Source organism: Arthrobacter sp. K410C, from assembly GCF_059090105.1.
This window is the reverse complement of sequence record NZ_JBNHFJ010000011.1, coordinates 55380-113050: the sequence shown is the minus strand read 5'-3', so window position 1 is coordinate 113050 and position 57671 is coordinate 55380. Positions and strand designations below refer to the sequence as shown.

The window sequence follows — 57671 nt, the reverse complement described above, 5'->3', positions numbered from 1 at the left end:
GAGAGCACGAACGAGAAAGGTCGCTTCCCAGCGACCAGAAGTTGGTTGAAAACATGAGGGTCGTCGAGGACCTTATAGAAGTTCGTACAGCTCTTTTCTTCGCAAATCTCCACGCACTTGACGACCTGCTCGATGAAATTAATGATCAGGACGGGGAGAGCAAGTAATGACCGGTTACAAAGCACCTACGTCTGCGCAAATCGCTGAGGCAATCCGGCGAATACCCACGCCAGCGTTGCGCCGCGCGTTCTTTGAACGCCTCAAGAACCCGCTGTGGGTGGAACCCTTGGCGAGGGCCGGCATGTTTAGCAATCCTCCTGAACCGGAAATGACGGACGAGGGCCTCGTGCTGGATCACTACTGGCCCGAGATCGACTACTTGATCCGAGTTTCGCCAGCGGCACCTCAGGCCGTTGTGGACGTTCTACTGAAGCTTGTGCACAGTAATAACCCGTGGGTGCGGCGGGCCGCATTCACGATTGGTGCTGGGATACCGGCCAACGAAGCAGCCCGCCTGAAGCCCTTGCTAAAGGATTGGGAAACGAGCAGCTTCGGTTGGCGAACTGACCCGCGCGATATGGTCACCATGGCGGTGAACCTGCTTGACGGCGGGCAGCGCAAGATGGGTAAGTGGATGGCCGATCTACTGTTCCGTCCAACCGCTTCGGACACCAAGCACAAGCCGGATCTGGCAATCGACGAACACTGGTACCAGGAAGGTTTGCCACGAGTCGTCGACGCGCTGGGCGAGGATGCTTTCAGGGCAGTCATGCCTTGGCTTGAGGCATATGAGCGATGCTCAGGGCGCCTGACGGACAAGCTTGATTTCACAGAGATGTCACGAGATTCCATCCGCCACCGGAGCGACCACTATCCGTCAGTCGAGCAGACCCTTATTGACACCGCGAGGGATCTTGCTGCTGATGCAATGAGCAAGGCACCAAGGCACACTCGGATGGTGCTGGCCAAGAGCCCGATGCGCTTGGCCGTAAAGATCACCCTCTACGCGTTAACTGAGGCGTTCAGAGAAGACAAAGGCCAGAACTCCAGTGGTGATGAACTGCTTACTGTGGGTGAAGAGCTTCTGGCCGACAGCGACCTCTTTCATGACTCGTACCGCATTGAAGTTTGCGAACTGGCGAGGGAGATGGCGCAGAGACGGCCGGCTGCCCTAGGTCCGCTCCTTGACTTCGTCATCTCCGGACCGCGCACGGAGTTAGATGGGTTACGCGAGCGCCTCCGACGAGACGACGAGGACAGCGAAGAGGAGCTCGATCGACGCGTGGAGACAGTGCTTGCGGGCTGGAAGCATCGTTGGCTGTCATCCATCGGTAGCAAGGCGCTCCCGCCCGAGCTGAAATCGGTTCTAGCTGAAATGGACACCAAATTTGGCCCCATCGACTCGCCACTTTTGCCTGAGAATAGGGTGACCGGCTGGACTGGTCCGAATAGTCCTCTCTCACGAGACGACATGTCCGTCATGAGCCCAGAAGAACTCGTCTCTCATCTAGGAAGCTGGCATGACACCGGCGACGGGTGGGGTCCAGAGCCCTCGCATGAGGGGCAAGGCCGAGAATTGGCCGCATTACTCACGACAAATCCTCGGACACTCCAAGGTACAGACAATCTGGTTGATCGATTGCGACCCACCTACCTTCGCGCCATATTGCAAGGCTGGGAGGCTGCTCTAAAGGCAGGTCTTGAATTTGATTGGAGCGAGGCCAGCAGCCTTGTCTCAGATGTATTGGCGCACAGCGACACATCCTCGTTCCCCGTGGAAGGCGGTAATTGGGATGATGATGTTGACTTCCGGTGGGCCAAAAATGCCGCGGTGAGCCTGCTTGAGGAGATTGTAAAAAAGCGAGAAAGCCCCTATATTCCAGAAGAGTTTGTTTCCATCTTTGCCGATCTTTTGATTCATGCCGCTGACGATGAGACCGCCTGGCTGGAGTACGAATCGGACGAGAGCGAGATGGATCCTCTCGCTCTCTCCATCAACCGGCAGTGGCCAATCCGCCTTCACGGACTGGTCAACCTCATGGCTCATGGAAGGGCCGCTCCCTGGTACGGCGTGTCTCACGCCGCCTTCGAGCGGGAGATTGGTCGGCGGGACGAGCATGGTGCCTCTTCCGCCATCATCGGGGAGAGTCTCGGCAGGCTGCTTTCTGTCGATCCGGAGTGGCTTAGGGCTAAGAGCGCAGAACTGTTCGGAACAGTGGAAGGTCTTTCTCGCAATCAACAAATTGCGCTAACGACGGCAGTGGCCGTTCATCATTACCAACATGAGCTCTATGAGCTGCTTTCGCCCGGCATGATTGCAGCAGTCCGCTTGGCCGGAACTCTCGTTGCAGGCTGGCAGGGTCAGTCCCCTCCCCTGCAACGGATCGGCGAGTGGGTGGTGGATGCCATCATTTATGGTGATAAGACCCCCGATGATCCACTAGCCGAAGCGTTTTTCACTGGTGTTGAGCCGAAAATCCGAGGGGCGGCAATCGGTCGCATTGCATGGTCTTTCATGCATGCCCAATCAGTCGATACCACAATCCGCGACAGGCTGGCCGGCCTCTGGGACTCTCGAGTCGCCTATGTTCGCTTGCACCATGAGGCTAGACAAGAACTGGATGAGTTCTACTGGTTCGTGAGAAGCGGAAAATTTGATTCCTCGTGGTGGCTGCCCCGGCTGAAGGAGGCGGTGGAACTGGATCCAGGACTTGCTGCTCAGCGCTACGTGATTGGCAAGCAGATCGCAAGCGCAGCGGATTCCGATCCGCGTGGGGCATTTGAGGCGATCAAAGTATTGCTCATGAATCGTAAAGAAGGCGGCATGCGCACTTGGGATCTCGCTCGCAATGCAGTGCCCATGGTCATCGCGAGGGCGGTCGCGTCAGATGACGATTACCTAAAGGACGATGCCATCCGCTTCATGAACAAATTGGGAGAGGAAGGCAGCGCCGGTCTGGAAAAAGAAGTTGATGATGCGTTGAACGGTAAAATCACACAGAACGACGTCGGCGAATAAGGACCGATCGATCGATGAAGCGTTCAAAGAAGACGGGTCTCTGCCCCGTGTGGTGGTGATCTCTTGGTATTAGTGCTGCGACCGTTGCCTCATCGATCGCCCATCTACTTGTCCTCGGGCTCACAGATGCCCTTCTGGACGAGGTGGGATTTTCCCTCAGAAGTAACCCGTAAGAGCTCTCGGTCATTTCTTGCTCAGCGGCAGTCGCGATAGAGCGCTAAGCACACCACGGCCCATCTTGGCTCGCTGAGCGTCTTCGGACAGGGAAGCATCGAGAGCCCAGCGCATTTGCTCCCAATCAAGTCGCTTGGCTGTCTTGCCGCGTCGGTTTGCACGGACCAAGAGGACGATCCATACAAATTCGGCCAAGAAGATGATTATGTAGGGGCCCAATGCTGCCAGGACCTGCCACCATGGTGCAGGCTCTGTCCGCACAGCCACGTCGATCATAGGCGCTGGGCTGGGATACATGTCAGCTGGTGATTCCTATCTCATGAGGTATTGATTTGTTTATGCCGAGAAAGTCCCCGCTCACGAACACCGAATACTCCCTGCCCTACTTTGCCTTACTGGCTTCGCTTTGCTTCTTGGGCAGGCTATGCAGTTTTCCACTCATCATTGCTGCTTCGAGTTCGGCTCGACGCTTTTCGGCAGCGCGTGAGATTTGGACGGTATCGAGGAGCTCGCTGCTGATTCGTTCCACTCCGCTCTTTATCGCCTTGTACGTCCCTATTCGGGCCAGTTCCATCATGGAACCTATATAGCCGGAGGCCCGGGCGAAAAAGTAGTCGCTGAGGTCGTCAGCAATCATCCCGGGGTGGGCATCGAGGAGAATTATTCCCCTCTCTATTTCTTTCAGGGTTATTCGCCATTCTTTCCGCTGTTGTTCGGTGTAGATGTGAAATGCGGGCATCTCGAGCCTGGTCCATCGGCGCCCGAGCTGAGCGATGGCTGAGTCACGGGGATCGAGGCCCTCCTCGAACAATCCTGCTGCTTCTACACCGACTCCAACGAAGATGAATGTTGCCGGAAAGTCGTTGGCTAGGGATTTCAGGGTATTGCTCACTTCCCTACCGTCCCTGCGTTTTAGGTTGAGGAAGTGTATGTCATCGATGATGATCAGTTGGGTTTCACATCGAAGTGCGCAGTCAAGTGCGCTGGAAGTCACCTCCAGTGTCGTCCCTGATCTTTTCGGATGTGCGTAAAATTCAAGCATTTGAAGGATTAGCGATTTAGGAGTGGTGTTTCCAGTCAGGCCTATACGGACGACGGGGATTCGTTCGGCTTCCGGTCCAACCATGGGCCCTTCCCGTGCCATGACTTCCCGGTGAAGTTTTCGCCCGAACATGTTCGCTGCCGTGGACTTTCCGACCCCTGGTTCGGCATCAATGACTGGAGCGGTGCGTACCCGGTCGAAGTCTTGCATGTCAGAGTTGAACATGTTGTCCATAGCCTCATGCACGCGGACAAGCTGCGGCGTTGAAATGGTGAGAGCTGACAGGTATTTGAGCCGTCTGGTGGCGTATTCGGCGGCCGCGGCCTCGCCGAGTCTTTTCAGTGCGCTTCTGGTGATCACTTCAGGTGGCTCGAGCTTAGGCCTGTTCGCGAAGGCGGCCCATCCTTCCTTTCTAGACAGGCTGACAGATAAGTGCGCGTCGGTAGGTGTTTTCATAGCGAACCGGCTGCGTCACTGTAGTATTCGGCGCCCTCTCGATCCGCTGGGTTGTAGTCTGAGGACTCGTCTTCGAAGTTTTCGAAAGATCTCTCATAGGCGTAGTCCGTGACGGCATCATTGGCTTCGGCTTCCTCCTCAATCACCTTAGTGGCCCTCTGGAATTTGACGGCTTGTTGGTTCGCCTTTATTGCGGCCTTTCGCTCCTCAGGGGTAAGCTCCAGGCCTGCGCCAAATTTTGCAAGAAGGTGCAAAAGTGCTTCCTTCAAGGGGACTTTTTTCTGCCTGGCCAGCCTTTTGGCTATGTCCAGAGCATCCGAGCCGAATGGCCGGCCCACGGAGCTGGCCAGTTGCGAGTCCAAGTTATGCCACGTCTTATCCTCCGGGTCTTGGAAGTAGATTCTTCGCACATCGGAGGGATTAAATTTGAAGGGCCATTTCTTGTCGGGCAGGTCGCGGTAGGGGCTTTGCCGGTCACGCCACTTCGAAAGAATCGGGCCTTTGTAGATCAGTCCTTGGAAGTAGACGCCGTCCTTTTTCATGACGTGGGAAGTGACGGGGAGGAAATGAACAGCCAGACGAGGGTCGCGGGGCAATACGATTGCGCCAGCAGCTGCAATTCCGTGCGCGTAACGATCCATTGGGCTAAGCCTCAGCCCCGGCATCTGGTCATCGCTTAGGCTATCTACTGGACGCCGGTGATAAATGGTTCCAACCCACTCGCGGATAATTTCTTCTAGTTGGCTGACGAGATAAATAGCTTCTTTCTCCGCCCCGATTCCCCGCGCCTCGATGTTTTCACCTTTATATCCGGGCAGAACATCTAAGAGCTTCGTCCTGAGGGTTTTAAAGAATCGCTCCATTGGCGCCTTGTCCGTTGCCGTGTACTTCCGGGCTGGCTGAAGTGAGATGCCGAGTTCCGCACAGGCATTGAAGATGTGGGCCGAAATGAAAACCTTCCCATGGTCGACAGTCACAGTGTCGGGAAGGATACCGGGTCCCTGGAGCCTGACTTCATTGTCCTCATCGAGGACGAGCACAGTCTCAGGAATCCCGTGATAGGGCCAAGAGGCCGACTCAGGCCAATCCGGAGGCGCCTCGTGTGGCTGTATGACTTCGAAGAGGACGGGCGCGACGTCGATGCTTTTCGTTGAAACCGGAGACAAGCGCAGTCCGAGTATGCAGCGGCTGTAGAGATCCATGGCAACAGTAAGTTCCGTTCGAACCCACTCCGAGGTGATCTCATTGAGGGCCCATACATCCAGCCTGGTGGTGTCCAGGAGAACCAGTTGACCCGGCCCCGAAGCTTTGAAGTGCCCAAACCCCTCGCTGGGTATTTCGGCCACCGCGCGCCGCTTGCGGGCCGACTCGAACTTCTTGTTGAAAATTAGTGCGTTTAGAGCGCGGCGGGCAGCCCAATCTCCGGGAATGGGGATCGGTTCCGGCTCCGGTTCGCCCTCCTTCCTTGCGGCCAACTTCTCCCGTTCGGCTCGGTGTACTCGCTCCTCGATAACCAAAAGTAAGTTTCCCTTTGTGATATTTGATTTTGTCGTTCGCTCCTTGACAACCGTCCTGGCCACCTCGACCCATTCCTCGCTGCAGCCTTGATAAGGGTCGACCGGCTTTTGTGACCTGCGGTCCACAAGTCCCAGAACGCCATCCTCCTGGTATCGGCGCACCCAGTCACGCACTGCAGGAACGCTGACCTGGAGTTCAGCAGCCTTTGCCTGATACTTGGACATGCGGGGCTTTTTGGCCCTGTACTCATCCTTCGGTTCCCCTTCTAGTGCAGCGTATCTCGTCCCGGATTTGTAGCCGGAAAGAAGCTCTCGGACGTGAGAAGCCCGGTCTAGCACTTTCTCAAGTTGATCTTCGGGGATCAGGTGAAGCGCTATATCGCTGGGTACCTGAGCTTTTTCAGGCCGTTCTCCAAAGAACGCCCTGTCCGAGATGCGGAAGGGCCCGGAGGGATCTAGCAGGGAAACGGTTCGGACCCGGGCCAAGCCGGGCGAACCTCGTCGTTCGAGGCAAACTTCCGTTCCCATGATGGCGCAGACTGTCCATTCTTCGTGTTCGTGAATAACGCGAGTTCCTAGGCCAAGAACTATTGTGCTGCTCACTTCTGTTTCCTTTCTTGTGGATCGAGCCGGCCCTTGGGAAGAACAATCGAGCCGGCGTCAATGGGCCTGTTGAGATCACAGGTGAGCTCACCCGTCCACAAAAGATGCAGCAGGTGTGAGCGCATGATCAGTGGTGGCATACCAGTTAGTTCAGCCATTCGTGCTTCAAGGGCCGCGAAGAACTCTGGTTGGTATGTGTTCGCCCTAACAGTTGCCAGGACGTCACTGTTGAGGAGCCAGGATCTCCGGTAGCCGGCAAGGAATTGAAGGTTGTAGCCAAGTTGGAGGCCGGGCTCGTTGACAACCACGTATCCCCACCCACGGGGTTCGATAGTTTTCCGAGCCCAGCTCAGGGTGGCCACGGTTCTTGGATCCTTCATCTTTTTGAGGGGTTTTACCTCGACCACTCTCACCGACCGGTTACCGCCCACTGTGAGGAAGTCCGGGACGTAACTCTTGCCTCGGGGCTCGTTAATGAAAAGCCGGAATGGCTGACCAAGAATGTGTAGGACGTCAGGGTCTCTGTCCAGACTCAGAAGCGTGAAGAGCTCTGTAAGCGATTCGTACGGCACGTGCGCTTTCTCGGTGACAGCCCAGTACAGCCCCGGTCGGTTCTTTTGATCGTGGTGATACTGCGGGAGGCGCCAAGGAACCGCCCCGTTGAAGGCGCTGAGGGTTATGTCACGGAAGGGAAAGGTCTGAAAGGAGGAGCGGCTCCGGCTCCGCCTGATGCTGAGCATGATCTCACCAGCGGGATGATTCGGCTCCGGGAGAAAGCTCACCAGCTTCACCTCAGTTCGAAACTCTTGACGCAGAACCGTCCTGACCTTGGGATTCTTCCACGCAAAGGGGTGTAAGTGGCCGGATACATTTGGCGTCATTGTCGTTAGCTGCTACACTAAATGCAGAGTCCATGGAGGCTCTTGTTGTTGTGCGCGGATTTACCAAGCGCGTTCTCATGCGTCTAATTTAGCAGCCCGGCCATCTTGTGCCAGCAGTTTCTGCGCCTACTTATGCCTCTTTGTTAGCGGGCCCAGGCGTGATTATGCACTTCTCCCGAGCAACCTCGAGCAGGTCCCTCCCCAGGCTTGTCAAATGCATCGGGCGTCCCCGCTCTGCCCGCATCAAAAGCTGACCACCAACATCGCGTTCAAGGGCCCGAATCTGGCTGCTCAGCGAGGGTTGATTGAGACCGAGGCTGCGGACTGCCTCATTCAACGTCGGGTAGCTGCTGATTGCAGCGAAGCGTTGCAGCCGCTCTTTGCCGTGGTGGCCCTGCAACGCGTCCTTCAATAGGGGTGGAAACTCAGCAAACTCGTGCGGGTCGATGCCTCTCCGGCCGGTGAAACTGCCGGTACTTCTGAGCGGAGCGCCGGAAAGAAGGACAAGCCGCCGGATGGCATCTCTCGACCAGCCCGTTCGGTCAGCGATTTCCTGAAGAGTCAACCGCTGGTCGACGTACATATCGCGTACCTCGTCAAGAGTGAGCTGTATCTTGCCAGACGGCTGGGTAAGAATTGAGAGCCGGGCCAAGTGATGCCGGATCATCCGCTCGCTCTTTTGCAGGTTCATAGCCATATCCTTGACCGAGTCGCCGCGGTCAAGAGATTGCCGTAGACGTGCCCGGAAAGTGTCGGGACCGGGACGGAGTGCCTCGACCGTCCTGGAGGCCCGTTGCAGCATTTGACGGATGAGCCGCGGTTCGACAAGTCCTCGGCCTACCGCGTCCTCAATCATGGAATCCACATAACAGGCGGGCTCCGAGGGCATCGATATGCCATCAAGAAGGCTGAGCGGAGGTTCCCAGCTGAGTGGCTCGATGACGGAGTTTTCGTGAAGAAGTGCCTTTGCGTATTCGTCGAGCAGCTCCAGAATGTCTGTTGGGGTTGCGGTGATGAAGTTCTGGATCAGGAAATAACCCCGGCCTCTTTGCTCATCCCGCTCGAGGATGGAGCCGGTAAGGCGATAGGCAACGTACAGTCGGGCGACTTCCGGGGAGGTTCCGCTGAAGCCGTGATCCGCGACGATGTCCTGCCAGATGGCGACAGGAAGCAATTGATTCAACCCAAGCTGGCGCCTCCGTTGATAATCGATCGGCGCCGGATGTTGGTCGAGATAGGCCGCGAGCACCAACAGCGCCTGCATCATGGTTCGTCGGACCGGTTTGGACAGGCTTTGGAAGACGTACGTGAATGAGTGCCTATTTAGGGGTAATCCCAGGGCTTCGTGCTGGAGTTTCAGGTCGGAACGGTTGCTGCCGGGCAACAGGGTCCCGATGCTCAGGGCCGTCTGCAGCGTCTTCGGCTTCACTGCGGTGTCCATGTGCAAACGCAGGGTCCAGCCGGGCCAAAATCGCTGTGGGACTGAGCGTTGCCTGGCGAGGACTTGAGATTGGTCGCGAGGTGGTGACGAGGGGGAAGGGCCTGCTGTGCGGTAGCGAAGTGCACTGTGCGGACCGATGTCCTCATCGATGGCTTTCAGCACTTTTTGCTCCAGCCCGGGTGAAGGAGTCCCCCAGTGCCGAACGATTTGTGACGGGAATTCCTTCACAACTTTCCCGTCCGCTGCCGACAAGAGTCGCCGGATGATGGGGACGTAAATACCCTGGTCCTCCGTATGTAGCACCATGGCCGCCAGGGTGATTGCATGTGCAACAGCTGCGCCTGAAGGGGGTGGGAACAGGCCGGTCCGCCTCCGGGACAAGTCAACTTCGAACTCCACGTCGGGCACGTCGCTGCCCGTCCACGATCGTAAGTCATCAGCCGTCATAACTCGCAGTGCCCGTCCGGCCAGGAGTTTTAGGTCGTCCAGCAGCCGGGCCACTTCATGGGGACTGATGTCATTGGAATCGATAACTGAATTTAGCCACTTTTGAGTAGCGAGAAGTGGGCTGCTCGACGGGATACCGAGCACAGGCACATGAGCGAGGTCGCGCCGGCACGTCCACACGCTTCCGTATGGGCCGGTGAGTGCACTGTCGCAGGAAGTTGGCAGCGGCGGATCGCTGATTCCTCGCCCGACGCGTGGGACCCGCCCGCAGCGGTCGCAGTAATCCAGCAGCATGCATTCATGTCGGGTGCAAACAAATGACCATGTCAATCGCCAGGCGAGTTGCCAGGCACCTGCGTCCTCTGCCAAACACGCCGGACAGTATCGCGTCCCGGTTCCCCGCGCCCAGAGGAAGTGTATATCCACACCCTGCTGGGACCGTCTGTAAATGACACCCTTACCTTCGTATTTAGCCAGGGTGAGCCTGTGGATGTCCTGGGCCGTAACGCCGGTCGCAGAAGCCAGTAGAGCTGCCTCAAGATCTGAAATGCGAAGACTATAATCGGCGGATTCCTGCCCGGCAACAGCCGGCAGACGCAATCCAACACTCGCGTACAGCTCCTTTCGCGTGGTCGACAAAGCTAAGCAGTAGCGGTCGAGCCAACTCGCCAAAGACTCCCCCGAGACGGGACGAATCCTGATCGGTAACGTTCGCTGCTCCACGACCTTCACCTAACGATCGACCACAGCCAGGGCAGGGCCGGTACGCGCCGTCCGGCGCTCGCGTAAGTATTTTGGAATGGGATGGTGCCCTGACGGAACACCGCTACAAGAACCGAGGCCTAAGCCTGGCAGGTAGCGCCTGTCGTCCCCCGGGGAACGCAACAGCGCGGCCGGAACGCGCGTCGCCCAGACAACTGAGCCACATGGATTATGCGCTGATAGTAACTCTACGAGCCACCGCTGCGTAGGGGGTGCTGGCAGGTTTCGTCGCCTTCAGCGGTCCGTTCAACGCTGGCCGTGACGAGTCTCTGGACTGATCGTGTTTTGACGCCCGATACCTGCAGTAGCCGCCGGATCGTGTTTTTGTCCCAGCCGGTTTCATTGGCGATTGCCTGCGCAGTGAGACCCTGGACGACGTACCTCTCACGGAGTCCTTCTTCGTCGAGGGGTATTTTGTGTCCGGGCGGCGGTGGAAGCCCGAGTCTCGACATGTGGTGCATGATCATCCTCTGACTCCTGTTGAGGGCGAAGGCTATGCTTTCGACAGATTCCCCTCTGTCGAGGGACCGACGCAGTTGAGCTTCCAAGGAATCAGAGCCTGGAATTAGTGCTCCGATAGGCTTGACGGCGCGTTCGGTTACCTGGCGAACAAGCGGGCGTTCGATCAGGCCACGCCCGATCAACGACTTGAGGACCGGATCATCCCCGACTTTTTGCCGCTGTGCATAAGGTGCGTCCCGAAGTAGGTCTATGGGTGGTTCCCAGCTAAGGGGCTCCGTGACGCCGGCTTCTGCGAGGAATGTGCTTGCTCTTTTGTCGAGCTCGTCGAGGACCCACATCGGAGTTGAGGCGATGAAGTTCTGCAGCAGGTAGTAGCCTTCCCCGCCGCGTTCGGTGTGTTCCGGGATCGAGCCGGTGACCCTGTTGGTGAGATAGAGCCGGGCAGTGGCCGGATCGTCCCCAAATCGGTGGTCGCTAAGGTCCTGCCAAATGGCTGAGGTTAAGAGGCCCTCTAGGGACAGTCTTCGCCTGCGGCTGTAGTCGATGGGAGCGGCGTGGCTGTCCAGATAGGACGCCAGGGTCAACAATGCTCTCATTAGCGTGTCCCGGGCCGGGCTCTGTAACCGGCGATAGACATAGGCCAAGGAGTCGTCTTTGCTGTGCAGGTCCAGCGTCTCCCGCTGAAGCGCAAAGTCGGGCCGCGCATATCCGGGCAATAGGACGGCAAGGCTGAGGCTGGCTTGAAGCATTCTTGGCCCAACGGGCAAGTCCCTCTGCAGAAGGCTGGTCCATCCGGGCCAGAACCGCTGCGGGACCGATTTCGCCCTTTCCAGGATTTGAACCCGGCTCATCGATGGCGGCGAAGGTGACCGACCTGCCGTGCCATATCGCAGTGCACTCTCTGGGCGTATCCCCGTATGGAGTGCTCTGAGCAGTTTGGACTGAAGCGCAGGCGAAGGATTCCCCCAGCGACGGACGTAGCTAGATGGGAATTCCTTAGCGGCAGTCCCATGGAGGCTTGGTAACAGAGCTCTTAGCACTGGAAGATAGACCGCCTCATCCTCACTGCGAAGCACTGTCGCGGCCAGCGAGACTGCGTTGGCGGTTGCGGCAGCTGATTTGGGGTAAAACAGGCTCCTACGTTTCCCTTTAGGGACGACCTCGAACTCCAGCCCAGGAAGGTGTTCGATTCCATTCCACCTGCACAGATCCTCAGCCCGCATGACGCGCAACGCCCGCCCCGCTAACAACTCGAGATCGTTCAGAAGCCGCTGCACGTGATCAGAGTAAAGCTCTTGTGAGTTAATGGCTTCCTCCAGCCATTGCTGGGTGAGGAGGACAGAGCTTCCCTCGGGCAGGTGGATTTCACGCGACTGCGAGCAGTCCACTCGGCATGACAGACGTGCGCCGGTCGGCACTGCATTGCCGCAAAGATTCCCGACAGGAACGTCGCGAATGCTTGGCCTGCTCCGAGGGGGTAGCCCGCACCCCGGACAGTCATCTAACAGCAACAGCTTGTGGCGCACGCAGGCGAAGGACCATGACAAACGCCATGCTAGCTTCCAAATCCCGTGCCCTTCCCTAAGGCAAACAGGACAATAGCGCGAGCCGATCCCCCTTGCCCACAGGAATCGTAAATCCACTCCCTCGCGCTTTCCCCGAAAAATAAGTGCTCTCCCTTCATAACGGGCCAGCGTTAGCTGTGGAACGTCTTTGCTCGGATAACCGGTGGCGGCGTATATGTTGTCTGCCTGGTCTCTAGACACGCGCAGGGTATGGTCCGGCGATTGTTTTGGGCTTAAGGGGCGCAGTCCAACCCCTTCATACAAGTCCTTACGCGAGGTCGATAGCTCTGAACAGTAACGATCGAGCCAACTTACGAGCGACTCACCAGTCGCAGGACGAACCAGAATCGGAAACCTCCGCCGGTCCATGGCCTACAACCAATCGAGTCGGACGGCCAGCAACAGAATCTGACGGTTCAGCCTCTGTGCACCGATCCGTGACGGCGCAAGATCCCGTGGGTCTCGAGATTCCGAGAGTCCAAGGCCCCCGCCATGCGTCGGTCGGCCCCTCCCCCGATTGCAAGGCTTCGACACTATGGTCGTGAAGGTTAGTAGGCGGCCAGGCTGCTGACGTAGGTGGGTGTCCATCTCCAGGTCCTGTTTCGGACGCTCCGGTTAAGTGCTTTCGAGGATCAGCCGTTGTAACTGCTCGACGTAGGCGATCCCTTGACTCAAGGCTATGTATCACTAGTGGAGCAGACAAGAGTGTGCACATTCGATGGCATGGTTGTATGCCCACTCGCCCTTCCCAACTGAGCGTTGAGCAGTCTCGGCGGTGGGAAAGCCGGCGACTCAAAGTTGGTGCCAGGATTCGGGAGCTCCGCTTAGCTCAAAACCTGTCACAGGAGGCATTAGCGCTTGAATCCGGACTCAGTCGAAATATGATCATTGGCATCGAATGGGGTAGGAAGAGTGTCGCTTACGAGCGCCTCTGGGATGTCGCGGATGTACTCGGAGTCCCCATCAACAGCCTGTTCGTTGAGGCCAAGTCGTTTCCGTCATCCGAATCCTTCAAGGGAGGCCGGCGGCCAATGGGCCGAGGCGCTGCGGACTAACCAGAGCCTCCCGGGCAAGCACACCTTCCAACGTCTACGTATGCTGGACAGGTGCCTGATACTCATCCCGTTGCGATCTTCGGTGACTGGCATGGAGACTCCGGGTGGGCTCTGACCGCCATCAGATCAGCAGCACGCGAACGCGTCCGCACGGCCATACACGTCGGGGACTTCGGGCTTGACTGGCCCGGCGCCAAGCGGGGCCGCTACGAGACAAAGCTCAACAAGTACCTCACCGAGCTAGGTATCACGCTCATCATCTCCGGCGGTAATCACGACAACTGGGACACCTTGGAAAAGCTCCCTGTCGAGGACGACGGCTTGGCGACCATCAGATCAAATATCCGGGTTCTGCCGCGGGGTGGCAGGACCTTGATCGAGGGCCTTGCCGTCGGTGGTTTAGGTGGCGCGTTTAGTGTCGACTATGAGTACAGGACTGAAGGAAAGGACTGGTGGTCGCGTGAAGAACCTACTCGCCAGGAAGCCGAAGCCCTTGTCGCCGGTGGCCCCCTGGACATCCTCATCACTCACGATGCCCCCGCGGGCGTTCCACTAAAGGGTGACTTTCAACTCAGCACAGAACTAACTGAGAAGGCGAACAAAACCCGCGGCCTTCTGAGAGATGTAGTCGATACCCTGGCCATGCCTCAACTATTCTGCGGCCACTGGCACCAGCGACGCATCTATGAGCTAAGCCATGCGAATGGCATGATCACGAGAGTAGACGTGCTCGATATGGAAAACTCCCGTCACGGGAACGGTGTCCTCGTTTGGCCCGGCAAAGCTCCACTGCGGATTGATCCGCTTGAAATCAGAAATCCATAGCCACCTGCTTCTTCGCTATGTGTGACCTAGAGTAGGAAGCATGGACGCGGCCGAGTGGGCGCACGAGCTGGCATACTCCCTAAGCGTTGGGCCAGGGACACCATCCTTACTGACGATCGCTACTTGCACCGGACCCGCTGCCAGTAGGGAGGTCGTTGAAACGGCCAAACGAGTAGTTGGCGAGGCGGGATGGCCCGTCTACGAGCTGGTCGCCCGCGAGGTGACCCCTGATCCGTCCCTTCTGCGTGAAAGCGGCTTCCTGATTCTTAGGGACGTTCGCCAACCGTTAGCCCCGGCCGTGCCAGTTCTCATCGGCGCTCACCAACTGCATATCACCCGGAGCCTCCCCGTCGGCCTCCTCATCGTAGGATCTCCTGCCGGAATAAAAGCCCTGCGTAGACATCCCGCCCTAGGCTTTCTAAGCCGCGCCGAGTGGGTAGTACAGAACTAGCGTGAACCAGCCTCCGATCCACCCAGCCGCCTTGTCCTCGGCTTTACGGAACCGCCAGCCATGACGTCCAAGCACGGCATTCTGCGTCGCCACTGAGGCCCCGGAACAGTGTCACAGGCCGCAGCTACACTCGCACTATGGTGCAGGAGCTACGCAATGACGACGCGGGCCGCTACCTCGTGACCACCGCTACGGGCAGCCACTACGTGCTCGATCTAAAAGCCAGAACCGTAACGCGGCGGATGGCCGCAAGCGCGCCGCTGATCGACTACCTCGACGCCGGGTTTTCACAGCTGCGGCGAGACGGGGAAGCACTTGAGCTACTCATGCTGGACTTGTGCTCAGTCGGAGCACCCGCCCGCTACTGGATCCAAGTCCGGGATGATCACATCGTTACCCTCCGAACAACCTCGCCCGTGGTGCGGATCGTTGCCCTGGACCCTTCGGAACCTTGAATACGAGGACCTCCCATCATGCAAGAGTTTTGGATGCGAATCTTCACCCGGTCCATCCCGACAAGTTGACCAGCGTCGCAGAAAATGGTCCAGCTGAGGGCTTCATAAGAACGTGGCACGTCCATACGACGTCCATACCAGCGTCGCGTATTCGTGGCGTTATCGCTACGAATACGCAACGCCCTCACCTTCGACTGCCAGCATCTTCGGCCCCACCGGAAGGTCCCGTCGCTGCGGCAGGCTGTGGCGTTCCTGCTCCCCGGCGTGCTGCTCGTGGTTGTGGCCATGCTTTGGTGGACGTCGGATGATCCTCTTTTGGTGAGCATGATGCTCAAATTCCTAGGTTTGCTGGTGGAAGGGGTCTTCACGTTAAGGCCATCTTTGAGGTCTAAAGCCTCGGCCTGTTCCTGCTGCCGACGGTCCCCGTGGCCGCCTTAGCCTATGCGGAGCGCCAAGGGGCGTTTGGAGACGTCAGTGGAGGTTCTCCTGGCGTCGCCGCCGTCTAATTGGGAATGGTTCGTGGCTTCGCCGGGCAATCGGTGGGAAAGTGGGCGGTTTCTCACAAACGTCGCAACACTACTGAAACTGGTGTTAATTCATGCGCAGTTCGACGCGCCGATCGAGGAAAATGGGCCCTCCGGGCTTGGTTGAGAAGAAGCCCTTGTATGTTCAGCTCATGAAAGAAGGGCACTCCAACCGGGCAGCATGCAAGATTCTTGGGATCAACCCCAACACGGGCCATCGTTGGTTGCATGGACGCAACGGCGTCGAGGGCTTGGTGCAGCAAGGCTTGGATCCGAGGCCCCGTAAGGCGGTCCCTGCAGCCGCTGGGTCCAGCCGCTATCTGTCAGAGGATGAACGGATCTACATTGCCGACCGGTTGTTGGTTCGGGCGAGTCTGCAATCCATCGCTCGTGATCTTGGGCGGTCACCGTCCACAATCAGCAGGGAGATAGCACGGAATCGCCCCGACAAGCGTCGCTATCATCCGTTCCGCGCCCAGAAAATGACGCAGATGAGAAGGCCGCGGCCAAGGCTGGCCAAGCTTGCAGGTGACGATGAGTTGCGGCATTACGTCGTGGAGTGCCTGTCGAAGCGGTGGAGCCCTCAGCAAGTCTGCCGGGCCCTGAAAGAACGGTTTCCAGGACAAAAGCATCGGCCCGCATGAAACGGTCTACCGTGCGCTCTACCATTTGAACATCCGTCCCGTTCCGACCGGGTCTGCCCGGCTGCTGCGATCGGGTAGATTCAGCAGGCGGCCGCGGTCCCGGACCAAGGTGAAGCAACGCCATTACATGGTTGATGCTCTGAAGATCGGCGACCGCCCGGCCCACATCGCCACCAGGGAAGAAGCAGGCCATTGGGAAGGTGACCTCATCATGGGGAAGGGGAACAGATCAGCGATAGTGACGCTGGTGGAACGCTCTTCTAGGCTGCTCGTCGCCTTTACGCTCCGCCCAGGAATCAGGTCCGATAATATGCGTGACCAGCTCATTGACACGCTCGGGCTGCTGCCGGCCCCGCTGCGGAGGACCTTGACGTGGGACCGGGGCTCCGAGATGGCCAAGCACGCCGAGGTCACCGCGGCGCTGGGAACTGTCGTCTACTTTTGTGATCCTGCCAGCCCCTGGCAACGTGCATCGAACGAAAACGCCAACGGCCTGCTCCGCCAGTACTTCCGGAAGGGAGATGATCTGAGCGCGGTTCAACCAGCAGATGTCCTGTTCGCCGCGGAGGAGATCAACAGTCGTCCCAGGGCCGTTCTGAATTGGTCCAGCGCATCCGCTAGGTTCTCGGTCTATCACGCGGTTGCTGCCAAGTCCGGTTCGGGGAGCAGCAGAATCGAGCCAGCTGCTGCCGTTCTTGCTACTTTGGGCTAGCTATGTAGCGAGCAGCTGACGGAACTAAGCTTTCGATGTCCAGGTGGTTTCTTTCCGTCAGCCTCCCGCACTTTCCCCGACGACAACTATCTGGGGCATGATGGCTGCTAGTTTCTGCGCCAGTTAGGCACGAGTTCGTCTAACTTGGCTACCCGATTTGGGTACAGGTTGCCCTTTTTGAGTGCGTACCGCTGGACAGAGATCCATTTTCCCAAGGCGTACTCTTCAGGTGTGCTGGATGGACCCATGACAGGAAGCCGTCCGTGTTCTCGGACATGTTCTAAGAGCTGCTCCAGGTGGCTCTTCCAGCGTTCATGGTTGCCGGGAGGGGAGTCGCGCCACTCCGGCAGCATTCTTTCCAGTTCCGCCATCCGTTCGGCATGCTGGCGGTCGCGAATCGCTGTTCGAGTCGCATTCTGGCGATAGAGCCAATTTGCGAGGGCACGTTCGTCGCGATCGGCCGAAAACACCGATGGGCGTCTGCCTCGTTGTGCGTGGAACTCGACTGCACGCTCCAGAACCTGTTGCCAACTCGGCCGCACGCGATAGGGGGAACTCCAGCCGGGCAGCAGCTCATCCAGCCTCGCAGCTCTCTCTGACAGCAGCAGACCATTTCGTAAGCTGGCCTTTTGATGCCGGAGCCAAAAGCAAAGGGCCCGCTCTTGGGAGTCCTCTGCGTACTGGGACGGAACCCGATTCCAGTTCTTGACGAAGGAAATGTACTCCTGGAGCTGTGTATCCCAATCACGCCCAGGAGGCACGTGTTGGTTAGGACTCGAGCGCCGAACCTCTTCCGATTCGTCCAAACCGTTCCTCCTGAATCGAATCTAAGGCTCCCCTTTCGAGGGAGGAGATTCGTATTCTGCGTCCTCCCACCAACGGCACGAAGCTAGAAGTAAAGGCGGCCGAGCGCAGACGAAACCAGAGCAGCATCAAGGCAAGACTGAGGGACAGAACCAGCGGGTCCTGTCCCTCAAAATGTCGCCGGCAGTTATGTCGCTATGCCGACCACCGGTACTAAACGGGCTGGATTAAGAATTGTCCTCGATCGTAATAGGGCCCGTTACGCCGTCGATCGTTCCTGTGCAATCGACGTCCACAGTCTCGCCTGTCCTGTCAACTACTACTGCAAGTACCGCGATACTGCCTACGGTGACGCCGCAAACCTGCGCGATGACGTTAGCGGAGACGCCAACGGCGACGTTCTCAAGAACGGTTACGTCACCCACGTTCACGTTGACAAGCCCGTCCTGGTTATTTTGGGCGGACGCGGGGCCAGCTAGGGCTCCTCCAGCCAGCAATAGCGAGCTCGTGAGTGCTATGGTGGCGCCGGCCTTTTTCATTGCATGCATAGTGTTCTCCTAATTGGTTCCCCAATACTTGATTACTCCTGCAATTTCGACGCTAGTACTAAGCATGCTTACAAACAACCCTTGACAAACCCAGCTCCTAGGGAGTGTCCTCAGCCCTGAATCTGCAGTGGCCACGCACGTGTTTCAGACCCCCGGGAGTGGTACTAGTATTCGAACGCAGCCTCACCTGAACACGTTCAAATCAAACCTGTTGCGACGTTTGTGAGAAACCGCCGTGTCCCCACCGCGAAGCGCTCCGGCGCAGACTGGCGGATACCCAACAGACCTCGCCTCCCGTGGCGCTTCAAACCTTCCAAGTACTTCTACCCGTAAGGCTATCCAGTCCATCCGAAGAACCAGGGACCGCCGTGGCAGCGGGTCAGGTAGGGTGCCTAGGAAACGAATCATTGGGGGAATGATGAAACCGGTCCTACTTACGGTGCTCGCAGGGGTCCTTGCCGCGGACTCACCGGCTGCACGTACAGCGATCCCGGGCAAGAACAAGAACACCTGCAAGCCGAGTCCCCCGCGGCTCCAACCGCCCCCTCGGCTACATCCCGCATATTGAAGGGGATCTTTCAGCCGCAGGCTGCTGCCACCACTGGTACGGCCGCCCTCGAGGTAAACGATTCCGGTGCAATCCTGCACGTCGAAAACATAGCGACCGACCCCGGAAAGGATCTCCGCGTCATGCTCAGCCCCGGAACTCTTACTTCCGTGGCCAGCGGTGAGCCCGCCTTGTCATCGACGAGGATGGTTGAGGTTGGCCCCTTCCGGGCTGCCGCCACCCATCGCTTCGTGATGGACTCCCAGATGTGGGACAGCATGCCGGAGCCTGTCTTGAGCGTGGCGATGTACGACTATGCCACCAAGACCGCGTACGGCACTGCCAACCTCAGCGATCATTCGAATTCCCCTGCTGCCAGATCTGCAACTGGTGGCTGAGTTCACGTTGAACCAGCCCGATTCCCGCCGCCCGTGGACTTTCGCCGCGGTGTGCATCATGGTCATCGCGCTGACCGTGATGGTGTTCGGACTGTCCCAGGTGCCGGTCATCGAGCTGCTGCCCTGGTACGTCGTGGCCTACCTGCTGATCGGGGCCTGCATCTTCGGCCCGGCCGGCAAAACCCCGTCTCTGCGGCAGGCCGTGGCGTTCCTGCTTCCCGGCGCCCTTCTCGTCATTCTGGCCCTGCTGGACCTTGGTTTCTGGTGCGGCGGCTGGCTGCTCGGGCTCCCGGCCTGGGGTCTGCTGCTGAGCCGGTGGATGCCGGGGAGCCCGCTCAGGGTCAGGCAGGTGCTGGCTTTCCTGGGACTGTTGGTGCTGGCTATAGCGATCCTCACTTTCAATGGCATCTTCGTGGTCTTCAGTCTCGGCTTGTTCCTGCTACCGGCGATCCCTCTGATCCGGCTGTCACGCCCCGATTACAGGGCTCGGCCGATGCAGGCTGTCATGGAAATTCTCCTGGCAATGGCCGCCGTCGTAGTGGCCCTAGTGCTGCCCACACCGGTAGGGGCTTACAGCTCTCCATGGATCCACGCCGGCGGGGCGGCCACGGCAGGGCTCATGATCACGTACTGGGCCGCGGCACTCCCCCGCCGCTCCCGGCGCCCGCGGCTCAACCGTGGGGCGGTCATCTAGGTTCCTTGGGATGCTCCCGCCAAGGTAGCCATGGGCTTGCCAACACAATACTAAGCATGCTTAGGATGGTCTCAGTCGAATGGGGATTTGGCTGTGAGGGGAATCGAGAAGGGTGCGCCCAGCGAACGGGGCGCACCTTTTTCGTACCCTCAAGCTTGTCCGCTAGCCTCTGGTCCCGGCTTGTGCGAATTCCGCCTCCGATGCTGCGGAGTTGCTCCCGAGAATCAAAGCGGCGCCGTCCTAGACTTTCGGCATGCACCCCTTAGTGGCAATCGGCCTGGTGCTCCTCGCCGCGATTGCCTGGACGGTCACCATCCTGACCATGCTGATTGTCCTGGCCAAAGCCCGGCGCCGGCCGCAAGCCGGAGTCAGGCCCGCAGTCCAGAGTGCAGAGATCCAAAACGCCGATGAAAGGGCGGCTTAGACATAGCCGGCGCCCCCTGCCGCCGCCCTGAGCCCCCTGCCGGCTCGCGTAGCCCTAATAAAATCTTGGCGAGGGCTATCGGGACGACGTGGGGCTCCAGTCGCCAACTGTGTCTGGCATCCCCTGTTCTTCGGCCCAATCAGGGCCTAGCTGATGACTCGCCTGATAAGTGCAGCTGCATCCTGGACGGCATCGTGGGCCATGGTCAGTGGCTCAGGATCGCCGGCTACCGTCAGCCCGGTGATGTCCCACAGTCCGAAGCTGGCCCAGCGGGGTTCGTAGAAGGACCACCAGGAGAGGCCGGCGTAGTCTCCGGTTTCGTACATGGACCGTGCCCACTGTTGGGTGGAGGCACGGTCCCGGGAGACAACGTTGCTGGGGCGCAGCGACCATTCTTGCAGCGCCTCCGGGTCGTCCAGGTCCAGGATTGGCGGATCCCCCTCGTACTTCACCAGCGCCTTCCGGGTGCCGTATGGTGTCCCCGGCGGCGGGGCCAGGATGTCGGAGGTCCACACCGGGTACCGGCCGAACGCTTCCGCCGCCGCGCCTTCAGCCGAGTCACCCACGTAGAGCACTGTGTATTCCCGGTCCGGGTCGTCCACCCTGCCGGCTCCCTGCCGCGGCCAGATGTAGAGCGGGTGGCCGTTCTCCGCCGGGTTTGAGGCGTCGGGGTGCCAGTTGAGTACGCGCCAGAACTCCACCTAGGCGAATGCTCCCTGTTCGAAGGCCCGGATCGCCTCGATCACCGGGGCGGCGCCTTCGAGCCGGTACACGTCGATGGGGCGGGCTCCCAGATGCGCGTCCTGGCCTTCGAGCCACAGCCTGGCCTGGGCCGGGGTGAACGCACTGTGCAGGTGGCCCACCAGGGCATCCAGGTCCGCGAGCTGTGCACGGTTTTCTTCGTTCGGTGCATCCTGCCCGGAGACCCACCGGCCGGGCCTGTCCTTGTTGACGCCGAGCAGGGCCGCCACGGCGTTGTTGCCGAGCGCGTTGACCAGGCGCTGCGTGATGGCCCGCGGGCCGTAGTCGGGGGCGTCTTTCAGGCCGGCCAGGTTGACTGTGACCGTCTTGGCCGGCGCCTTGCCGCGGCGGGCGGTACGGCGGGGCGTAACTTTGAACCCCTTCGGGAGAAGGATGACACCGTTCCGCATTTTGACCGTGGTCTCCCGGCCGTCGCCCTTCAGGATCACGGTCTGCTCTACGGCCTTCCGCTGCTTTTCCATAACCCAACACTATCTGTTGGGCGAGTCGCGCGGAAGGCTCGGCTTAGGCCACCACCTTGGTGATCATCGAAGTTCTGCCTGACAGGCCGCCGGCGTGTGAGGGAATGCGGTCCATCCATCCAATACTGCGCATGCAATCCACAGAACCCGCCCGAGAGTCCACGCTAAAGCTTCCGGGGGGCTAGGCTGTGGCCAAATGCAAGAACCATCCCACGAAACGAGTCGCTTTGGATTCAGTCAGGAAGACCGCGCTGATCGCGGGAGTGTTCTACCTCGTCACCTTCGCCAGTTCCATCCCCGCAGTGTTCCTTCTGGGGCCTGTATTGAACGATCCGAACTACGTCGTCAGCGCCGGCAATGACACCAGTGTGGTCTGGGGTTGCCTGCTTGACCTGATCAATGCCTTCGCCTGCGTGGGCACGGCGGTGGTCCTGTTCCCTGTAGTTAAGCGGGAGAACGAGAGCCTGGCCCTCGGCTTTGTCACCGCACGCTTGTTCGAGGCTGCAGTCATCGCCATCGGCGTCGTCAGCCTGCTGGCGGTGGTGACACTGAGGCAGACAGGAGCCGCCGGAGCAGACCCAGGGTCGCTGGTCAGCGCCGGCCAGGCACTTGTGGCCGTCCGGGACTGGACGTTCCTTTTGGGACCCGGGACTATCCCGGCCCTCAACGCGCTGCTGCTGGGCTACCTTTTGTTCCGGTCGAGGCTTGTACCGCGCATCATCCCCATCCTGGGACTGATCGGAGCCCCGCTGCTGCTCATGTCAGCCATCACGACCATGTTCGGCATCAACAGCCAGGTTTCCGTCCTGTCCGCGGTTGCGACCCTGCCCATCTTCCTTTGGGAACTGTCCCTGGGGCTGTACCTGACGTTCAAGGGCTTCAAACCCTCACCCGTCCTTGCCGGAACTGCCGCAGGCTAAGTAACTCTGGCCTGACCGCTGCCCCGTCGCTCTGCGCATAGGAGGATCGGCTCTCACGATCCAGTACTGGGGTTTTCGTAACGGTTGAGTGCCCCAGTTAGCGGGGTCTTAGCCTCGTCCGGCCGCTCTGCGCCTCCTATCACAATGCCAGGAGGCGAAACAGGCTGGACGCGCTTCCTGTTTTGAGCTTCCGCGGGTGATGCTACCGAAACTGCCGCGAGAACCAACAGAGCCGATGCTATTGCCTTGCGCATGACGTCCTCCAAAAGATATGGATTTGGATTTCCTGGCGAGACCTGGCATCAAAAATAGGCCCTACGACGGGAATTTGCTAGGGCAAAACCTCTAACTCCCGCCAATCTCCTATCCAGGCAGTCTGAAGAAGCTCTTCGGGTCGTCGGCTCCCAGCAGGTCGTGATGGAAGACGATCGCGTCCACCGGCCGGGTGTCGACGAACAGGACGGCGACCGTTCGGGAATGGACCACGGTGTAGCGGGTGAGGTCTTCCACCCAGGAGTGGATCCCGGTGTACTCCTCGACGAACAACCCGTCACCGAGCAGGCCCCGCTCCTCGAGCAGGTCGTAGACAACATTCCAGGCCAGATCCATCAGTTCGTGGATAGCCGCCTCAACAGTTGGAGCCGTCATGCCTCCATGGTGCTCCCGGGCACTGACAGTCTCGTGGAGCCGGCGGGCGTGTCCTCGTAGGTGGGGAGCCGGCGCGCGCTACCCAGCGAGATAGCCGCCAGCTATGAGAATTTCGTTCGCCATTACCCACTGGGCGATGGCGCAGGCAAGGATCATCGCCGTTCCGAAGATATACGCCCCGACCCGCGACCCCTTCCTCATATGATGCGCATCAGGCTTTCTTGAGCCATGCCACAAACCGAAAAGGAGTACCAAGCCGGCAAGCATCGCGACCTGCATCGGAATCCCTGTACCACGGCGGTTAAATTTCCCGTCATACGGCATTCGCGTGTTCCACGGAACGTTGGTGAACACGAAAACGGCGATCCCGACGCAAGCCACGAAGGCGATCACGCAAAGAACACCCAAGAATTTGCAGGCCTTCTTCCCCAGGAGCAGGTCCTCCTCGGTGAGCTTGCCCGGCAGATCGGCCTTCCCCTCGGTGGAACCCCAGCTTTCCTTCACCACGGCGCCGCTCCAATCTTTTCTGCTATGAATTGCACCCCCGACGATAGCTCCAGCGGGAGCACCGTCCTGGATGCCGACGACCGCGAAGGTGCTCACTGTGAGTATCACGACGGTGGCAGGGATCAGGTCACCTAGGTCATGCGTAGGCCCAGCCGCCGGCAATGAGAATCTCCTCGGCCATGATCCACTGACCAATAACGCACAAGGTAACGAATGCTACCGCCAGAATGTAAATCCGGACGCGCCCGGCCTTGGTCCTGGGATTCTTCTCAAGGCGCCCGACCGCCCTCCACATGCCAAGAATTGGCACGAGGATCGGCATCATGGCAATCTGCATTGGAATCCCGCTACCACTGCGGTTGTACTTTCCGTCGTACGGCATTCGAGTGTCCCAGGGAACTCTCATAAAGACGAACATGGCGATACCGATACAGGCCAGCAATGCAATCAGGCAGATAAGACTCAGATTCCTTGCATCCTTCTTGCTGAACCGGAGTTGCTCCGCAGTGAAGTCTTCATCGTCGGAACCACCGACAACATCAGGCGACGTTCCACCGCTCACGACGGGCTTCCCCCAGTTCCTTGGTTGATCAAGAGCCGAGGGCCTTCCGGTCGATGGACTTGAGCGCGGCGAGCCGGGCTTCCACTTCGGTCTGTTCTCCGAGGTCTTCCAGGGACGCGAACTGGGCGTCCAGTGTTCGGTAAGTTCACGGTTAGGAGCTTGGAATGGACAAAATTCCAACGCTAGTCCTCGTTATTGGGGCGGGCGTCGCTTGGGTGGGCATGGCGGTATTCGTTATCCTCCGGCTTCCGAGGCGAAGGAGTGGGTCGTCACTGTGGGGCTCAGCTGCAGCTCCCCCTGGCCCGGTGGCCTACCGCCACTTCAGGCCAAGGCGCCGCGGCCGCGTACTCACCGGCAAAACTCCTGCGCGACGTCACAGACTGCGGCTCAGGCAAGGCCGTGGTTAAAGATGACCGGGGTGTGGCTCGTATGCGTCCGAAGACTTACGCCGTTGGCCCGAAGATCTCTTTCATCTCGTCCCAGGCTTCCGCCCGCACGAACGCCGGAACCCGGTTCATCGGTGCTGGTACTTCCACGGCCTGCTGGCCACCGTATGCCTCCCCTGTCCAGGCATCAACCCAGTCCCCGCCGGGGAGGTAGGCCGTCCACGTGCGCACGTTCTCCTCGGTGACCGGGGCGACCAGGAGGTTTTCCCCGAGCATCCATTGCAGCGGGTGCTTCCACACCTCTTCATCTTCACCGTGGTCGAAGTACAGGGGACGCATGAGAGGCGCCCCTGTGGCGATGGTCCTGCGGGATTGCTCTGACAGGTAGGGAATGAGGCGTTCGCGTAGTTCGACCAGTTCACGGAATACGGGCACGACGGTGTCGTCACTGCTTCGTTCCTGGATGTTCCACGGCGTGCGGTCCCTGGAGGGTTTCCGGTGATGGTTGAACTCGGAGTGGTACTGCATGATGGGCACGAACACCGCAGCCGCTGCCGACCGAAGGTACAGCTCTGAGGTGGGGACGTCGCCGGAGAATCCCGCGAGGTCCCAGCCCCAGTACAGGATGCCGCAGGCCGATGCTGATAGTCCGGCGTGCAGGGACCAGCGGAACGCGTCCCAGGTGGAGTTTTCATCTCCTGCCCAGAAGGCACCGTGTGCCTGGGATCCGGTGAATCCTGCCCGGCTGAAGGTGACGGGGGCTTTGCCCGCGGACTCAAGAAGATCACCATAGGCTTTGGCGTATGCGACCGGGAACAGGTTGTTTCCTTCGTCTCCGCGCCTTCCATTGAGGTAGCGCAGGTCCTCGCCCCAGGCGTGTTCGCCGCCGTCGGTTTTGAATCCGTCGATGCCAAGCTCCTCGACCAGGTAGCGTCGCTTTTCGGTCCACCAGCGGGCGGCTTCCGGGTCAGTCAGGTCCGGCATGAGCCCCAGGGGGAACCACCATCCCCTGTTGCGGTAGGGCCGCAGGCTGCCGTCCGGGGCCTCCTCCTGGATGACCCGTCCTTCCCGCACCGCAGCTTCTGCGTCGTGCCGTGCTTGCCCTTGCGGGTGGGGGCGCATTTTGATGAGCGGTATCTGCCACAAGACAACCCGGATGTCGCGGTCGTGCAGGTCCTCGACCATAGCCTTGGGGTCGGGCCAGGCGCCCGTCTCGGGGAACGTGAAGTCACTAAGCCGGTGCGGCGAGCCATCGGAGTTTGGTGTGTATTCGGCGTCGCGGAAGGCAGTGAAGGTGGCTTCGTCGCTCCACGCTTCAATGACAACCGTGCCGACAGGGATTCCGGTTTCGTGGTGCTTCTCCATCTGCCGCATAACTTCTGCCTGGGTGTTCCATTCGTTGCCGCTGGCCCAGAGTTTAAAGACCCAGGACGGCAGCTCCTTGGGCCGGCCGGCGACGGAGAGGAAGGACCGAAGCACCTCCGTGGGTGTTCCTTCGAAGAAGCTCAAGCTCAGGAGGGCGTCTTCGCGGACGGGTTCAGGGCCGACTTCGGCTTCAACAAGGAGTAGGTTTTCGTCGGAGGCGCCGATGTCGTACCAAGTGCGGCGGGAGGTGTCGAGGTGGAATCCCCAGCCGTCCCCGCCGACTACGTGGGCGAAGGGCATCGGCAGGTAGGTTTTCCGGTTTGCGCCCTGGTTTTTGTACTGTTCGAAGACCACGGCGTCCAATACGCTGCCCCGGTGGTCGAGGGCGTCGAAGCGTTCGCCGAATCCGGTGACCCGTTCGGTAGGCGCCAGGGGCAGCGCGAAGCGAACCCGCAGGGGCCGGACACCATCGTGCAGGACCTCCACGCTGTCGCCGATCACGCGGTTCTTTCCCGTCACGGCGACGGCGTCCCTGGCCGGTGACCAGGTGGCGGCGGTGTAGCTGAACCAGCGGGTCTTTTCGGTTTCACCGGCCGCAGTCAGCGCGGTGAAGCGGTATCGGTAGTTCCGTCCTTCCCGGGCCTGATCAAGGGTTAGCTGCCAGCCGCTGGCCGCGCGGGCGATCTTGGCCTGGGCGGAGGCCAGATGGCCTCCGTCGATGACCTGTCCGCGGGACGCGGCTGGTACGCGGGCCAGGGCATGGGAGGTCTCCGTGACACTGCCTTCGGGCCCCGTGACCTGGAGTTCGCAGGTCACTTCAGTCAGTTCCGGGGACGTGCGTACGCCCAGCGTGACGGGTTCGCCGGCGACGGGATGGGCCGGGCTGCGCTGGTCGGTGTCAGCGGCATAGGGATGTCCCGAGCCGAATGGCTTGTGCCGGATCATTGAGCACTCTCTTTCGCTGGTGACGGGTCAGTGCTGCAGGGGATGCCAAGTGCCCCCGCGAGGCGGATAAACATGGCATGGCTCCACAGGAGCGGAGTGGCGGAGAGGCCCCAGCGCTCATTCCATGGTTGAAGGTGCGCCGGGTCAAGAAGGTGGTGTTGGACCTGTTCCGGGAGCTCGTCGTTGGGGCCGGCTGTGGCGGCCGCCCATTCCAGGAGTTCATGGGCCCTGGCTGGGTCGCCGGCAGCGAGATGCGCCAGGCCAAGGAAGCAGCTGAGCAAGGGCCATTGCCCGCCCCCGTAGTAGGTGTCTCCCCGGTAGCGGTGGACGCCGTTGTTGACACTGAGTTCGGCTTCGACCGCCGCGATGGTCGCCTTTCCGGTGGAAGTGGCCGGATCCACGAAGCCCATCGGGGCTATGAGTGCCAGCAGGCTGGCGTCCACGGCCTCCGTTCCCAGCCATTTGGTCAGGTGCTTGTTTTTGATGCCCTCGTTTTCGACGCGCTGGCGGATTTGGCTCGAGGTGGCGACGGCCAGAAACGAGTGTTTCTTCTCGAGCTGGCCCGTCCTGGCGATGCTGTCCAGTCCGGCGGCGATGCAGCCGAGCGTGCTGACGTGGGTATGCTCGGAAAACTCTTCCCACCAGTCGTAGCAGGGGCGCCCCCAGGAGCTGGCAAGGTAGTCAACGGTGAGGGCAGCGGCCTCCCTCCAGTTGTCCAGGGGTCGGCCGTGGCGGGCGTGGTGCACAGCAAGGGCCCAAAGCCAGGTGCCGTATCCGTCGAGCTGGAAGTCCCACCAGTCATCGGCGCCGTCCGCCCCGTCGAAGGTGAAGCGGGTGGGCAACATCTTCTCGTTGGCCGGGGCCCGGCCGGCCCGGGTTTCGTCGATCGCGTGCCGGATCATGACAGAGCGGGAGGTCAGCACGGCGGAGCACCAGTCGAAGAACCGTTCGGCGGATTCGATTTCCCCCGCAGCGGACATGGCATCAGCGATGTATGAGCCGTCGCGGAACCAGCAGTAGCCGGCATACGCGGAGAAGCCCGGTGCGGCGGGATACGCGCCGGTGGGTGCCTGCTGCTCAAGGATGAGCGAGACGCTGCTCTGAATGATTCTCCGGATCTCAGCAGCAGCTTTGTCCGTTGTCTTTGAGGGTAATCCTGCTTCGACGGTCATTGGGTTCTCTTTCACGAGGTGAGCGGGGACCGGAAGGGCGCGGCGGAGGTACACCGACACGCCCTTCCGGTTGAGAAATGACTCCTACTTCAGCAGGGCGTTTACCTTCTCCTCGGCGATCTTCAGGGCGTCCGCGGCGCTGGATCGCTTCGCTTCGACTTCGCCGAGCGCATTGGTGATGATGTCGACCATTTCCTGCTGGTTGTCGCCGATGACGGGCGGAAGCACGATGTCCTCCAGGGCTTCAAAGACGGCCTCCCGGTTTGCCGGCTTATCCTGGGCAAGGTACTCGTTAAGAACGGACTCATCCGAGGTCGGAGGAAGCTCCCAGGAGGAGCTGATCCGGGTCTGGGCCGCAACATCGGAACTCGTCATGAATTCGGCCCACTTCTGGGCTGCGTCCTTGTTCTTGGAATTGGCAGAAACGGCGATGGCGTTGGAGAACGTGGCACTTGCCTTCTGGGTGTCTCCCGGCTCGACAACGATGTCCCAGTTGGCAGGAGCTTCGGTCAGTCCGCTTGCCACCCAGATGCCGCTGTGAAGCATGCCGAGCTTGCCGTCCTTGAAGAGCTTCGTGTCGAAGTCCGGAGTGCCGGCCCCGTCCGCGGGGGTCGGCATGGTTGTCCCGCTCTTACCTGCCAGCCATTCCGCAGCCCTGATTCCTTCGGGCGAGTTGAACGCTACGGATTTGCCATCCTCATTCAGGAACTTGCCCCCTGTCTGTTCCAGGGCCTTGTAGAACTCGTAGAAGGACACGTTCTGGAAGTTTCCGAAGACCCCGGGGGTGATGTTCGTGATCTTCTTTGCGGCCGCTTCCTCATCGGCCCAGGTCCACTCTGCTGTAGGGTAGGCGACCCCTGCTGCGTCGAAGAGGTCCTTGTTGTAGTAGAGGACGACGTTGGAGAACGAACTGGGCAGAGCGTACTGCTTTCCGTCCGATGCGTATGACTCCAGCAGCGACTGCCTGTACGCGGATCCGTCCACCCCCTCGAGTTCGGCGATCGCCCCGCTGTTCACGTAGGAGCGCAGGTTCGAGTACTCAATGTCGAAGGTGTCCGCCTCCGTTCCGGCGGCCAGGTCAGTCTGGAGCGCAGTGGCGTAGTCCTTGTACGGAAGGGTCGTCACTTCCACGGTGATGTTGGGGTTTGCCTGATGGAAAGCCTCGACAATGGTGTCCAGATCCTCTTCATGGCCGCCGTTGGCGATGAAGTTCGAGTACTTGATGGTCACCTTCTCAGTGCCATTCGGAGTGGACTGGGCGGCCGGAGTGCAGGCGGCGACCGTCAGGACCAGGGCGGCAGCTGCACTTAGCGCAGCCAATGGTTTCGTGTTCATTGAGTCGCTCCATTCATAGTGGTGGTTTATGGTTCTGGTTCATGGGTTGGGAAGTGAGAAACGCCCCGGCCTATTTGAGGCCGGCTCCTGCCACCCCCTGGATGATGTATTTCTGGGTGAAGATGTACAGGGCGAGCATGGGCAGGATGCTGATGACGGATCCCGCCATGACGATGTCCCATTGGGTTGTGTACTGGCCCTGCAGTCCCGCCAGGGCCACCGGCAGTGTCTTGACCTCGGGGCTGCGCAGGATGATCAGAGGCCAGAGGAAGCTGTTCCAGCTGTTCAGGAACGCAAAGACTGTCAAGGTGGCCAGGGCCGGCCGTACCAAAGGCAGGATGATGAGCCCAAAGATCCTGAAGTGGCCCGCGCCGTCCAGGGTCGCGGCCTGATCCAGCTCCGGCGGGACGGAGTTCATCGCCTGGCGCAGGAGAAAGACCCCGAAAGCACTGGCAACGCCCGGCAGCAGCACGCCGAGATAGCTGTCGATAAGGCCCAGGTTTTTCATCTGGACAAACAGTGGGACAACAAGAACCTGGAGCGGGACCATCATGGTGGCCAGATACACGGCAAATACCGTGTTCCTTCCTTTGAAGGGCATCCGCGAAAAAACGTAGGCAGCCAGGGAGCTGGTCACGAGCTGGAACAACGTCGTGAGGAACGCCAGCATCAGGCTGTTGAGGACGATCTGGGCGAACGGCAGCCTGTTGAACAGCTCCTCGTAGGCTGACAATGAGGCATTCTCCGGAATCAGCTGCGGTGTGGCGGAAAGGCCGGCCCCGGGGCTGATGGAAGTTACAAAGGCCCACAGGAAAGGGAAGATCATCACCAGGGCGCCGGCCGCTACGATGATGTTCAGTGCGATCGAGGGGCGGTTACGCATAGTGGACCCATTTCTTCTGGCCGCGCACCTGAACCAGCGTGATGGCCAGGATGAAAAGGAACAGCAGCCATGACAGTGCCGACGCCTCGCCTGCCTTGCCGTACCTGAATGTGAGGTCGTAGATCTGCTGCACCACGACCTGGGACGAATTGTTGGGTCCCCCTCCCGTCATGGCGTAGACCTGGTCAAAGACCTGGAATCCGTTGATCAGTGACAGGACGATGACGAAGAAGGTTGAAGGGGAAAGCATCGGCAGCGTGATGCTGAACAGCCGCCGCCACCGTCCGGCACCGTCGACGGTCGCAGCCTCATGCAGGTCTTCCGGGACGGCTTGCAGCCCGGCAAGCAGAATCACCATGACGAAGCCGATGTCTTTCCAGGCGGAGGCAAGGATGATCGAGGGCATGGACCATGACGGGTCGGTCCACCACCCGGGTCCCGCTATGCCCATCAGCCCGAGCAGCCAGTTCACGATGCCGGTGCCCGGGTTCAGCAGCCACCGCCAGACGAGGGCAACGACAATCCAACTGGTCACCACAGGGAGAAAGTAGAGGCCCCTCAGCACGCTGCGGCCTCTGATCCGTGCATTGAGGGCCAGTGCCAGAACGAGGCCACCGACGTACACCAGGGGCAGGTACCCGCCTATGTAGTAGAGCGTGTGCCAGAAGGCCCCTTGCGTGCCGGGATCGGCGGCGAGCTTGGCGTAGTTATCCAGTCCCACCCACTTCATCTGGCCGATAAGGTTCCACTGATGCAGGCTGATCCAGAGCGCGGAGAACATGGGGGCGATGGTGAAGAAAAGGAGCGGCAGAGCGCTCGGAAGAAGAAACGCTGCTACGGTCAGTGCATACTTCAGCCGGGAGGCGCGGGAAGCCCGGCGTTTTCCCGGAGGCCGCTTCGTGGCGCCGCCGGAACCGGCACTGCCGGTCCTGGAATCTTGAAGGACAGTCACGCGCCCACAGCCTCAGGCGTGGCCCCGGTCAGTCTGGCGCGGACCCGGCGGCCCTGCTCGCCCGAGCTCTCGTCGGCGTAGAAGGGAGCTGACGCAACCAGTGCAGCCGCTCCGCGGGACCACGCCTCGTCCTCCCAGGACTCCACAATCACGGGAACGCTCCGGCGGTCAGCGGTCAGGGCGGTTCGAAGGGAGCGTTCGAATCCCGGGGCCCAATAGCTCCAGGCCTTGGTTCCTTCGCCGCTGACGATCACGATCTCCGGATCCAGAACCTGAACCAGTCCGGCAACGACCCGCCCGAAGCGCTCCCCTGCCCCGTGGAAAATGTTCCGGGCCAGAGGGTCGCCGGCATCGGCCCGCTCCTGCAGGTCGGCCATGGCTGCCGTTGACGAAATGACCCCGGAGCGGCGGGCCTGGGCAACAAGAGCATCCTCACCAATCAGCGCTTCAATGCACCCGTGGTTACCGCAGGTGCACAAAGGACCATCACTGTCAGCGGTGATATGCCCGATTTCGCCGGCACCCCCGCGGCCGCCCCGCACAACCACACCGCCTGTAACGAATCCGGCGCCGACGCCTTCCCCTATCGTTACGACAAGGAAATCTGAGTGCTCGCGCCCCGGGCCGTAGAGCCGTTCGGCGATCGTGAGGGCGTTGACGTTGTTTTCAACGAGGACTGGGACGCCGATTTCCCGACTGAGCAGTACGCCCAGCGGCACCTGCCGCCAGCCGAGCAGGCTGGAATCAACGACACCGCTGCCCTGGGCATCCACCGAGCCTGGAACACCGACGCCTATCCCAAGCAAGGGAATTCCGTTACTCGGATCAAGGAAGGACCGCACCAGTGCGACCAGGTCTGAAAGAAACATGACCGCGGACGGATCAAATGCCCGGTTCTCGGAGCGCACCACTTGCCCGCTGAGCTCCGTTTCCACAAATGCGATGTGGTCTTTCGCGACTTTCATGCCGACCACACGGCCGGAGGCGGTGGTCAGGCCAAGCATCCGGGCCGGCCGGCCTCCGCTGGAGGGCGACATCGCCAGTTCCTTGATGAGGCCGTCGGCGATGAGATCTTTGATGAGCTGGGTCATAAGCGCTGGTGAGATATTCAGGGCCCGCGCCAGGTCAGCTCGGGACGCGCTGCCGGAAGCACCTAGATGGGCCAGGACCGCAGATCGGCTAAAGTCGGCATTACCGTGGAACCGCGCCATTGCTTTGCTCCTTTATTTACAACTAAATAAACCCTAGAACTATGAGCTGCGTCACGTCAAGCGTTTTTGAACGAGGGCCAAGTCATGGGCCGCCTCTGGAACCGGCAGCAGATCCACTTGAGGCCTGGCACGACTTGCCGCTGGATTGACAAGGACCAGCGTGGCCAGCATGATTCGATGGAGCCATGACCACCATTCCGGCTGCTGTCACCCAGGACCTGGACAGGCTCTCCAAGGCCCTCAACGCGACTATCCCGGCCAGGACGGACACCAACCTGCTGGTCGCCACCTGGAACGTCCGGGCCTTCGGCGACATCACCGCCAAGTGGGCTGCCGGGCCACGGGACTCCCCCAAAAGAGATTGGCACGCGGTGGCGTGCATCGCCGAGGTCATCTCCCGCTTCGACGTCATCGCCCTGCAGGAGGCCCGGCGCAGCACCAGGGCGCTCCGGTTCCTGCTCGAGCGGCTGGGGCCGGCCTGGCGGGTCATCGCCTCCGACGTCACCGAAGGCTCCGCCGGCAACGGGGAACGGCTCGCCTTCCTGTACGACTCGGACCGGGTTCAGCCTTCCGGTCTGGTCGGGGAGATTGTCCTGCCGCCCATCGGGGACGATCCTGCCCGGCAGTTCGCCCGCACCCCGTACTTCGCCGGGTTCAGCCGGGACGGGACAGAGTTCACCCTCGCGTCGGTGCATGTGCTGTGGGGAAAGAATGCCGCCGAGCGGCTCCCCGAGGTCACCGCCTTCGCGCAATGGATGCGCACCTGGGCGGACCGGCGCAACGACTGGAACCACAACCTGATGGTCCTGGGCGACTTCAACCTGGACCGCATCGGGGACCCGCTCTACGAAGCGTTCGTCGCCACCGGACTGTGGCCGCCGACAGAACTGAACACCGTGCCGCGCACCATCTTCGACGACGACGGTGCCAACCACTTCTACGACCAGATCGCCTGGTTCTCCGAACCCGACGGCACCCCGCTTTTGGACGGAATCACCTACAACCAGCAGGCCGGGTCCTTCGACTTCATCCCGCACGTGATGACAGGGCTGACCAGGAACGAAATCTCCTGGCGGATCTCCGACCACTACCCGCTCTGGGCCGAATTCCGGCTCTCCTAGTTCAGGGGGCACTGGCCCGGTCATCGCCGATGGCAGGGTGGGTCCCGTGGCGACAACGAGGCGGGGTGCGGCGGAGGCACTACCGGAATGGAGGACAGGCCGACGGCGCGGCAAGCAGCGCCAACAGGAAGCGGAACCAGGCGCCTGAGGCCCCTTACGGGTGCTGGCCCACCGGTGTCATCGCGTCGAAGCGGTCCGGCGCCTCCAGGTAGGTGAGGGAGAAAATCTCCCCGGTCCGCTTGTCCACGAACGTGCTGCCGCGCCCGACCGGATCGCAGCTGTAGTCCTGATCGATGACGAGCCTGCTTCCGCCATCGATCAGGAGCCAGGCGGCATCGTCCTCATAGCCGTACCCGGCGACCGTGTACGCGCCGCAGTTCCCGACCTCCCAGGTGGGCCCTACAGTCTCGTAGGCGATTGCTCTGGCTTGTTCAAAGGAGATCATTCTTCCCAGCCCTTCGGTTCCTGGCCGTCCTCGTCCTTGAGCTCACGGTCCTCCATAGCTAATTGCAGCCATCAGTAGCCGGCCGCCAGTCCTTCAGCGAGATCAATGACGGCGCGGGCGGAGCCTCCGGCTCCCAGCCATTCCTTTGCCGAGGCCGGTTCGCCGTGCAGGACCAGGTCCGGTTGCGGTGTCAGGAAGAATCCGGCCACCGACTGCGGATGGAGATCCTCCGGAAGGGTCTTGAGGATCTCCTTCAGGGCCGGGATCACCTTGCTGCCCTTCTCGGTAAACTGCCATGTCGGGAACAGAAGTTTGCCATTGACCAGATAGGAGTACAGCTTCCTGTCTGACCTGTAGTGACGGACCGTGGAGGCGGACAGTCCCAGAAGCTCCGCAACCTTGGAGGCCGTATAAGCCGAGGAGTCCATGAGCATCTTGGCGGCGGCGTTCGAGGCCGAAATTCGGGCGAGGTCCTGGGGTGTGGCGGAGATTCCTCCATGCCGGTCCCAGAACGCCTGCTCACGGGTTCCAAAGCTGGCTCCCGTATCTTTGCGGGTCACTTCATTCATGACTGGGACCGTCCAGTTAGGAAAGGAGGGGTAGGCGTTCTTGAACCATTCCTGGATGATGACCCGGCGCGCTTCTTCAAGCCGATGGCGGGGCGCTTGGTGCGCATGATGACTCCTGCCTTCTTCCCATAGCCTATGCCTACTGGGAATCGCGTGAAGAGTTGGCGCCCACTTGGCCTGCTCCTATGGTGGACTTGGTCCAATCCCGCGGCCCAATGTCACCGGCAGAAAACGGCTGCGAGGGAAGTCAGGGGTGCCGGCCCACCTGTGTCATCGCGTCGAAGCGGTCCGGCGCTTCCAGGTAGGTGAGGAAGAAGACCTCGCCGCACTGGTATTGAAGGTATCAAGGGAAGCCCGCCGAGCTGGCCATGACCGGACAGATCAACAGATGCCAGACAGATCGCAGCCTTGCTGGTCCAGACATTGAAGGTTCCTGCGTCCGAGCACTCAATACACCCTGCCGCAGGAGTACTGAGGGCTCGCGTAGGCTCGAGAGACAACTACTTGGGGGTAATTCGTGAATCTAGCTCCAAGCTTCGGCATTCTCGCCGTGCTGTACTTCATCGTCATGGCCGCGCTGACCGTCCTAGCGATCTACGTCCTGATCTTGGTCATCACCTTCCTGCGGCTGCGCATCGCCGAGCTGCGCCGCGCGGCGCCTCCAGCAGGAGGCACACGGCGCTAATGAGGCCAGCTTGGCAGCCGGCACCGTGTGCCGAGTGGGTGGAGATGTACCGGCGGGGCCTTCCGGCGTCTAGGATCGCCGAACTAGTGGACGCTCCAGCAAGCACTATCCGCTATCATCTGCTGGCCGCAAAAAAGGCAGACCCTGGCCTCCTAGCCGAGCACCAGGCAGCGCTGGCCGCCCCAGCCAAGCGGACACCCAAGCCGGGCCTGCGAAACCTTGCCGACGTCATCGCCTTCCACCAGGACGAAGGCAGGCTGCCCAGCACCGGCGGGAAGACGCCTCGGGAACGGGCGCTCGGGGTGTGGCTGCACAGGCGTCGGCAGGAGTCAGCGGCCGGCACCCTCTCCGCCACTTATCGGGACGCTCTGGCCGTCATCCCCGGCTGGGACAGTCCTTCCACGCGCACGGAAGAGGACGATGCACGGTGGCAGCAGCGGCAGGAGGAGCTACAGGAACTCCGGGCCGCCGGCGGCGACTGGCCAAGGCACGCCAAGACCGACGATCAGCACGAACGGACTCTAGGGATCTGGCTGCACGTGCAGCGCATCGATTACCGCGCCGGAAGGCTTGACCCGGCCAAGGAGAAAAAGCTGAACGAGCTCCTGCCCGGCTGGCGGGAAGGCCGTGGCCACCGTAGGGGCCGGAGACTCTGAACAATCAATTACAGATGCTGCCCATAAAGCTCGTAGGCCAGTTAGCTCAAGCTGGCCAGGTAGCCCTGTACGACGTCGTCCTTGATGCGTCCGCGGGCGTTAACCTCGATGCCGTTCTCTGCTGCCCAGGCAGGGACAGCCTTTGTGTCGAAAGCAGGTGGGAAGCGACGGACCGCGGAGGCCTGCTTAGTCACGCTCGTCTTGCGGCCAGCGTCAACAAAGCGGGTGCGCAACTCTTCGGCATTCTGTCCACCAAGGTCAATTTCGTACTCGCTACCGTCAAGGGCGAAACGAAGGGTCTCGGTCGCCTCGGATCCGTCGAGGTCATCAATCAGTTCAATCACGGTGCGTGTAGCCATTAGGTAAATCTAACCCATCAGTAACCTTGCAATGTGCTGCAAGTCCGGTACAGGGATCCGGCTTCAAGGATCACGTACCTGATCTTTCAGCCACGCCCATCTCGCCGCTCTCGTGGTTCGCCGGAGCCAGTTCCATGAGTACGGTTCGGTAGTTGGCAAGCTCAGCGATTAGCTCCAGAACCTCGTCCTGAGCCCCAAGCATGGAAGTGGAAGTGGCATACACGTGCCTATACATGGGCGCCGGCCAAGGACTATTTTGCGTGGCGTTTGTTAGCCGCTTTCTTTCGATTGCTAGCTCTTGGACGCTTGGTGCATCCGGGCTGCCATACGCAGGCTCTTCAACTTTCTTATAGTTATCGTCGTTGGCAGCCAGGAATTCCGTGAGTTGTCGTTCATACGACTTGCGGATCTCTTCACGCCCGTCCTCAACATGAGCCAAGAGTTCCTCGCTGAAATTCTGAGGGTCTCCACCCCGATCAACAAGAGGAGCCGCGAGCCTTCCTAATTCCATGAGCCTATTGGCAGCAGTAGTGTCAGCATCATTGGGAAGTCGATGGTCCATTGCCCAGGCATAACATAGCTCTGCTATTAGGGCCTTGAAGCGCTCGTCGAAATCGAAATCTAGCCGCCAAGAGTCAACCTTCGCCTTCAGCATCAATCCAGGGTACTTGGTCCACAGCTGCAGGAGGTGCGGAAAAGCGGCTTCATTTAGATCCAAGGTGATGTTTTTGCTGAAGCTTTTTGAAGCTTTCAGTGTTTCGTCAGACTCCGCTTCCTTGAGTTTATCGACGAAGTGCCATGGGGCGGCGTATCGCGCTTGCTCTCCATACAGACAAATTAGAAAGGTCGGCACGCCCGTGCGTGAACCAGTTACCCACGAACGGAGGGTGGGGATTTTGATGCTTGGGTCATTCTCGCTCGTACTGTGTTTAACCTGCAGATGAGCGGTGCGCCCGGACATTGCCCATGACGCATTCTGATTCTTGGCAATAATTGCTCGCTCGGGCAACTGAATGTGCAGGTCGAGGCCGTAATCTGAACCCGTTAAGGAGTTGACGCTACACCCCATTTCAACAAATTTAAGGGCGATCTTCAGCTCTCCAACATCGCCTATGTAATCGGTCGGTAGTCGTTTGACATCAGTTGCAACCTTCCGGGTCGACATACAGTTGGTACCTCTCAGTTGTTGCTTGGGGGAGCCTGCGAACGTAGAAATTCGCCCCCAAAATCATCGGCACGAAGTTGAATCAATAGTTTTCGGAGACATAGGCATAAGCACGGTCGAAGAGCTCCCCGGACGCAGGAAGCCCGTACCTGACAAGTACTTTGCGAATGGCGATGCGGACAGCTTTATCGCCTTCCTTGGTGTTATTCCACCCGTCCCATCGGACTTCCTTCACGATCGCATCGATGTCGGCAACGACTTTCCCGACGATCACCGGCACACCCTCGGGCTTGTACTCCTCGAAGATCTGAGTGAGAGCACCGACATTGACGTCAGGGAGAAGGTCGAGGCCTTCGACTCCTGACTCGTCCTCCGCCTTCTCAGCCGCGGCCAGATCACGCGCCAAATCGAGTAAGTCGCGCAGGAAATCAACCGAGTCGTGGGCCTTGGCCAACTGCCGCTCCCGCAGCCTTTCAAGTCGTTCTGAGAGAGTCTTGTAGATGCGGTGGCTGCCGTTGTCCCCGGCTAGGCGCTTGCGAAGCCTGGACGCGATATTGTCTACCACTTCCGCGGCGGTCGTAACCTGGGATTCGCCCGTCCCAGCCCCAGGGTCAATAACGCCAGCTTCGATGAGCCGCTTGATGGTGCCTTCGTCGGCGATAACAACGTCCACCCCGGTATCGCTCACAGTGACTTCACCGATGTGGCCGTGGACAAGCTCCAAGGTTTTTGCCCCAAGGCGGTGCCAGAGCAGGTCACGCGTGTCGTCGACCGGGGCTACGGAGGCGTACACCTTGGAGAGCCACCTATAGTCGTCCCGGTGGGCCTCCAGCCGCAGATCCGGATAGGCAGCCTCCCAGATACCCTGCAGCATCCCGTACTGCGCTGCAAAGCGCTCCATTGCCTTATCGTCCGGTAGACGGTCATGCGCGGCTTGAAGGGCTTCGAAGCCACTGGCGGTCCTGTCGATTCCGGCGATTCTGTCCAGGACGTTGGCGATCTCGATCTCGAACTGCTCCAGAAGTGAACCGGTTTCGATCTCTTTGCGAGCATGCTCGGGGTTGGCTGGGGCCATGGCTCGGGCGAACCCGTCCCCCAGGCCGACGTAATCGACGATAAGACCGTAGCGCTTTTCCTGCCCGGTCACGAGGTTCTTCCAGTTCCGGTTCGTCCGGGTGATCGTTTGATACAGCGTGTGCAGCTTCATGGGCTTGTCCAGGTACATGACACCTTCGATAGGAGCGTCGAACCCAGTGCCGAGCTTGGAAGTAACGATGAGGAACTTCAATTGGTCCCCGAGCTGCCGGAACCGGTTCAGCAGAGCTTCTTCCTTATCGTCGCTCAACCGATACTGCTGCCAGTCCGAATCGTCCTTCGGCTGGACGGACATGACAACGGCGGCCTCGTCGACGACTCCCTCGGAATTTGCTCCGATCTGGCCGCGTTCCTGCAGCTGCCGGGTCAGTTCCTGGTGGTAAGCAACGCAGAGGCCGCGGTCATAGACGACTACTTGGGCCTTCATGCCCAGAGGGTCGATCGTGGAGTAGAAGTGGGAAATGATGTCGGCGCAGACTTTTTGGACCCGTTCCGGATTGGCGAAAAAGGTGCGGGTGTCGGTGGCCTTAGCGGCGACGTATTCCTGCTCCTCTTCGGTGAGCCCTTCCTCGGCGGCGAGCTCATCGAAGGCCTTGTCCAAGTCGACTTTACGAATATGGAAATCCACAAGACGTGGTGAGACATGCATGGGTACCGTTGTGCCGTCGGCGATAGACCGGTCCGAGTCGTAGGTGTTCATCGAATGGTTCGGGTCATCGGGGTCGCCGAACAATTCGTAGGTGTTGCGGTCAGAGTCGGCGATGGGTGTACCCGTGAACCCGAAGAAGCGGGCGTTGGGAAAGGCCGCACGAAGGAATTTGCCCAGCTGGCCTTCTTGGGTGCGGTGCGCCTCGTCCACGAGGACGATGATGTTGTCCCTCGAGTTCAGAACGCCGGCGTTCTTGAACTTGTGCACGGTCGTGAAAATGATGCCACGCCGATCTTCGGCAAGGATGCGGCGAAGCTCCGCTGCGGTTTCCGGCGCCTCCAGGGCGGGCATGCTGGCGCGAAGGAACTGCCGGTACATCTGGGTGACCAACTGGATCCGGTCGGCGATCATGATGATGGACGGGTTCCTCAGCTTCGGCTCGTTGACCAGCTTCACGGCCGTGAACAACATTGCCAGAGTCTTGCCGGAGCCCTGCGTGTGGTGGATCAGCCCCTGGCGTTTGGTGCCATGCAGGGCCCGGGCGTGAATAGCCCGGACGGCCTCTACCTGCGGATACCGTGGCACGATCTTGTATAGCCGGGGTGCGCCGGAGTGGCGGCCTTTCAGCTCGAACGCGGTGAAGTCGGCGATCACCGACAGAACGGTGGCAGGGTTCAGCAACAGTTCGACACTGCGTTTTACCCGGAGCCAGCCGGCAGGGAGGAAGTCCTCTCCAGTGTTGCCCCAGACGCCCCACGATTCGACGTCCTGGCCAACGGCTCCGTAATGGAAGTCTTTGCCGTCGGTGGCCACAGAAAGCGCATTGGGCACAAAAAATTCGGGCCAGCCCGGTTCATAAAAGGCGTGAATGTCGTGGGCGGCTTTTAGCCAACTGACGCGGGCGTCCAAGCGCGTCTTCGTTTCGATGACCACAACGGGAATGCCGTTGACCCACAGCACCAAGTCGAACCGACATGAGTGCCCTGGCGTCCCGAACGTGACCTCATCGGAGACGACGAGGATGTTGTTGGCGGGGTTGGCGAAGTCGATCAGCTGGACCGGGTCGAAACCGTCCCGGCCTTGGAAGCGGTTTGTCTTCTGGCCGCGCAGCCACTCCAGGAAGTGCTGATTACTAGGGACCAGCCCGTCTTCTCGAGCCGATAGCATCAGACTCCGCAGTGGGGTTAGTAGCTCGGCGGCGCGTTCAGGCGAACCGGCCATAGCAGGGTTCAGGCGCGCAAGGGCCGTCTCGAGGTCGCCCTCAAGCAGCACGTCCTCAGTGTGCCTGTCCAGTTGGTAGCCCGAAATGTGCTTCCAACCAGCAGCAACCAGTAAGTCCAGAATCGGCTGCTGCACCGAGTTTGCCTCATTGAACCCCGCCATGAACTTACGCCCCCATTAGTTCGTCATACGTCTCTGGAATTCTATGTGAACCAGATAGAAGCGCTGAAAGCAGTTGCGAGCGAAGGGTGCGAAGCGCTTGTTCGTGAGATTTGGCGGAGTCGATTGCCTCAAGGAAGGAGTCCAGAAGCACCGCCCAATGGGATTGCACATCAAGGGGAGGAATCTGAAACCGCTGCCCCATGATCAGGCTTTTTGAGAGGTTGGCCTGCGCCGCCCCCATAGCCTGTTTTTTTAGTTCTTTTTCAAAGCCCCGGAGCAGATGGAAGAGAAATCTCCCGCTGACTATTGATTCGTCAGCCACAAGCGCAAGCACTGCTTGGTTCATTGCCATTGGCGTGGCCAGCATGCCCACTTGCGCAGCCGTGGCACCATACATAGCCACTACGACGGCTCCAGCAGGCGCCAGCCAAGCTGATGAAGCTTTTAGCCCTCTTGCGGAAATGCACTCCTCCGTGTCCCTGAGGCGGTGGTGGGCCACCTCGCCTGACTTCAACCACGGTATCTCCCCGCCGAAGTTTGAGGCATCTGTTCGTGAGGGGGTGCCGCCCGCCTTGGCGACCGCTACGACCTCGGCAATCGATCTGACTGCGCCGTCAAGACTTATAAGGGATTTCGTCACCGAACTATATGCGTTCGACATCGACTGAACCGAGAGCGTGGCGGCATCGATTGAGTCATCGAGTGTCTGGATAAGGCCAATAATCCGGCGCTGCTCAGCAATTGAGGGCAACAGAATCGAAAGCGAAAGGAAATCGTCAGGACTGATGCGCTCCCTGCGTCCCCCGAGGCCTTTGGACAGCAAGGACATTTCTTCCCACAACGATGGTTGTTGCGTGATGAGCTTCATGTACGCTGGCTCGATATTATTCAGGCACGCAAAGGTTGGAAACTCCGGAGAAACGTGCACGGGCTCTGGTGTCGGGGGCACGACGGTTATGGCTCCCTCAAATGCCTTGAGTTTGCTGTATATGACCGTCCCTTCTCTCACCCGATTCAACTGCTTATACTTCGTAGTGTCGGTGGTTACCGCATCTCGAGTAAGAACGCCCCTGCCACGATTAAGTACCCCGATAATGGGGTATTCCTCGTGCGGCTCTACAGCTACGGGTCTGAGCTCTAACCGTAAAACATTCCTAAGCGGCAAAAGGGTGAAACTCAATGTGCCCCTCCTAATAACCCAGCCGCTTTGAGTCGTTCAATCAGAATTGCTTCATTTGCAGCGAGCTGCTCCCGGGCTTCTTGGTATGCGATAAGAGCTTCCTCAACGTCAACTTCGCCGCGGGTCTCCGACTTGACGTACCTGCCCACGTTGAGGTCGAAGCCGTTTTCTTCGATGTCGTCCATGCCTACAAGTTTCACGTTCAGGCCGCAGTCGCCATCCGCGTCCGTGCCCCGTTTGTAGGCAGCGTCAACGACAGTGATGTCGTCCTCGGACATCGTGTTCTGGTTCTTGCCGCTGACGAACCGCTTAGAAGCGTCGATGAAGAGGACTTTGTTCTCACGCTCAGCAGGTTTTCGCTTGCGGAAGATCAGGAGGCAGACCGGAATGGACGTGGAGTAGAACAAGTTATTGGGTAGGCCAATGACAGCTTCCAGCAAGTCCTTGCGGATCAGGCATTCGCGGATTGCGCCCTCTTTACCGCTCCGGAACAGGACCCCGAGTGGCATGACGACACCGACCCGACCGGTGTCGTCATTCATTGTCGCGATCATGTGCTGGATCCAGGCGAAGTCACCGTTCTTGGCCGGTGGAACGCCGCAGATTACACGACCGTATGGGTCACTGGCCCAGCCTTCAGCACCCCAGTTCTGGAGAGAGAATGGCGGGTTGGCGATCACGACGTCGAACTTCTGCAACGCGTCGCCATCCAGGAGTTTCGGTTCGCGGAACGTGTCGCCGCGAACAACCTTGAACTCCTTGAGTCCGTGCAGGTACAGGTTCATCTTCGCAATGGCGCTGGTGGTCAGGTTGATCTCTTGACCATGCAGGCGCAGGGTGCGGGGATCGCCACCGTGCTCCTTCACCGCGGTGACAGTCTCGACGAGCATGCCACCCGATCCGCAGGCCGGGTCCGCGATTGTGTCCCCGGGCTGCGGATCCAGAATCTTCACGAGGAGATGGACCACGTGGCGTGGCGTGAAGAATTCGCCTGCCTTCTTGCCGGATGCTTCGGCGAACTCCCGGAGTAAGTATTCGTACGCGGAGCCGAGCATGTCACCGTTGACACTGTCCGGATCCAGCCGCACGGAGTGGAAGGTATTCAGTAGTGCAGCCAAGGCCGACTGTGGCAGGCGGTCCTGATTGGCCCACTGCACATCACCGAAAACCCCCGCCAGCGCGTCCGGGTTAGCCTGCTGGATACGCTGAAGGGCGTTGTCCAGTTTCACGCCTGTCTGGTGGGTGGTTTCGATGACGTCCGTCCAGTGGCAGCCATCTGGAATAACGAAGGTGTGGTAGTCGGCCTCGATCTCGTCCGTCAAGGCGTCACCGAAGTCCTCGACAGCTTGTGTATGTTCATGATCCCAGCTGTCACTGATCCATTTGAAGAACATCACCGGGAAGACATAGGCCTTGTAGTCCCCGGGATCCACCGGTCCTCGCAGGGCGTTTGCAGCCGACCACAACGTGCTCTCTAGCTGCTTCTGAGTGAGTTGACCTGGATCCGAGATCGAAAGTGTCAAGATAGTCCGTTCATATAGCGCAAAACCCGGCGACTGGCACCGACCAGAAAACCCTACCCAACATCTTCAAATACTCTGCGCACGGGTGACGCCCGGCAGTGTGCTAGCTCTCGGACCCCCCCGAACCTCTGCATCTTAACAATTGTTAAGGTCAGGAAAATGTTGTCCCGGAATTGTTAATTTTCTGCCGTTCTGGACAACAGGACAAACACAGCGACCCTTCCCGCCGCGGCCTGCAGTAGGGCAGGTACGCTGCGAAGGAAACGATGAAGGCCATCACGGCGATGAGGACCATTGGATTCCCCAAGCCAAGCGGATCGTCCTGCAGGGTGAAAACTATCTGCAGCCCTTGAGGATACTGATGATCGCGTCACGCTCAGCCTGGGTGACCCAGAGGCTGTATTTGGCCTTTACGGCAGTTTGGCGGGCGACGTACTCGCACCGGAAAGCTTTGTTCGGTGGAAGCCACGTTGCTGCATCTTTGTCACCTTTGGCACCGTTGGTGGGGCCGTCGGCGGCCACGAGATTCAGCGGGTCGTTGGCGAGTTCCTTGCGCTGGTCGCCATTGAGCTGCTGTGCGCCCTTCTGTCAGGCATCGCTGAGAGCGACGATGTGGTCGATCTGAACATCGGAGCTGGTGTCCTGGCCGCGCATGAAGGTAATCGTGGCGCCGGTGTACTTATCGGCCAGGGTTCCTGTCATGACCACACAGTTGTTCGTGCCTTGCTTGAACATCTCGTTCGTCATATCGCGGGCGAGGATGTCGTTGCGGGTGTCGCAGCCGTTGCGGTCCGTGTCCGCCCAGGCCGGTCCAAACTCATCCCGGGTATAGCCAGTCTTCGGCGCTCGACCCTTCACCGGAATGCTCTCCAGTTGTACAAGGGCCTTGGCAGCGTCACCCGCAGGGATCGGCGCCTCGGCGGCGACGTCTGGAGCAGCCTCTATGATCTCGAAAGCGTTGGCTGCGGGGTCACAACCTGCTAATGACCCAGCCAGCATCATTGCGGTTACAGCGGTCAGGACTTTGGCGGGAGAACAGGTGGTCTTCATGGTCCTTCTGGTTATAGGGCGTTGTTCCACGCTAGCTTCGGCCACCATCTGCCGCAGGTAACCGAGTCCGTGGTGCCTGCCACACGTCCGCGCCATTATTACTCGGCGGAAGTCCCTTCGGGTGCCACTGGTTGCCTCAACTGTTCAAGCCATGGCTCTCACGGAAATGTCACGCTTACTCAACCCGCCGCAGCCAGTCTGGCTTTGGACCGAGTGCCGATGAGCCTTTCCTTCGTCACGGGGCCACTTCCGGAAAAGGTGGAACCACTGCTGGCGGGAAGGATCTCACTCAGCTTCGCGATTTCCAGGATGTGCTCGGAAGTGAAAATGATCTTTCCCTTTCCCCAACATGCGTGGGGGAAGCGTCCGCTGGTGGCGCCGTCGCGCAGCCATGACTCTGTGCAGCGCATCAGCGCGGCAGCTTCTGCGGGTTCAAAGAATTCGATTTCCACGGGATCTCCAAAAGGAAGGCGTTACTTTCCACTTTCATGGCCTCCCGGGGACCAGTGGACATGACCCGAAGCGCTAATCCAGGCAAACGCCCACAGGGGCCGGACATCACTAAGCCACCAGGCTGGGAACCATCGTCATCACCGTAGGAAAGCCGTAATCGAGCGTTCCGTAGCGTCAGCGCCAGCCTGAAGCGCCTCCGGCATCAAGTGCCCGTACACCTGCTCTGTAGTCCGTGTAGAGGCGTGCCCGAGCCGGCGCGAGATGGTGAACAAGGGCACCCCGTCCTGGATCAGCCAGGACGCGTGGGTGTGGCGGAGGTCGTGGATGCGGGGGTTCTTGGTCAGGCCAATTGCCTGGGCGGTGCGAACGGCAGGCACCCAGTAGTGGTGCCAGTACAGTTTGTGGATAATTCGGTCGCCCTTGGGGGTCGTGAACACGAGTTCCTTTCCTGACTTGCTTGCCACCAACGGAATCAACAGCTCCACCAGGGCGGGGTTCAGCCCTATGGTCCGCTTACCGGCACCTGTCTTCGTCGCCCCAATGTAGAACTGGTTCTGGCCGTCCCGTTTCCAGGCCTTGTTGATCCGGGCCGCGGGCGGTTTGGAGAGCAGGTCGACGTCGGCCACGGTCAAGGCAGTGGCCTCCCCAAAGCGGGTACCTGTCATGACCAGGAAGTTGGTGAAAGCCTTGTACCGCTCCCCCATCCCCTCCATGATGAGGCTGAACTCGGCGTGCGTCAGGAACATTGCCTCGTCCTCGGCCTTTTCAATTCTTGGAAGCTGCACGCCGCGGCAGGGATTGCGGGAAATGTACCCGAGCATCTCCGCGGTGTTCATAGCAGCCGAGATCAGGCCGTGCACGTTGTGGATGGTTTTCGGCGCCTTGCCCCTGGCCATCATCGACTTCACCCAGTGGGCGATCAAACGGTAATCGAGTTTGTCCACGGGTACGTGACCGATGATGTTCCGGATATGCAAGTCCAGCATGGTCTGGTAGGTCTTGGTGGTTCCGCTGGATGGGCGGATCAGCAAGTCGATGTGTTCCTGAATGACCTCAGCCACGGTCGGTGTGCGCTTCTCGTTGGACAGGATGGCATGCTGCGCAATCTCGAACGACTGGCCGTTGGCGTCCAGCAGACGCTTGAGCGTCTCTGCTTCAGTGAGGCTGGCTACTGTGAGGCCCTGTGAAGCGCGGGTCTTCGGATCCCGCCAGCGCACCATGTAGGACTTGGAACCGTCCTTTTTGGTGCGAGTAGCGATGCTTGCCATACGAAAAACGGTACGCTCGTGTACACACTTTTGGTGGTTTTGTACACACCTGACCGCTCAACAGTCCTCTGACCTGCGGAAACACTGTGCCCGAGGTGGGACTCGAACCCACACACCTTTCGATACCGCATTTTGAGTGCGGCGCGTCTGCCAATTCCGCCACTCGGGCGCGGAATACGTTGAGCAACAAGGTACGCCCACAGCTGACTGTGAGCAACGCGATCGCTTCACGTACGCGGAATTACTCTACATGCAGATAGGCTGAATTCCAGAATCGCGCCGCCGACGCCGCGGATGACCATGCAAGCCAAGTACAGCCGCGGTGGCACCTAAGATAGTGATGTCCCGCCGTACCTTTTCAAGGAGATCCCGTGACTGAACAGACGGAGTCCAAGCCCACGTCCCAGCCGGCGCGCCGCGTCATTGTTGCGGAGGATGAGACCCTCATCCGCCTCGACATCATTGAGATCCTGCGGGGCGAAGGTTACGACGTCGTGGGCGAGGCGGACAACGGCGAGAAGGCCGTCCAGCTCGCTGAGGAACTCAAGCCGGACCTGGTCCTGATGGACGTCAAGATGCCTGTGATGGACGGCATCTCCGCAGCCGAGAAGATTGTGAAGGCCCGGATCGCCCCCGTGGTACTTCTGACCGCCTTCAGCCAAAAGGAACTCGTGGAGCGGGCCCGCGACGCCGGCGCCATGGCCTACGTGGTGAAGCCCTTCACCCCGGCCGACCTCATCCCGGCACTGGAGATTGCACTCTCCCGCCACGAGGAAATCAAGGCCCTCGAAAGCGAAGTTTCGGACCTGCAGGAGCAGTTCGCCACCCGCAAGCTCGTGGAGCGCGCCAAGAGCCTCCTCACCACCAAGATGGGCCTGACGGAGCCGGAGGCCTTCCGCTGGATCCAGAAGACCTCCATGGACCGCCGCCTGAGCATGCGCGAAGTGGCCGAGACCATCATCAACCAGGTCAACTAACACACCAGGGGTTAAGCCTGCCGGACCAACAAGGCAGGCTCAACCGCTAGACACAAAAAGGACCCCTGCCATCCGGCAGGGGTCCTTTTCGTGGTCAGAAAGGCTAAGCCTTCTTCTTCCTTTCCGGCCAGGGGCCGAGCTTTTCCTTGTTGCTGATGACATCCCCCGCGCGGGTGGAGTCGGCAAGGTCGCCCACCTTGTGGACCTTCAGCGAGTTGGTGGAACCGGCCTTTCCGGGAGGGGAACCGGCGGCGATGACCACCAAGTCACCGTCCTGCACCAGGCCCATTTCCTCGAGGCTGCGGTCAACTTGCGCGGTCATGGCATCGGTGTGGTCCACCATCTGTACCAGGACCGGCTGGATTCCCCAGGTCAGCGCCAGCTGGTTCCAGACCTGCTCCACCGGGGTGAACGCGAACACCGGCTTGATCGGGCGCAGGCGGGACAGGCGGCGGGCCGAGTCGCCGGACTGTGTGAACGCACAGATGTACTTTGCGTCCAGCTGGTCGGCGATTTCGACGGCGGCACGGGTGATGGCGCCGCCACGGGTCTTGGGCTTGGTCCCCAGCGGGGGGACGCGCTCCAGTCCGTGGACCTCGGTGGACTCGATGATCCGGGCCATGGTCTTAACCGTGTCGATCGGGTACTTGCCCACGCTGGTCTCACCGGACAGCATGACGGCGTCGGCACCATCCAGCACGGCGTTGGCGCAGTCGGAGGCCTCCGCACGGGTGGGGCGCGGGTTGTCGATCATGGACTCCAGGACCTGGGTGGCCACAATGACGGGCTTGGCCCAGCGGCGTGCCAGCTCAATGGCGCGCTTCTGCACGATCGGCACTTCCTCCAAAGGAAGCTCCACGCCCAGGTCGCCACGGGCAACCATGATCGCGTCGAACGCGTCAATGATTTCCGGCAGCTGGTCAACAGCCTGCGGCTTTTCGATCTTGGCGATGACCGGCACACGTCGTCCTTCCTCGTCCATGATCTCGTGCACCCGCGTGATGTCCGAGGCGTCACGGACGAAGGACAGGGCCACCAGGTCCACGCCGCGGCGCATCGCCCAGCGCAGGTCGTCCTCATCCTTTTCGCTCAGCGCCGGCACGTTCACGGCCACGCCGGGCAGGTTGATGCCCTTGTTGTTGGACACCATGCCGCCCACGGTCACCTCGGCGACCACCTTGACGTCGTCGACAGCTACGGCGCGCAGGGCCACCTTGCCGTCGTCGATCAGCAGTGCGTCGCCCACGTTGACGTCCTCGGTGAGGCTCTTCAGCGTGGTGGAGCAGATGTCCTTGGTGCCGGGAACATCCTCGGTGGTGATGGTGAAGGTGTCACCGACGGCGAGGGCGTGCGGGCCGTCGACGAAACGGCCTAGGCGGATCTTGGGACCCTGGAGGTCGGCCATGAGGGCCACGGCCTTGCCCAGGTCCGCTGCCGCCTTGCGGACGTTTTCGTAGGTGTTGTCATGCACGGTGTAGTCGCCGTGGCTCATGTTCATCCGGGCGACGTCAACACCTGCTTCCAGCACCGCGAGGGTGTTTTCATAGCTGGCAATCGCCGGGCCGAAAGTAGCCACAATTTTTGCGCGTCTCATATACCTACCCTATTGGTCACTTGCATTGGTTAAGTTGTCGCGGGGGTGAACTTCTGCCCGCAGGTGCAGCGCTAGAGGACGGCGATGGCGCGGTCCGTCGGCGCGACGGGAGCGGGAAGGATGGTGCTTCCCATCAGGTACTTGTCCACGGCGGCAGCCGCTGCGCGGCCTTCGGCGATGGCCCACACGATGAGGGACTGTCCGCGCCCGGCGTCGCCGGCCACGAAAACGCCCTCGGTGTTGGTCATGTAGTAGCCGTCGCGTGCCACGTTGCCGCGGCCGTCGAATTCGGCCTTCACCTGTTCGGTGATGCCCGCCGGCTCGGCGCCGGTGAAGCCCAGCGACAGGAACACCAGGTCCGCGGGGATGATGCGTTCCGTGCCGGCCTTAGGCAGGCGCTTGCCGTCAACGAATTCCGTCTCCGCGACCTTGACGCCGGTCAGCTTGCCGTCCTCGCCCACGAACTCGACGGTGGAGGCGAGGTATGTGCGCTCACCGCCTTCCTCGTGGGCGCTGGCCACCTCGAACAGGGTGGGGAACGTCGGCCAGGGCTGGTGCGCGGCGCGCTCGGCCGGCGGCTGCTTGCCGATGGCCAGCGTGGTCACGGACGCAGCACCGTGCCGGTGCGCGGTGCCGAGGCAGTCGGCGCCGGTGTCGCCGCCGCCGAGGATCACCACGTGCTTGCCCTGGGCGTGGATCTGGTTTTCGATGGTCTCCCCCGCCACGGCGCGGTTGGCCGGCACCAGGTAGTCCATGGCGAAGTGGATGCCGTCCAGGTCCCGGCCCGGGATGGGCAGGTCGCGCGGAACGGTGGCGCCGGTGCACACCACGACGGCGTCGTAGCGGCGCCGCAGCTGCTCCCACGTCACGTCGGTGCCGACGGCGACGCCGGTCCGGAAGCGGGTGCCTTCCGCCTTCATCTGCTCGACGCGGCGGTCCACCTGCTCCTTTTCCATCTTGAAGTCCGGGATGCCATAGCGGAGCAGGCCGCCGATCTTGTCATCGCGTTCGTAGACGGCAACGGTGTGACCCACGCGGGTGAGCTGCTGGGCCACGGCCAGGCCGGCAGGGCCGGAGCCTACGACGGCGACCGTCTTGCCGGTGAGGCGCGCCGGCGGCAGCGGGTGGACCCAGTTGTTGTCCCACGCTTCGTCGATGATGGACACCTCAACCTGCTTGATGGTGACTGCAGGCTGGTTGATCCCCAGCACGCAGGACGCCTCACAGGGGGCGGGGCAGAGCCGGCCGGTGAATTCGGGGAAGTTGTTCGTGGCATGCAGCCGCTCGATCGCTTCCTCGCCCTTGTCCCGCCACATGAGGTCGTTCCACTCGGGAATCAGGTTGCCCAGCGGGCAGCCCTGGTGACAGAACGGGACGCCGCAGTCCATGCAGCGGCCGGCCTGGGCCTTCAGGGTGCCCTTTTCCTGCGCTTCGTAGACTTCCTTCCAGTCCATGATGCGGACAGGAACGGGACGGCGCGGCTGGGTTTCACGCTGGCGTACTTTCAGAAATCCGCGTGGATCAGCCACCGGTCACCTCCAGGATTCGAGACCATACTTCTTCGCCGTCGGGGTCAAGGCCCTCTTCGATGGCGTCGAGACGGGTTTGCAGCACGGCCGCGTAGTCGCGCGGCAGCACCTTGGTGATGCGGGCGGCGGTGTCGTCGAAGTTCTCGAGGAGGCGCGCAGCCAGCTGGGAGTCAGTTTCTTCAACGTGCTTGACCAGCAGGCCGTGCACAATGTCGCGGTCCTCGGCATCCAGCTCGCGGAGCTGGAGTTCGCCGGACTGCAGGGCGTCCTTGTTGACCTTGGCGGTATCCAGGTCCAGGACGTACGCGGTACCGCCAGACATGCCGGCGCCGAAGTTGCGGCCGGTGCGGCCGATGATCAGGGTCTGGCCGCCGGTCATGTACTCGCAGCCGTGGTCGCCAATGCCTTCGACGACGGCGGTGGCACCGGAGTTGCGGACCAGGAAGCGTTCGCCCACCTGGCCACGCAGGAACATCTCGCCGCTGGTGGCGCCGTAACCGATCACGTTGCCGGCGATGACATTGGTCTCCGCCTTGAACACATTGGTGCGGTCCGGGCGGACGATGATCCGGCCGCCGGAGAGGCCCTTGCCCACGTAGTCGTTCGAGTCGCCGTACAGCCGCAGGGTGATGCCTGCGGGCAGGAAGGCGCCCAGGGACTGGCCGGCGGTGCCGTTCAGCGTGACGTCGATGGTGTCCGTGGCGAGCACGTCGGTGCCGAAGGTCCTGGTGACCACGTGGCCGAGCATGGTGCCCACGGAGCGGTCCGTGTTGATGACGTCCACGGTGATCTTCACCGGGCTGCGGTCCGTCAGGGCCTCAGTGGACATGGTGATCAGCCGCTGGTCGAAGTGCTTGTCCAGCTCGTGGTTCTGGCCGGTCATGTTGCGCAGCGGAGCGTCGTCGTCGAACTCGAGCCCGTGCAGGATCGGGTCCAGGTCCAGGCCGTCGGCCTTCCAGTGGTCGATCGCGTCGCGGGTGTCCAGGACCTCCGCGTGGCCGATGGCCTCTTCCAGGCTGCGGAAGCCCAGCTCGGCCAGGATCTCGCGGACTTCCTCGGCCAGGAACTCGAAGAAGTTGACCACGAACTCGGGCTTGCCGGTGAACCGGGCGCGGAGCTCCGGGTTTTGGGTTGCAACGCCCACCGGGCAGGTGTCCAGGTGGCAGACGCGCATCATGATGCAGCCTTCCACCACCAGCGGGGCGGTGGCGAAGCCGAACTCCTCGCCGCCCAGCAGGGCTGCGATCACAACGTCGCGGCCGGTCTTCAGCTGGCCGTCAACCTGCACCACCACGCGGTCGCGCAGGCCGTTGAGCATCAGGGTCTGCTGCGTCTCGGCGAGGCCGAGCTCCCACGGGACACCGGCGTGCTTGAGCGAGTTCAGCGGCGAGGCGCCGGTTCCGCCGTCGTGGCCGGAGACAAGCACGACGTCGGCCTTCGCCTTGGTCACGCCGGATGCCACCGTGCCGATCCCGACTTCCGACACCAGCTTCACGTGCACGCGGGCCGAGGGGTTGGCGCGCTTGGCGTCGTAGATGAGCTGCGCCAGGTCCTCGATGGAGTAGATGTCGTGGTGAGGCGGCGGGGAAATGAGGCCGACGCCGGGGGTCGAGTGGCGGGTGCGGGCCACCCAGGGGTAGACCTTCTGCGCCATCAGCTGGCCGCCTTCGCCGGGCTTGGCGCCCTGGGCCATCTTGATCTGGATGTCGTCGGCGTTGGTCAGGTAGAGGCTGGTCACGCCGAAGCGGCCGGAGGCGATCTGCTTGACGGCGGAGCGGCGCTCCGGGTCCATCAGGCGGTCCACGTCCTCGCCGCCCTCACCGGTGTTGGACTTGCCGCCCAGCCGGTTCATGGCGATGGCCAGCGTTTCGTGGGCCTCCTGCGAGATGGAGCCGTAGCTCATCGCGCCGGTGGAGAACCGCTTGACGATGCTGGAGACGGGCTCCACTTCCTCGAGCGGAACCGCCGGGCGCTCGTTCTTGAACTTGAGCAGGCCCCGCAGCGTCATCAGGTTGCTGGACTGGTCGTCCACGCCCTTGGTGTACGCCTTGAAGATGTCGTAGCGGCGTTCGCGGGTAGCGTGCTGCAGCCGGAAGACCGTCTCCGGGTTGAACAGGTGCGGTTCGCCGTCACGGCGCCACTGGTACTCGCCGCCGCCCAACAGGGGGCGGTGGGGCTGCTCGATGCCGCCCTCGGGGTACGCCATCTGGTGGCGTGCCGAGACCTCGGCGGCGATGACGTCCAGGCCCACGCCGCCCAGCTGGGAGTGGGTGCCGGCGAAGAATTCGTCCACCAGCTCCTGGCCGAGGCCAAGTGCTTCGAACGTCTGGGCGCCGGTGTAGGACGCCACGGTGGAGATGCCCATCTTGGACATGATCTTCAGGACGCCCTTGCCGAGGCCCTTGATCAGGTTGTAGACGCCGTCCTGCGGGGTGACGCCGGTGACGTCTCCGGCAGCGATCAGCTGCTCCACGGATTCCATGGCCAGGTAAGGGTTCACGGCGGACGCGCCGTAGCCGATGAGCACGGCCACGTGGTGCGTTTCGCGCACGTCGCCCGCCTCGACCACCAGGGCGGTCTTGGTGCGGTTGGCGCTGCGGAGCAGGTGGTGGTGCACGGCACTGACCAGGAGCAGGGACGGGATGGGTGCCCACTGCGCGTTGGAGTCACGGTCCGAGAGCACGATGTACTGCACGCCGCGGTTGATGGCGCCGGAAACCTGCTCGCAGATCTCGGTAAGCCGAGAACGCAGGGCGTACTCGCCACCCTCCGGGCGGTACAGGCCGCGGACCCTCATGGCCACGCGGTTGCCGTCGGCGTCCTCGATGTTGGCGATCTTAGCGAGCTGGTCGTTGTTGATCACGGGGAACGGCAGCTGGACCTGCGGCTGGCGGACCTGCTTGGTATCCAGCAGGTTGCCGGTGGGGCCGATGGCGCACGTCAGGGAGGTGACCAACTCTTCGCGGATGGCGTCCAGCGGCGGGTTGGTGACCTGCGCGAAGGACTGCACGAAGTAGTCGAAGAGCAGCCGGGGGCGCTTGGACAGCACGGCAACCGGGGTGTCGGAGCCCATGGCGCCCAGCGGCTCGGCACCGGTGCGGGCCATCGGGCCCAGCAGGATCTTCAGTTCCTCAGTGGTGTAGCCGAAGGTGCGCTGGCGGATGTTCACGGACGCGGCGGTGTGGACCACGTGCTCGCGCTCGGGAAGGTCGTTCAGGTCGATCAGGTTGTCCTTGACCCAGTCCGCCCACGGGTTGGCGGCGGCAACCTCTGCCTTGACCTCTTCGTCGTCAATGATGCGGCCGGCGTCGGTGTCCACCAGGAACATCTTGCCGGGCGAGACGCGGCCCTTCTTGACCACCTTGGAGGGTTCGACGTCGATGACGCCCACCTCGGAGGCGAAGACGATCAGGCCGTCTTCGGTGATCCAGAAGCGGCCGGGGCGCAGGCCGTTGCGGTCCAGGGTTGCGCCCACGAGGTTGCCGTCGGTGAAGGACACGGCGGCGGGACCGTCCCACGGCTCCATCAGCAACGAGTGGTACTCGTAGAACGCGCGGCGGGCCGGATCCATGGTGGCGTGGTTTTCCCATGCCTCCGGGATCATCATCATGATCGCGTGCGTGATGGGGCGGCCGGAGAGCCACAGGAGTTCCGCCACCTCGTCGAACGATGCGGAGTCGGAGGCGCCGGGCGTGCAGATGGGGTACAGCTCTTCGGGCGCGTCGCCGAGCAGCGGGTTGGCCAGCTGGGACTGCCGTGCACGCATCCAGTTGCGGTTGCCCTTGACCGTGTTGATCTCGCCGTTGTGGGCGATGGTACGGAAGGGCTGCGCCAGCGGCCAGGATGGGAACGTGTTGGTGGAGAAGCGCGAGTGGACAATAGCCAGCTTGGTCTTGAAGCGCTTGTCCGAGAGGTCCGGATAAAAGGGCTCCAGCTGGGCGGTTGTGAGCATGCCCTTGTACACGATGGTGCGCGAGGACAGCGACGGGAAGTAGACGCCGAACTTGTTCTGGGCGCGCTTGCGGATACGCCAGGCGCGGGCATCGAGTTCGTTGCGGTCCAGTTCCTCGCCCGAGGCGGACGCGAGGAAGGGCTGGGAGAAGTAGGGCATGCAGGCGCGGGCCATCGCGCCCACCAAGTCGGCGACGACAGGCACTTCGCGCCAGCCCAGGACCTTCAGCCCCTCGTCTGCGGCGAGGCCCTCGATGCCGGCTTTCGCGGCATCGGCTTCCCGCCGCTCAGCAGGCAGGAACGCCGTGCCGGCCACGTACTGGCCGGGAGCGGGAAGTTCGAACTCGGTGACCGCCCGGAAGAACTCGTCCGGGATCTGCATCAGGAGGCCGGCGCCGTCACCGGTGCCTTCATCGGCGCCCACGGCACCACGGTGCTCGAGGTTGCGCAGGGCGGTGAGTGCGGCGTCAACGATGTCGTACCCGGGTTCGCCGCGGAGCGTTGCGATGATCGCAAGGCCGCAAGCGTCCTTCTCCTGCTCGGGGTTGTAGAGCCCGGCGGCCTCCGGCAGGGCTGCGAAGCGCTTGAACGGCGACAAGGCAGCCTCGGGCTGATCCGGTTCGGACCAGCTGGGAGTGTGCAGAGTTTGGGTCATGGAAGACGTCCTTCCTCCTGATCGTGCGTATGGAAGGGACACCGTTGGCCCCACTCGTCAGGCCCCAGATGATGGGCACAACAAAGTGTTACTACATGGAAATTGTAGGTCAGCCCGGCCTGCTGAACTAACGGTTACAGAGGCCCCTGCCCAAGGCTCCAGCCGGCAGCAGCTCTATGCTGCGCGGGTGGGGCCCCATGCCACGACATTGTGGTTCCGGGAGCTCCGAGCGGTGGCTCTGCTGCCCTCGTGTGGCCGGCGCTTACTTGCTGGTGCCGGCCTCCGATGCGGATCCTGTGGCTGTGCTGCCGGAGTGTCCGGAAGCCGTGGCATCCTTCCCGGGCTTTGCGCCGGAGGGTGCCGCCGTGGCCTCTTCCGTGGGGGCGGAATCGGGCCTGGAACCGTTTTGGTTATCAGGGAGATTATCACGCGATTCACTATCTGAGACAACCGGGTCCGTATCACGGACCCCGTCATCAGTGGCCCCAAGGTCGCCGGTGACGGCCGGTTTTGCCGGCTCCCGCCCCGGAAGGTAGACGGTGCCGGGCTCCGGGCGGCCCTTCCTGCCCAGCAGGATGAAGATCGCCAGCGCAGTCACAAAGACGAAAATACTGGTCCAGACATTGAGCCGGGTGGTGAGGCCGAAGAGCGAGATCTGCTCCGCGTCATCGATCCGCATGGCCTCAATCCACACCCGTCCCAGGGTGTAGTACATGGCGTACAGCCAGAACAACCTGCCACGGCGGAAGTTAAACCTGCGGTCCAGGACGAGCAGGAGCGCGACGCCGGCAAAGTTCCAGAGCGATTCATACAGGAACGTCGGGTGGAACAGGGTCCCGGCGGGAACCCCCGCGGGGAAGTTCGCGTTGTCGGCGTCGATCTCCAGGCCCCACGGCACCGTGGTGGGGCCGCCGAAGAGTTCCTGGTTGAACCAGTTGCCCCAGCGGCCAATAGCCTGAGCCAGCAGGAGGCCGGGCGCGGCGGCGTCCATGAAGGCGGGAAGCCTGACGCCTGCACGGCGGCAGCCGATCCAGGCGCCGAGGACGCCGAGCACCACGGCGCCCCAGATTCCCAGGCCGCCACGTTGGATCTGCGGGATGAGCGAGAGGTCGCCGGTGCCGTCGAAGCCCGGGCCGAAGTAGGCGTCGGGCGACGAGAACACGTGGTACAGGCGGCCGCCGATGATGCCAAACGGAATAGCCCAGACCACGATGTCCCAGACGCTTCCCTCAGGCGCGCCGCGCTTGGCCCAGCGAACCGAGGTCAGCCAGAGACCCGCCACGATGCCCGCCAGGATGCACAGGGCGTAGGCGTGGATGCGCAGCGTCCCCCACGGCAGGGGGATGTCGAATCCGGACCAGTCCGGGCTGGGAATGCTGGCGGGTACCAGGGCTGCTGCCTGGAGGAGGCTCTGCATTGGTTAGGCTTCTTCCCGGGCAAGTCCGGAGCTGAGCTCCCTGGCAAGGGAGCCGACGGCGTCCACGCCGCCGTTACCCAGTGCGGACACCAGTGCGGTGCCCACAATGACGCCCTCGGCATAGGCGGCGATTTCGCGGACCTGGTCGGCGTTGGAGACGCCGAGGCCGACGCAGACGCGTTCCGCTCCGGCGGCGTGCGCCGCGGCCACGACGTTCCGGGCGGCGGTGCTCACCGAGGAGCGGGCGCCCGTGACGCCCATGATGGAGACGGCGTAGACGAAGCCGCGGCTGGCGTCGACGGTCCGCTGCATGCGCTCGGCAGTGGACGACGGCGCAACGAGGAACACGCGGTCCAGCCCGTACTTGTCCGAGGCGGCCATCCATTCGTCGGCCTCGTCCGGGATGAGGTCGGGCGTGATGAGCCCGGCTCCCCCGGCTTCGGCCAGGCGGCGGGAGAATTCGTCCACACCCATCCGGACCACGGGGTTCCAGTACGTCATCACCAGGACGGCGGCGTCGGTCTTGCTGGTGATGCCGGCGACTACGTCGAAGACCTGCCGGACGGAGAAGCCGTTGGCCAGCGCCTGCGTGGTGGCGGCCTGGATGACCTGCCCGTCCATCACGGGATCGGAGTACGGGATGCCGACTTCGATCAGGTCGGCACCGTTCTCCGCCAGGGCGATGCCCGCGGCGATGCTTTCCTCCACGGTGGGGTAACCGGCAGGCAGGTAGCCGACGAGCGCTGCACGGCCTTCGGCGCGGGCCTTGTCGATTGCCGCCGCCGACTTGCTGGTCGTCTGTGCCTTGCCCGTCATCTGCGCGCTGCTCACAACTGCTCTCCCTCTTTGCCGATTTCCGATTCCGCGGAATCCTTGTCCAACAGGTTGAACCACTCGGCGGCGGTGGCCACGTCCTTGTCGCCACGGCCGGACAGGTTCACGATCACGATCTTGTCCCGTGCGGCAGCGGCGTCCCCAGCGGCGAGGCGCTGGCCCACCTTGATGGCCCCGGCCAGGGCGTGCGAGGACTCGATGGCGGGGATAATGCCCTCCGTGCGGCAGAGGAGCCGGAAGGCCTCCATGGCCTCGCTGTCCGTGATGGGCTCGTAGTTCACCCGCCCGATGTCGGCGAGGTAGGAGTGCTCCGGCCCCACACCCGGGTAGTCGAGGCCCGCGGAGATGGAGTGCGACTCGATGGTCTGGCCATCGTCGTCCTGCATGAGGTAGGAGCGGGCGCCATGGAGGACGCCGGGCTTGCCCAGCGTGATGGTGGCGGCGTGGCGTCCGGTGTCCACGCCGTCGCCGCCGGCTTCGAAGCCGTAGATCTTGACCGAGGGGTCATCGAGGAAACCGTGAAAGATGCCGATGGCGTTGGATCCGCCGCCGAT

Annotated in this window: 49 protein-coding genes, 1 tRNA gene and 4 pseudogenes (2 of these 54 cut by a window edge); 15 read left to right on the top strand and 39 right to left on the bottom strand. The window is 61.2% G+C overall.

Annotated features, from left to right (window positions below; translation table 11 throughout):
* Together AC5RU7_RS15635 and AC5RU7_RS15630 are read left to right on the top strand one after the other, a co-directional pair.
* Window positions 1-167: the final stretch of a hypothetical protein gene (locus tag AC5RU7_RS15635; protein ID WP_494052997.1), read on the top strand. It extends 487 nt beyond the left edge of the window; 167 of the gene's 654 nt are visible here — the last part of the coding sequence; its start codon lies beyond the left edge, outside the window; the stop codon is at window positions 165-167.
* Window positions 167-3019, top strand: a complete 2853-nt coding sequence (locus AC5RU7_RS15630; protein ID WP_494052996.1) for a hypothetical protein — start codon at window positions 167-169, stop codon at window positions 3017-3019. Before AC5RU7_RS15635 ends, AC5RU7_RS15630 begins: the two co-directional genes overlap by 1 nt.
* A 556-nt stretch (window positions 3020-3575) precedes the next feature.
* Here the strand turns inward: AC5RU7_RS15630 and AC5RU7_RS15625 are convergent.
* From AC5RU7_RS15625 to AC5RU7_RS15595, 7 genes and pseudogenes are all read right to left on the bottom strand, one after another.
* Complete coding sequence (locus AC5RU7_RS15625) at window positions 3576-4691, bottom strand: AAA family ATPase (RefSeq protein WP_494052995.1); 1116 nt, start codon at window positions 4689-4691, stop codon at window positions 3576-3578.
* On the bottom strand, window positions 4688-6811 hold the full coding sequence (locus tag AC5RU7_RS15620) for a TnsB C-terminal domain-containing protein (RefSeq protein WP_494052994.1): 2124 nt from the start codon (window positions 6809-6811) through the stop codon (window positions 4688-4690). Before AC5RU7_RS15620 ends, AC5RU7_RS15625 begins: the two co-directional genes overlap by 4 nt.
* Window positions 6808-7593 carry a TnsA-like heteromeric transposase endonuclease subunit gene (locus tag AC5RU7_RS15615; protein WP_494052993.1) on the bottom strand — a complete coding sequence of 262 codons (786 nt, stop codon included), beginning with the start codon at window positions 7591-7593 and terminating at the stop codon, window positions 6808-6810. Before AC5RU7_RS15615 ends, AC5RU7_RS15620 begins: the two co-directional genes overlap by 4 nt.
* Window positions 7594-7822: 229 nt before the next feature.
* Window positions 7823-9133, bottom strand: coding sequence for a LysR family transcriptional regulator (locus AC5RU7_RS15610; protein WP_494053013.1), 1311 nt, complete (start codon window positions 9131-9133; stop codon window positions 7823-7825).
* Window positions 9134-9880: 747 nt separating this feature from the next.
* Window positions 9881-10303: pseudogene (locus tag AC5RU7_RS15605) on the bottom strand (TniQ family protein); the annotation flags it as partial.
* Between the two features lie 227 nt (window positions 10304-10530).
* On the bottom strand, window positions 10531-11388 hold the full coding sequence (locus tag AC5RU7_RS15600) for a hypothetical protein (RefSeq protein WP_494053014.1): 858 nt from the start codon (window positions 11386-11388) through the stop codon (window positions 10531-10533).
* A gap of 933 nt (window positions 11389-12321) precedes the next feature.
* Window positions 12322-12738 (bottom strand): annotated as a pseudogene (locus AC5RU7_RS15595) (TniQ family protein); the annotation flags it as partial.
* 362 nt (window positions 12739-13100) lie between these two features.
* Here AC5RU7_RS15595 and AC5RU7_RS15590 point away from each other — a divergent pair.
* From AC5RU7_RS15590 to AC5RU7_RS15570, 5 genes are all read left to right on the top strand, one after another.
* Entirely contained in the window at window positions 13101-13424 is a 324-nt protein-coding gene (locus AC5RU7_RS15590) for a helix-turn-helix domain-containing protein (RefSeq protein ID WP_494052992.1), read from the top strand.
* Window positions 13425-13475: 51 nt separating this feature from the next.
* Window positions 13476-14249 (top strand): metallophosphoesterase, encoded by a 774-nt coding sequence (locus AC5RU7_RS15585; RefSeq protein ID WP_494052991.1) that lies wholly within the window; start codon window positions 13476-13478, stop codon window positions 14247-14249.
* A gap of 588 nt (window positions 14250-14837) precedes the next feature.
* A complete protein-coding gene (locus tag AC5RU7_RS15580; RefSeq protein WP_494052990.1) occupies window positions 14838-15155 on the top strand; it encodes a hypothetical protein in 318 nt (105 codons plus the stop codon).
* 598 nt (window positions 15156-15753) lie between these two features.
* The gene (locus AC5RU7_RS15575; protein WP_494052989.1) at window positions 15754-16323 is read left to right on the top strand and encodes a transposase; all 570 of its coding nucleotides are present in this window, start codon (window positions 15754-15756) and stop codon (window positions 16321-16323) included.
* Entirely contained in the window at window positions 16310-17035 is a 726-nt protein-coding gene (locus AC5RU7_RS15570; RefSeq protein ID WP_494053012.1) for an IS30 family transposase, read from the top strand. Before AC5RU7_RS15575 ends, AC5RU7_RS15570 begins: the two co-directional genes overlap by 14 nt.
* 107 nt (window positions 17036-17142) lie before the next feature.
* Here the strand turns inward: AC5RU7_RS15570 and AC5RU7_RS15565 are convergent, their stop codons facing one another.
* Both AC5RU7_RS15565 and AC5RU7_RS15560 read right to left on the bottom strand, forming a co-directional pair.
* Entirely contained in the window at window positions 17143-17841 is a 699-nt protein-coding gene (locus tag AC5RU7_RS15565) for a helicase associated domain-containing protein (protein ID WP_494052988.1), read from the bottom strand.
* Window positions 17842-18066: 225 nt separating this feature from the next.
* Window positions 18067-18387, bottom strand: coding sequence for a hypothetical protein (locus tag AC5RU7_RS15560; RefSeq protein ID WP_494052987.1), 321 nt, complete (start codon window positions 18385-18387; stop codon window positions 18067-18069).
* A gap of 564 nt (window positions 18388-18951) precedes the next feature.
* Here AC5RU7_RS15560 and AC5RU7_RS15555 point away from each other — a divergent pair.
* The 3 genes from AC5RU7_RS15555 to AC5RU7_RS15545 all read left to right on the top strand — a co-directional run bounded on the left by AC5RU7_RS15555 (window position 18952) and on the right by AC5RU7_RS15545 (window position 20450).
* Complete coding sequence (locus tag AC5RU7_RS15555; protein WP_494052986.1) at window positions 18952-19332, top strand: DM13 domain-containing protein; 381 nt, start codon at window positions 18952-18954, stop codon at window positions 19330-19332.
* The gene (locus tag AC5RU7_RS15550; RefSeq protein WP_494052985.1) at window positions 19325-20026 is read left to right on the top strand and encodes a hypothetical protein; all 702 of its coding nucleotides are present in this window, start codon (window positions 19325-19327) and stop codon (window positions 20024-20026) included. The genes AC5RU7_RS15555 and AC5RU7_RS15550 overlap by 8 nt, the downstream gene beginning before the upstream one ends.
* Before the next feature lie 253 nt (window positions 20027-20279).
* On the top strand, window positions 20280-20450 hold the full coding sequence (locus AC5RU7_RS15545; RefSeq protein ID WP_494052984.1) for a hypothetical protein: 171 nt from the start codon (window positions 20280-20282) through the stop codon (window positions 20448-20450).
* Window positions 20451-20596: 146 nt separating this feature from the next.
* Here AC5RU7_RS15545 and AC5RU7_RS15540 read toward each other — a convergent pair whose 3' ends face one another.
* A complete protein-coding gene (locus AC5RU7_RS15540; RefSeq protein WP_494052983.1) occupies window positions 20597-21151 on the bottom strand; it encodes an RES domain-containing protein in 555 nt (184 codons plus the stop codon).
* Complete coding sequence (locus tag AC5RU7_RS15535) at window positions 21152-21673, bottom strand: hypothetical protein (protein ID WP_494052982.1); 522 nt, start codon at window positions 21671-21673, stop codon at window positions 21152-21154.
* A gap of 227 nt (window positions 21674-21900) precedes the next feature.
* Between AC5RU7_RS15535 and AC5RU7_RS15530 the strand changes: the two genes are divergently transcribed.
* Window positions 21901-22593, top strand: coding sequence for a DUF4386 domain-containing protein (locus AC5RU7_RS15530; protein ID WP_494052981.1), 693 nt, complete (start codon window positions 21901-21903; stop codon window positions 22591-22593).
* 363 nt (window positions 22594-22956) lie between these two features.
* On the opposite strand, the gene AC5RU7_RS15525 is transcribed toward AC5RU7_RS15530, so the two are convergent.
* The 10 genes and pseudogenes from AC5RU7_RS15525 to AC5RU7_RS15480 all read right to left on the bottom strand — a co-directional run bounded on the left by AC5RU7_RS15525 (window position 22957) and on the right by AC5RU7_RS15480 (window position 32559).
* Window positions 22957-23241: a hypothetical protein gene (locus AC5RU7_RS15525; protein ID WP_494052980.1), complete on the bottom strand. Its 285-nt coding sequence runs from the start codon at window positions 23239-23241 to the stop codon at window positions 22957-22959.
* 78 nt (window positions 23242-23319) lie between these two features.
* Window positions 23320-23844: a hypothetical protein gene (locus tag AC5RU7_RS15520; RefSeq protein ID WP_494052979.1), complete on the bottom strand. Its 525-nt coding sequence runs from the start codon at window positions 23842-23844 to the stop codon at window positions 23320-23322.
* 40 nt (window positions 23845-23884) lie between these two features.
* Window positions 23885-24310, bottom strand: coding sequence for a hypothetical protein (locus AC5RU7_RS15515; protein WP_494052978.1), 426 nt, complete (start codon window positions 24308-24310; stop codon window positions 23885-23887).
* 28 nt (window positions 24311-24338) lie between these two features.
* Window positions 24339-24446: pseudogene (locus AC5RU7_RS15510) on the bottom strand (PspA/IM30 family protein); the annotation flags it as partial.
* A gap of 307 nt (window positions 24447-24753) precedes the next feature.
* Window positions 24754-27006 carry a glycoside hydrolase family 31 protein gene (locus AC5RU7_RS15505; RefSeq protein ID WP_494052977.1) on the bottom strand — a complete coding sequence of 751 codons (2253 nt, stop codon included), beginning with the start codon at window positions 27004-27006 and terminating at the stop codon, window positions 24754-24756.
* Window positions 27003-28178 carry a glycoside hydrolase family 15 protein gene (locus tag AC5RU7_RS15500; protein WP_494052976.1) on the bottom strand — a complete coding sequence of 392 codons (1176 nt, stop codon included), beginning with the start codon at window positions 28176-28178 and terminating at the stop codon, window positions 27003-27005. Before AC5RU7_RS15500 ends, AC5RU7_RS15505 begins: the two co-directional genes overlap by 4 nt.
* Before the next feature lie 84 nt (window positions 28179-28262).
* Window positions 28263-29513: an ABC transporter substrate-binding protein gene (locus AC5RU7_RS15495; RefSeq protein WP_494052975.1), complete on the bottom strand. Its 1251-nt coding sequence runs from the start codon at window positions 29511-29513 to the stop codon at window positions 28263-28265.
* Between the two features lie 70 nt (window positions 29514-29583).
* A complete protein-coding gene (locus AC5RU7_RS15490) occupies window positions 29584-30396 on the bottom strand; it encodes a carbohydrate ABC transporter permease (RefSeq protein WP_494052974.1) in 813 nt (270 codons plus the stop codon).
* The gene (locus AC5RU7_RS15485) at window positions 30389-31177 is read right to left on the bottom strand and encodes a carbohydrate ABC transporter permease (protein ID WP_494052973.1); all 789 of its coding nucleotides are present in this window, start codon (window positions 31175-31177) and stop codon (window positions 30389-30391) included. The genes AC5RU7_RS15490 and AC5RU7_RS15485 overlap by 8 nt, the downstream gene beginning before the upstream one ends.
* Before the next feature lie 167 nt (window positions 31178-31344).
* On the bottom strand, window positions 31345-32559 hold the full coding sequence (locus AC5RU7_RS15480) for an ROK family protein (RefSeq protein WP_494052972.1): 1215 nt from the start codon (window positions 32557-32559) through the stop codon (window positions 31345-31347).
* Window positions 32560-32744: 185 nt separating this feature from the next.
* Between AC5RU7_RS15480 and AC5RU7_RS15475 the strand changes: the two genes are divergently transcribed.
* Window positions 32745-33680, top strand: a complete 936-nt coding sequence (locus AC5RU7_RS15475; protein WP_494052971.1) for an endonuclease/exonuclease/phosphatase family protein — start codon at window positions 32745-32747, stop codon at window positions 33678-33680.
* A gap of 154 nt (window positions 33681-33834) precedes the next feature.
* On the opposite strand, the gene AC5RU7_RS15470 is transcribed toward AC5RU7_RS15475, so the two are convergent.
* Window positions 33835-34125, bottom strand: coding sequence for a hypothetical protein (locus tag AC5RU7_RS15470; RefSeq protein WP_494052970.1), 291 nt, complete (start codon window positions 34123-34125; stop codon window positions 33835-33837).
* 71 nt (window positions 34126-34196) lie between these two features.
* Entirely contained in the window at window positions 34197-34694 is a 498-nt protein-coding gene (locus AC5RU7_RS15465) for a helix-turn-helix domain-containing protein (protein WP_494052969.1), read from the bottom strand.
* Between the two features lie 517 nt (window positions 34695-35211).
* On the opposite strand from AC5RU7_RS15465, the gene AC5RU7_RS15460 reads away from it, so the two are divergent.
* Window positions 35212-35379 carry a hypothetical protein gene (locus tag AC5RU7_RS15460; RefSeq protein ID WP_494052968.1) on the top strand — a complete coding sequence of 56 codons (168 nt, stop codon included), beginning with the start codon at window positions 35212-35214 and terminating at the stop codon, window positions 35377-35379.
* 86 nt (window positions 35380-35465) lie between these two features.
* Window positions 35466-36035, top strand: a complete 570-nt coding sequence (locus AC5RU7_RS15455) for a helicase associated domain-containing protein (protein WP_494052967.1) — start codon at window positions 35466-35468, stop codon at window positions 36033-36035.
* A 41-nt stretch (window positions 36036-36076) separates the two neighbouring features.
* Here the strand turns inward: AC5RU7_RS15455 and AC5RU7_RS15450 are convergent, their stop codons facing one another.
* The 10 genes and pseudogenes from AC5RU7_RS15450 to AC5RU7_RS15405 form a co-directional block, all read right to left on the bottom strand.
* Window positions 36077-36394, bottom strand: coding sequence for a histone-like nucleoid-structuring protein Lsr2 (locus tag AC5RU7_RS15450; protein ID WP_494052966.1), 318 nt, complete (start codon window positions 36392-36394; stop codon window positions 36077-36079).
* A 70-nt stretch (window positions 36395-36464) separates the two neighbouring features.
* Window positions 36465-37559, bottom strand: a complete 1095-nt coding sequence (locus AC5RU7_RS15445; RefSeq protein WP_494052965.1) for a DUF4365 domain-containing protein — start codon at window positions 37557-37559, stop codon at window positions 36465-36467.
* Window positions 37560-37641: 82 nt separating this feature from the next.
* Complete coding sequence (locus AC5RU7_RS15440; RefSeq protein WP_494052964.1) at window positions 37642-40686, bottom strand: type I restriction endonuclease subunit R; 3045 nt, start codon at window positions 40684-40686, stop codon at window positions 37642-37644.
* Between the two features lie 4 nt (window positions 40687-40690).
* Window positions 40691-41866 carry a restriction endonuclease subunit S gene (locus AC5RU7_RS15435; protein WP_494052963.1) on the bottom strand — a complete coding sequence of 392 codons (1176 nt, stop codon included), beginning with the start codon at window positions 41864-41866 and terminating at the stop codon, window positions 40691-40693.
* The gene (locus AC5RU7_RS15430) at window positions 41863-43332 is read right to left on the bottom strand and encodes a type I restriction-modification system subunit M (RefSeq protein ID WP_494053011.1); all 1470 of its coding nucleotides are present in this window, start codon (window positions 43330-43332) and stop codon (window positions 41863-41865) included. Before AC5RU7_RS15430 ends, AC5RU7_RS15435 begins: the two co-directional genes overlap by 4 nt.
* A gap of 393 nt (window positions 43333-43725) precedes the next feature.
* Window positions 43726-43962, bottom strand: a pseudogene (locus tag AC5RU7_RS15425) (HNH endonuclease family protein); the annotation flags it as partial.
* Window positions 43963-43977: 15 nt separating this feature from the next.
* Window positions 43978-44439 carry a hypothetical protein gene (locus tag AC5RU7_RS15420; protein WP_494052962.1) on the bottom strand — a complete coding sequence of 154 codons (462 nt, stop codon included), beginning with the start codon at window positions 44437-44439 and terminating at the stop codon, window positions 43978-43980.
* Window positions 44440-44618: 179 nt separating this feature from the next.
* Window positions 44619-44891 (bottom strand): hypothetical protein, encoded by a 273-nt coding sequence (locus AC5RU7_RS15415; RefSeq protein ID WP_494052961.1) that lies wholly within the window; start codon window positions 44889-44891, stop codon window positions 44619-44621.
* Between the two features lie 138 nt (window positions 44892-45029).
* On the bottom strand, window positions 45030-46160 hold the full coding sequence (locus tag AC5RU7_RS15410) for a tyrosine-type recombinase/integrase (RefSeq protein ID WP_494052960.1): 1131 nt from the start codon (window positions 46158-46160) through the stop codon (window positions 45030-45032).
* Between the two features lie 87 nt (window positions 46161-46247).
* Window positions 46248-46329 (bottom strand) — tRNA-Leu (locus tag AC5RU7_RS15405).
* 202 nt (window positions 46330-46531) lie between these two features.
* On the opposite strand from AC5RU7_RS15405, the gene AC5RU7_RS15400 reads away from it, so the two are divergent.
* Window positions 46532-47137, top strand: a complete 606-nt coding sequence (locus AC5RU7_RS15400; protein ID WP_009358190.1) for an ANTAR domain-containing response regulator — start codon at window positions 46532-46534, stop codon at window positions 47135-47137.
* A 103-nt stretch (window positions 47138-47240) separates the two neighbouring features.
* Here the strand turns inward: AC5RU7_RS15400 and pyk are convergent, their stop codons facing one another.
* The 6 genes from pyk to trpB all read right to left on the bottom strand — a co-directional run.
* Window positions 47241-48731, bottom strand: a complete 1491-nt coding sequence (gene pyk, locus AC5RU7_RS15395; protein WP_494052959.1) for a pyruvate kinase — start codon at window positions 48729-48731, stop codon at window positions 47241-47243.
* Between the two features lie 71 nt (window positions 48732-48802).
* Window positions 48803-50260, bottom strand: coding sequence for a glutamate synthase subunit beta (locus AC5RU7_RS15390; protein WP_494011074.1), 1458 nt, complete (start codon window positions 50258-50260; stop codon window positions 48803-48805).
* Window positions 50253-54866 (bottom strand): glutamate synthase large subunit, encoded by a 4614-nt coding sequence (gltB, locus tag AC5RU7_RS15385; RefSeq protein ID WP_494052958.1) that lies wholly within the window; start codon window positions 54864-54866, stop codon window positions 50253-50255. Before gltB ends, AC5RU7_RS15390 begins: the two co-directional genes overlap by 8 nt.
* A 262-nt stretch (window positions 54867-55128) precedes the next feature.
* Entirely contained in the window at window positions 55129-56283 is a 1155-nt protein-coding gene (gene lgt, locus AC5RU7_RS15380) for a prolipoprotein diacylglyceryl transferase (protein WP_494052957.1), read from the bottom strand.
* Window positions 56284-56286: 3 nt separating this feature from the next.
* Window positions 56287-57099: a tryptophan synthase subunit alpha gene (gene trpA, locus AC5RU7_RS15375; protein ID WP_494053010.1), complete on the bottom strand. Its 813-nt coding sequence runs from the start codon at window positions 57097-57099 to the stop codon at window positions 56287-56289.
* 11 nt (window positions 57100-57110) lie between these two features.
* Window positions 57111-57671 carry the 3' end of a tryptophan synthase subunit beta gene (gene trpB / locus AC5RU7_RS15370; protein WP_494052956.1) on the bottom strand. 759 nt of this gene lie beyond the right edge of the window, so 561 of the gene's 1320 nt are visible here — the last part of the coding sequence; the start codon falls outside the window, past its right edge; the stop codon is at window positions 57111-57113.

Excerpts from the sequence above, each read along its gene's own strand:
- AC5RU7_RS15630 (WP_494052996.1), top strand. The coding sequence starts at position 167 with ATGACCGGTTACAAAGCACCTACGTCTGCGCAAATCGCTGAGGCAATC.
- AC5RU7_RS15625 (WP_494052995.1), bottom strand. The coding sequence starts at position 4,691 with ATGAAAACACCTACCGACGCGCACTTATCTGTCAGCCTGTCTAGAAAG.
- AC5RU7_RS15610 (WP_494053013.1), bottom strand. The coding sequence starts at position 9,133 with ATGGACACCGCAGTGAAGCCGAAGACGCTGCAGACGGCCCTGAGCATC.
- AC5RU7_RS15590 (WP_494052992.1), top strand. The coding sequence starts at position 13,101 with ATGCCCACTCGCCCTTCCCAACTGAGCGTTGAGCAGTCTCGGCGGTGG.
- AC5RU7_RS15580 (WP_494052990.1), top strand. The coding sequence starts at position 14,838 with ATGGTGCAGGAGCTACGCAATGACGACGCGGGCCGCTACCTCGTGACC.
- AC5RU7_RS15575 (WP_494052989.1), top strand. The coding sequence starts at position 15,754 with ATGCGCAGTTCGACGCGCCGATCGAGGAAAATGGGCCCTCCGGGCTTG.
- AC5RU7_RS15560 (WP_494052987.1), bottom strand. The coding sequence starts at position 18,387 with ATGCATGCAATGAAAAAGGCCGGCGCCACCATAGCACTCACGAGCTCG.
- AC5RU7_RS15545 (WP_494052984.1), top strand. The coding sequence starts at position 20,280 with ATGCACCCCTTAGTGGCAATCGGCCTGGTGCTCCTCGCCGCGATTGCC.
- AC5RU7_RS15535 (WP_494052982.1), bottom strand. The coding sequence starts at position 21,673 with ATGGAAAAGCAGCGGAAGGCCGTAGAGCAGACCGTGATCCTGAAGGGC.
- AC5RU7_RS15525 (WP_494052980.1), bottom strand. The coding sequence starts at position 23,241 with ATGACGGCTCCAACTGTTGAGGCGGCTATCCACGAACTGATGGATCTG.
- AC5RU7_RS15505 (WP_494052977.1), bottom strand. The coding sequence starts at position 27,006 with ATGATCCGGCACAAGCCATTCGGCTCGGGACATCCCTATGCCGCTGAC.
- AC5RU7_RS15500 (WP_494052976.1), bottom strand. The coding sequence starts at position 28,178 with ATGACCGTCGAAGCAGGATTACCCTCAAAGACAACGGACAAAGCTGCT.
- AC5RU7_RS15495 (WP_494052975.1), bottom strand. The coding sequence starts at position 29,513 with ATGAACACGAAACCATTGGCTGCGCTAAGTGCAGCTGCCGCCCTGGTC.
- AC5RU7_RS15490 (WP_494052974.1), bottom strand. The coding sequence starts at position 30,396 with ATGCGTAACCGCCCCTCGATCGCACTGAACATCATCGTAGCGGCCGGC.
- AC5RU7_RS15485 (WP_494052973.1), bottom strand. The coding sequence starts at position 31,177 with ATGTTCTCCGCGCTCTGGATCAGCCTGCATCAGTGGAACCTTATCGGC.
- AC5RU7_RS15480 (WP_494052972.1), bottom strand. The coding sequence starts at position 32,559 with ATGGCGCGGTTCCACGGTAATGCCGACTTTAGCCGATCTGCGGTCCTG.
- AC5RU7_RS15475 (WP_494052971.1), top strand. The coding sequence starts at position 32,745 with ATGACCACCATTCCGGCTGCTGTCACCCAGGACCTGGACAGGCTCTCC.
- AC5RU7_RS15470 (WP_494052970.1), bottom strand. The coding sequence starts at position 34,125 with ATGATCTCCTTTGAACAAGCCAGAGCAATCGCCTACGAGACTGTAGGG.
- AC5RU7_RS15465 (WP_494052969.1), bottom strand. The coding sequence starts at position 34,694 with ATGAATGAAGTGACCCGCAAAGATACGGGAGCCAGCTTTGGAACCCGT.
- AC5RU7_RS15450 (WP_494052966.1), bottom strand. The coding sequence starts at position 36,394 with ATGGCTACACGCACCGTGATTGAACTGATTGATGACCTCGACGGATCC.
- AC5RU7_RS15445 (WP_494052965.1), bottom strand. The coding sequence starts at position 37,559 with ATGTCGACCCGGAAGGTTGCAACTGATGTCAAACGACTACCGACCGAT.
- AC5RU7_RS15440 (WP_494052964.1), bottom strand. The coding sequence starts at position 40,686 with ATGGCGGGGTTCAATGAGGCAAACTCGGTGCAGCAGCCGATTCTGGAC.
- AC5RU7_RS15420 (WP_494052962.1), bottom strand. The coding sequence starts at position 44,439 with ATGAAGACCACCTGTTCTCCCGCCAAAGTCCTGACCGCTGTAACCGCA.
- AC5RU7_RS15410 (WP_494052960.1), bottom strand. The coding sequence starts at position 46,160 with ATGGCAAGCATCGCTACTCGCACCAAAAAGGACGGTTCCAAGTCCTAC.
- pyk (WP_494052959.1), bottom strand. The coding sequence starts at position 48,731 with ATGAGACGCGCAAAAATTGTGGCTACTTTCGGCCCGGCGATTGCCAGC.
- gltB (WP_494052958.1), bottom strand. The coding sequence starts at position 54,866 with ATGACCCAAACTCTGCACACTCCCAGCTGGTCCGAACCGGATCAGCCC.
- lgt (WP_494052957.1), bottom strand. The coding sequence starts at position 56,283 with ATGCAGAGCCTCCTCCAGGCAGCAGCCCTGGTACCCGCCAGCATTCCC.
- trpA (WP_494053010.1), bottom strand. The coding sequence starts at position 57,099 with ATGACGGGCAAGGCACAGACGACCAGCAAGTCGGCGGCGGCAATCGAC.